Origin of the sequence: Cytobacillus sp. T106, from assembly GCF_040492155.1 — a bacterium.
GTDB lineage: Bacteria > Bacillota > Bacilli > Bacillales > Cytobacillaceae > Bacillus_AB > Bacillus_AB infantis.
This window is the reverse complement of the sequence record NZ_JBEUMK010000012.1, coordinates 115,343-169,755: the sequence shown is the minus strand read 5'-3', so window position 1 is coordinate 169,755 and position 54,413 is coordinate 115,343. Positions and strand designations below refer to the sequence as shown.

The 54,413-nt window shown below is 45.6% G+C and carries 52 protein-coding genes and 1 riboswitch (1 of these 53 cut by a window edge); of the genes, 44 read left to right on the top strand and 8 right to left on the bottom strand.

Annotated features, from left to right (window positions below; translation table 11 throughout):
- Positions 1-271: 271 nt before the first annotated feature.
- The 4 genes from ABU165_RS19635 (at position 272) to ABU165_RS19620 (ending at position 1,399) form a co-directional block, all read left to right on the top strand.
- The gene (locus tag ABU165_RS19635; protein ID WP_318060622.1) at positions 272-490 is read left to right on the top strand and encodes a DUF1659 domain-containing protein; all 219 of its coding nucleotides are present in this window, start codon (positions 272-274) and stop codon (positions 488-490) included.
- Between the two features lie 30 nt (positions 491-520).
- A complete protein-coding gene (locus ABU165_RS19630; protein WP_022543780.1) occupies positions 521-739 on the top strand; it encodes a DUF2922 domain-containing protein in 219 nt (72 codons plus the stop codon).
- Positions 740-830: 91 nt separating this feature from the next.
- Positions 831-998 (top strand): YvrJ family protein, encoded by a 168-nt coding sequence (locus ABU165_RS19625; protein WP_022543781.1) that lies wholly within the window; start codon positions 831-833, stop codon positions 996-998.
- Between the two features lie 200 nt (positions 999-1,198).
- Entirely contained in the window at positions 1,199-1,399 is a 201-nt protein-coding gene (locus ABU165_RS19620; protein WP_009791059.1) for a cold-shock protein, read from the top strand.
- Positions 1,400-1,468: 69 nt separating this feature from the next.
- Here ABU165_RS19620 and ABU165_RS19615 read toward each other — a convergent pair whose 3' ends face one another.
- Positions 1,469-1,621: a hypothetical protein gene (locus tag ABU165_RS19615; RefSeq protein WP_009791060.1), complete on the bottom strand. Its 153-nt coding sequence runs from the start codon at positions 1,619-1,621 to the stop codon at positions 1,469-1,471.
- Between the two features lie 255 nt (positions 1,622-1,876).
- Between ABU165_RS19615 and ABU165_RS19610 the strand changes: the two genes are divergently transcribed.
- Together ABU165_RS19610 and ABU165_RS19605 are read left to right on the top strand one after the other, a co-directional pair.
- Positions 1,877-3,022: an exonuclease SbcCD subunit D gene (locus ABU165_RS19610; protein WP_306009961.1), complete on the top strand. Its 1,146-nt coding sequence runs from the start codon at positions 1,877-1,879 to the stop codon at positions 3,020-3,022.
- Complete coding sequence (locus tag ABU165_RS19605) at positions 3,019-6,159, top strand: SMC family ATPase (RefSeq protein WP_318060621.1); 3,141 nt, start codon at positions 3,019-3,021, stop codon at positions 6,157-6,159. Before ABU165_RS19610 ends, ABU165_RS19605 begins: the two co-directional genes overlap by 4 nt.
- Before the next feature lie 500 nt (positions 6,160-6,659).
- Here the strand turns inward: ABU165_RS19605 and ABU165_RS19600 are convergent, their stop codons facing one another.
- Entirely contained in the window at positions 6,660-9,713 is a 3,054-nt protein-coding gene (locus ABU165_RS19600) for an efflux RND transporter permease subunit (protein WP_318060620.1), read from the bottom strand.
- Positions 9,714-9,890: 177 nt separating this feature from the next.
- On the opposite strand from ABU165_RS19600, the gene ABU165_RS19595 reads away from it, so the two are divergent.
- From ABU165_RS19595 to selB, 7 genes are all read left to right on the top strand, one after another.
- Positions 9,891-10,769, top strand: coding sequence for a TetR/AcrR family transcriptional regulator (locus ABU165_RS19595; RefSeq protein WP_353762683.1), 879 nt, complete (start codon positions 9,891-9,893; stop codon positions 10,767-10,769).
- A 99-nt stretch (positions 10,770-10,868) separates the two neighbouring features.
- Positions 10,869-11,546: a Dph6-related ATP pyrophosphatase gene (locus tag ABU165_RS19590; RefSeq protein WP_009791066.1), complete on the top strand. Its 678-nt coding sequence runs from the start codon at positions 10,869-10,871 to the stop codon at positions 11,544-11,546.
- A 24-nt stretch (positions 11,547-11,570) separates the two neighbouring features.
- Positions 11,571-12,278 (top strand): YwaF family protein, encoded by a 708-nt coding sequence (locus ABU165_RS19585; RefSeq protein ID WP_101547601.1) that lies wholly within the window; start codon positions 11,571-11,573, stop codon positions 12,276-12,278.
- A gap of 671 nt (positions 12,279-12,949) precedes the next feature.
- Positions 12,950-13,672, top strand: a complete 723-nt coding sequence (locus ABU165_RS19580) for a hypothetical protein (RefSeq protein WP_253616790.1) — start codon at positions 12,950-12,952, stop codon at positions 13,670-13,672.
- 91 nt (positions 13,673-13,763) lie between these two features.
- Positions 13,764-13,985, top strand: a complete 222-nt coding sequence (locus tag ABU165_RS19575) for a hypothetical protein (RefSeq protein ID WP_009791070.1) — start codon at positions 13,764-13,766, stop codon at positions 13,983-13,985.
- 130 nt (positions 13,986-14,115) lie between these two features.
- Positions 14,116-14,952, top strand: coding sequence for an acetate and sugar kinases/Hsc70/actin family protein (locus ABU165_RS19570; protein WP_009791071.1), 837 nt, complete (start codon positions 14,116-14,118; stop codon positions 14,950-14,952).
- Positions 14,953-14,988: 36 nt separating this feature from the next.
- A complete protein-coding gene (selB, locus tag ABU165_RS19565; RefSeq protein ID WP_101547604.1) occupies positions 14,989-16,872 on the top strand; it encodes a selenocysteine-specific translation elongation factor in 1,884 nt (627 codons plus the stop codon).
- Positions 16,873-16,902: 30 nt separating this feature from the next.
- Here the strand turns inward: selB and ABU165_RS19560 are convergent, their stop codons facing one another.
- On the bottom strand, positions 16,903-18,297 hold the full coding sequence (locus ABU165_RS19560; protein ID WP_318060618.1) for a M28 family peptidase: 1,395 nt from the start codon (positions 18,295-18,297) through the stop codon (positions 16,903-16,905).
- A gap of 417 nt (positions 18,298-18,714) precedes the next feature.
- Here ABU165_RS19560 and ABU165_RS19555 point away from each other — a divergent pair, with 417 nt between their 5' ends.
- Together ABU165_RS19555 and ABU165_RS19550 are read left to right on the top strand one after the other, a co-directional pair.
- Positions 18,715-19,704 (top strand): C40 family peptidase, encoded by a 990-nt coding sequence (locus ABU165_RS19555; protein WP_101547606.1) that lies wholly within the window; start codon positions 18,715-18,717, stop codon positions 19,702-19,704.
- Between the two features lie 471 nt (positions 19,705-20,175).
- Positions 20,176-20,685, top strand: coding sequence for a M15 family metallopeptidase (locus tag ABU165_RS19550; protein WP_232217729.1), 510 nt, complete (start codon positions 20,176-20,178; stop codon positions 20,683-20,685).
- Positions 20,686-20,720: 35 nt separating this feature from the next.
- Here ABU165_RS19550 and ABU165_RS19545 read toward each other — a convergent pair whose 3' ends face one another.
- A complete protein-coding gene (locus ABU165_RS19545) occupies positions 20,721-21,770 on the bottom strand; it encodes a M42 family metallopeptidase (protein ID WP_101547609.1) in 1,050 nt (349 codons plus the stop codon).
- 156 nt (positions 21,771-21,926) lie between these two features.
- Between ABU165_RS19545 and ABU165_RS19540 the strand changes: the two genes are divergently transcribed.
- Positions 21,927-23,351, top strand: a complete 1,425-nt coding sequence (locus ABU165_RS19540) for a PAS domain-containing sensor histidine kinase (protein WP_306009955.1) — start codon at positions 21,927-21,929, stop codon at positions 23,349-23,351.
- A gap of 63 nt (positions 23,352-23,414) precedes the next feature.
- Here ABU165_RS19540 and ABU165_RS19535 read toward each other — a convergent pair whose 3' ends face one another.
- A complete protein-coding gene (locus ABU165_RS19535) occupies positions 23,415-24,500 on the bottom strand; it encodes an AI-2E family transporter (protein ID WP_101547611.1) in 1,086 nt (361 codons plus the stop codon).
- 165 nt (positions 24,501-24,665) lie between these two features.
- Here ABU165_RS19535 and ABU165_RS19530 point away from each other — a divergent pair, with 165 nt between their 5' ends.
- Complete coding sequence (locus ABU165_RS19530) at positions 24,666-25,700, top strand: mechanosensitive ion channel family protein (RefSeq protein ID WP_094767308.1); 1,035 nt, start codon at positions 24,666-24,668, stop codon at positions 25,698-25,700.
- Positions 25,701-25,747: 47 nt separating this feature from the next.
- Here ABU165_RS19530 and ABU165_RS19525 read toward each other — a convergent pair whose 3' ends face one another.
- Entirely contained in the window at positions 25,748-25,939 is a 192-nt protein-coding gene (locus tag ABU165_RS19525) for a hypothetical protein (protein ID WP_009791081.1), read from the bottom strand.
- A 215-nt stretch (positions 25,940-26,154) separates the two neighbouring features.
- Here ABU165_RS19525 and ABU165_RS19520 point away from each other — a divergent pair, with 215 nt between their 5' ends.
- The 4 genes from ABU165_RS19520 to ABU165_RS19505 all read left to right on the top strand — a co-directional run bounded on the left by ABU165_RS19520 (position 26,155) and on the right by ABU165_RS19505 (position 31,312).
- Entirely contained in the window at positions 26,155-26,601 is a 447-nt protein-coding gene (locus ABU165_RS19520; protein ID WP_009791082.1) for a C40 family peptidase, read from the top strand.
- Positions 26,602-26,704: 103 nt separating this feature from the next.
- Positions 26,705-28,996 (top strand): helicase C-terminal domain-containing protein, encoded by a 2,292-nt coding sequence (locus ABU165_RS19515; protein ID WP_101547612.1) that lies wholly within the window; start codon positions 26,705-26,707, stop codon positions 28,994-28,996.
- A gap of 102 nt (positions 28,997-29,098) precedes the next feature.
- A riboswitch (SAM riboswitch) is annotated at positions 29,099-29,205 on the top strand.
- Between the two features lie 80 nt (positions 29,206-29,285).
- A complete protein-coding gene (locus ABU165_RS19510) occupies positions 29,286-30,332 on the top strand; it encodes an LLM class flavin-dependent oxidoreductase (protein WP_009791620.1) in 1,047 nt (348 codons plus the stop codon).
- Between the two features lie 14 nt (positions 30,333-30,346).
- Entirely contained in the window at positions 30,347-31,312 is a 966-nt protein-coding gene (locus ABU165_RS19505; protein WP_101547613.1) for an ATP-grasp domain-containing protein, read from the top strand.
- A 575-nt stretch (positions 31,313-31,887) separates the two neighbouring features.
- Here ABU165_RS19505 and ABU165_RS19500 read toward each other — a convergent pair.
- Entirely contained in the window at positions 31,888-32,502 is a 615-nt protein-coding gene (locus ABU165_RS19500; protein WP_094767304.1) for a YczE/YyaS/YitT family protein, read from the bottom strand.
- 369 nt (positions 32,503-32,871) lie between these two features.
- Here ABU165_RS19500 and ltaS point away from each other — a divergent pair, with 369 nt between their 5' ends.
- The 9 genes from ltaS to ABU165_RS19455 all read left to right on the top strand — a co-directional run bounded on the left by ltaS (position 32,872) and on the right by ABU165_RS19455 (position 40,692).
- A complete protein-coding gene (ltaS, locus tag ABU165_RS19495) occupies positions 32,872-34,842 on the top strand; it encodes a lipoteichoic acid synthase (protein ID WP_094767303.1) in 1,971 nt (656 codons plus the stop codon).
- Positions 34,843-34,975: 133 nt separating this feature from the next.
- Positions 34,976-35,209: a hypothetical protein gene (locus tag ABU165_RS19490; protein ID WP_009791624.1), complete on the top strand. Its 234-nt coding sequence runs from the start codon at positions 34,976-34,978 to the stop codon at positions 35,207-35,209.
- Positions 35,210-35,653: 444 nt separating this feature from the next.
- Positions 35,654-36,616: an RNA polymerase sigma factor gene (locus ABU165_RS19485; RefSeq protein WP_101547614.1), complete on the top strand. Its 963-nt coding sequence runs from the start codon at positions 35,654-35,656 to the stop codon at positions 36,614-36,616.
- 91 nt (positions 36,617-36,707) lie between these two features.
- The gene (locus ABU165_RS19480; protein WP_101547615.1) at positions 36,708-37,079 is read left to right on the top strand and encodes a VOC family protein; all 372 of its coding nucleotides are present in this window, start codon (positions 36,708-36,710) and stop codon (positions 37,077-37,079) included.
- 22 nt (positions 37,080-37,101) lie between these two features.
- Positions 37,102-37,824: a nucleotidyltransferase domain-containing protein gene (locus ABU165_RS19475; RefSeq protein ID WP_101547616.1), complete on the top strand. Its 723-nt coding sequence runs from the start codon at positions 37,102-37,104 to the stop codon at positions 37,822-37,824.
- Between the two features lie 34 nt (positions 37,825-37,858).
- Entirely contained in the window at positions 37,859-39,043 is a 1,185-nt protein-coding gene (locus ABU165_RS19470; RefSeq protein WP_101547617.1) for an alanyl-tRNA editing protein, read from the top strand.
- A gap of 332 nt (positions 39,044-39,375) precedes the next feature.
- A complete protein-coding gene (locus ABU165_RS19465; RefSeq protein ID WP_101547618.1) occupies positions 39,376-39,591 on the top strand; it encodes a helix-turn-helix transcriptional regulator in 216 nt (71 codons plus the stop codon).
- Between the two features lie 4 nt (positions 39,592-39,595).
- The gene (locus tag ABU165_RS19460; RefSeq protein ID WP_148949588.1) at positions 39,596-39,970 is read left to right on the top strand and encodes a permease; all 375 of its coding nucleotides are present in this window, start codon (positions 39,596-39,598) and stop codon (positions 39,968-39,970) included.
- 86 nt (positions 39,971-40,056) lie between these two features.
- Positions 40,057-40,692, top strand: coding sequence for an FMN-dependent NADH-azoreductase (locus ABU165_RS19455; RefSeq protein ID WP_009791632.1), 636 nt, complete (start codon positions 40,057-40,059; stop codon positions 40,690-40,692).
- Positions 40,693-40,738: 46 nt separating this feature from the next.
- Here ABU165_RS19455 and ABU165_RS19450 read toward each other — a convergent pair whose 3' ends face one another.
- Positions 40,739-41,365: an FMN-dependent NADH-azoreductase gene (locus tag ABU165_RS19450; RefSeq protein ID WP_101547620.1), complete on the bottom strand. Its 627-nt coding sequence runs from the start codon at positions 41,363-41,365 to the stop codon at positions 40,739-40,741.
- 703 nt (positions 41,366-42,068) lie between these two features.
- On the opposite strand from ABU165_RS19450, the gene ABU165_RS19440 reads away from it, so the two are divergent.
- The 14 genes from ABU165_RS19440 to ABU165_RS19375 all read left to right on the top strand — a co-directional run.
- Positions 42,069-43,004: a methyl-accepting chemotaxis protein gene (locus tag ABU165_RS19440; protein ID WP_318060617.1), complete on the top strand. Its 936-nt coding sequence runs from the start codon at positions 42,069-42,071 to the stop codon at positions 43,002-43,004.
- Positions 43,005-43,227: 223 nt separating this feature from the next.
- Complete coding sequence (locus tag ABU165_RS19435; RefSeq protein ID WP_318060616.1) at positions 43,228-43,884, top strand: helix-turn-helix transcriptional regulator; 657 nt, start codon at positions 43,228-43,230, stop codon at positions 43,882-43,884.
- Positions 43,885-43,923: 39 nt separating this feature from the next.
- Positions 43,924-44,967 (top strand): PTS sugar transporter subunit IIC, encoded by a 1,044-nt coding sequence (locus tag ABU165_RS19430; RefSeq protein WP_101547621.1) that lies wholly within the window; start codon positions 43,924-43,926, stop codon positions 44,965-44,967.
- A 29-nt stretch (positions 44,968-44,996) separates the two neighbouring features.
- Positions 44,997-45,656: an L-serine ammonia-lyase, iron-sulfur-dependent subunit beta gene (sdaAB, locus tag ABU165_RS19425; RefSeq protein ID WP_318060615.1), complete on the top strand. Its 660-nt coding sequence runs from the start codon at positions 44,997-44,999 to the stop codon at positions 45,654-45,656.
- Positions 45,657-45,682: 26 nt separating this feature from the next.
- On the top strand, positions 45,683-46,555 hold the full coding sequence (gene sdaAA, locus ABU165_RS19420) for an L-serine ammonia-lyase, iron-sulfur-dependent, subunit alpha (protein WP_318060614.1): 873 nt from the start codon (positions 45,683-45,685) through the stop codon (positions 46,553-46,555).
- A gap of 221 nt (positions 46,556-46,776) precedes the next feature.
- On the top strand, positions 46,777-47,829 hold the full coding sequence (locus tag ABU165_RS19415; protein WP_318060613.1) for an ArsR family transcriptional regulator: 1,053 nt from the start codon (positions 46,777-46,779) through the stop codon (positions 47,827-47,829).
- A gap of 13 nt (positions 47,830-47,842) precedes the next feature.
- A complete protein-coding gene (locus ABU165_RS19410) occupies positions 47,843-48,559 on the top strand; it encodes a class I SAM-dependent methyltransferase (RefSeq protein ID WP_318060612.1) in 717 nt (238 codons plus the stop codon).
- Between the two features lie 10 nt (positions 48,560-48,569).
- A complete protein-coding gene (locus ABU165_RS19405) occupies positions 48,570-49,460 on the top strand; it encodes a phosphotransferase family protein (RefSeq protein WP_318060611.1) in 891 nt (296 codons plus the stop codon).
- A gap of 109 nt (positions 49,461-49,569) precedes the next feature.
- Entirely contained in the window at positions 49,570-50,517 is a 948-nt protein-coding gene (locus tag ABU165_RS19400) for a Gfo/Idh/MocA family protein (protein WP_101547625.1), read from the top strand.
- A 23-nt stretch (positions 50,518-50,540) separates the two neighbouring features.
- Positions 50,541-51,389: a GNAT family N-acetyltransferase gene (locus tag ABU165_RS19395; RefSeq protein WP_101547626.1), complete on the top strand. Its 849-nt coding sequence runs from the start codon at positions 50,541-50,543 to the stop codon at positions 51,387-51,389.
- A gap of 59 nt (positions 51,390-51,448) precedes the next feature.
- On the top strand, positions 51,449-52,378 hold the full coding sequence (locus ABU165_RS19390) for an aminoglycoside phosphotransferase family protein (RefSeq protein ID WP_101547627.1): 930 nt from the start codon (positions 51,449-51,451) through the stop codon (positions 52,376-52,378).
- Entirely contained in the window at positions 52,369-52,815 is a 447-nt protein-coding gene (locus ABU165_RS19385; protein ID WP_318060610.1) for a GNAT family N-acetyltransferase, read from the top strand. The genes ABU165_RS19390 and ABU165_RS19385 overlap by 10 nt, the downstream gene beginning before the upstream one ends.
- Before the next feature lie 146 nt (positions 52,816-52,961).
- Entirely contained in the window at positions 52,962-53,369 is a 408-nt protein-coding gene (locus tag ABU165_RS19380) for a GNAT family N-acetyltransferase (protein WP_101547628.1), read from the top strand.
- A 54-nt stretch (positions 53,370-53,423) separates the two neighbouring features.
- Positions 53,424-54,413 carry the 5' portion of an MFS transporter gene (locus tag ABU165_RS19375; RefSeq protein ID WP_198018088.1) on the top strand. The gene runs 252 nt beyond the window's last position, so 990 of the gene's 1,242 nt are visible here — the first part of the coding sequence; it begins with the start codon at positions 53,424-53,426; its stop codon lies beyond the right edge, outside the window.

Sequence of the window (54,413 nt, the reverse complement as noted above, 5' to 3'; positions counted from 1 at the left end):
GCGCCGCCCCGCGGAAAGCGAAGTGCCTGGAACGCAAATCAGCAGACCCCTTTAATAAATATAACCCATTGCTTAAATCCACCTATACCGGCTTCCCCGGCCATTACTCCTGCCTCTATCTTTATTTTGAATTTTGAGATTCCCTCTTCTTAAGCGTTTGAAACTCTCTTTCACACACATCACAGACGAACTTTTTCTGAAAAATTTATCATCACCCATGTCCTTTTCGCCGGCAAATCTATATATAGAAGGTGAAAGGAGGTGATGCACGATGGCACAAACAGTTGCAACAGCTACCAGCCTTCGAATCTACTTCGAAACAGGAATGAACGAAAAAGGCGATCCGATTTACAAGTCCAAGACATTGTCCAATGTAAAAAATTCAGCTACCGCTGACCAGCTTCACCAGGCAGCCCGGGCGTTCGGATCTCTAAGCGAACATCCTGTCAACTCTGTTCAAAGAAACGACAGCTTTGATGTAATCGCCTAATAAAAATGAATCGGGAAAGGAGGTGAGATGATGGCTAAAACACTGGAAATCCAATTTCTCACTGAAAACGGCAAAACCGCATCCCTGACAGTAGATTCACCAAAAGAACCAATCGATACGGCCGCCGTGAAGCAGGCAATGGAAGAGCTGATCGCAGCTGACATTTTTGCAGGGCCTAGCGGAAAGCTGGTTTCTGTCAAAGGAGCCAGAGTAATTGACCGCAATGTAACTGACTATGAACTAGTGTAATAGAAGCAGGGCCGGTGCCGTCATGGGCCGGCCTCTTTCTTTATTAGAACTCTTTGAAGAAGAGACCAAAAGCCTTAGGAGGAGGAATAGTATGGACCAATTAATTCCATTAATCAGCGATGTAGGATTCCCGATTGTTGTCACTTTGTATCTGCTTCACCGGATTGAGGCGAAGCTGGATTCAGTGGTGCAATCCATACAGAATCTGCCCGGCAGTTTAAAGGAAAAAGCCAGGCATGACAGTGCTTCCGGCCTATAATGAAACAGGTGCCAATCCTTGACAGTAAATTGGAATAATGCTACATTTAAATCAGCCGTTCTGCACCGTGATAGATTTGCAAAGCTGCTTGTTCCAGAGGTTAATACTTGCTTGGAGAAGTGAAGATTCGTAAAAGCTATATGCGCTGTAAATGGTGAATTTACACATGGCTGAAGCTGGCCATTAGGAGGATTTTTCTTATGAAAAACGGTAAAGTAAAATGGTTTAATGCAGAAAAAGGTTTTGGTTTCATCGAAGCTGAAGACGGAAACGATGTATTCGTTCACTATTCTGCTATCCAATCAGAAGGTTTTAAATCCCTGGAAGAAGGCCAAGAAGTTTCTTTCGAAGTTGTTGAAGGAGCTCGCGGACCTCAAGCGGCTAACGTTACTAAACTATAATTAGAAATACCATATATCGCAGTTCAGCCTCCGCGGCTGGACTGTTTTTTTATTTAAAAAGCAGGGGCTTCAAGCGGCGCGGCCTTCATCCATATTGGCAAATGCCCTGCAGATCAGAAGGATATCTTTATAAATAGCCTTTTTGACCGGCTTTACATTGCAGCGGCAGTATTCATTCAATAACTCTTTCAATTCATTTAAAAAAATCATTTGTTCTGTCATTTTTTCTCTGCCCCTATTTTAGTCTTATATTACTACTACTATATACCCATCAGAGGTCATTTGAAACCTGCCTAAGTAAATTCAGTCTTTTCTGGAAAAATTTTCTCGGTGAGAAAGTGCGTTTTCTGTTAAAATAAGAGAACAAACATTCTGGATGAAAGCTTCCTATTTTTTCAGAAACCATCACTATCCTCTTTTTGATATAATGATAGGATTCTGAAATAGAAGCAATAAGGTTAAAAGAGGGGGAGAATCATGAAGTTTATCCATACGGCAGACTGGCATCTGGGCAAGCTTGTCCATGGTGTGTATATGACAGATGATCAGCGGGAGGTACTGCAGCAGTTTGTCAAACTGGTGGAGGAAGAAAAGCCGGACGCCATTGTTATAGCAGGTGACCTTTATGACCGTTCTGTCCCGCCGACAGATGCTGTACGCCTGCTGGACGAAACCCTGTTTAAGCTTAATATTGATCTTAAAACGCCGATCGTGGCGATTTCCGGGAACCATGACAGTGCTGAACGACTGTCTTTCGGCAGCTCGTGGTATCAGCACAGCCAGTTTTATCTGAACGGCAATATTGAAGCCTGCTTTCGTCCTGTACATATAAATGGCGTTAACTTCTACCTGGTGCCTTATGCAGAACCCGGTACTGTCAGGCAGCTATTGGGAGACGATTCCATCCACTCCCATCAGGATGCCATGAAGAGCCTTATCGGAAAAATGGAAGAAACAATCAATCCTAATGAACCGAATGTGCTTGTCGGCCATGCCTTCGTGCTGGGAGGACAGACCAGCGATTCTGAAAGGACTTTATCTGTCGGCGGTTCCGGCTGCGTCACTGCGGATCTTTTTGCGCCTTTCTCCTATACGGCGCTCGGCCATCTTCACAGCCCGGACGCCATCAAGCATGATACAGTCAGGTATGCCGGCTCACTGCTGAAGTACTCTTTTTCTGAAGCTAAGCAGAAAAAGTCAGTTTCCATCATTGAGATGAATGATAATGGCTCTTTTGACATCCGCGAACATTCTCTTGCTCCCAAGCAGGATATGCGCGAGGTGGAAGGCTATCTGGAGGAGCTTCTCGATCCATCGTTTGCGGAAGGGCAGAATCATTTGGATTATCTGAAAATCACCCTGCTGGATGACGGCAGCCTCATTGATCCGATGGGCAAACTGCGGCAGTTATATCCGAACGTCCTCCATCTGGACAGAAAAATCGAACAGACCGACCTGAAAAGGAAAATAGCCTTCCAGGCTGTGAAAGAAGAGAAAAAATCCGAACTGGATCTTTTTGAGCAATTTTATAAAGAAATGACAGAAGCTGAATTCACAGAGGATAAAAAGTCAGCGATGGCGGATATCATCCAGTCTGTGCTGAAGGAGGAGGGATTGAAATGAAGCCTTTGAAGCTGGCAATGCAGGCATTCGGGCCTTATGCAGGGACCGAAGAGATTGATTTTTCCTCGCTCGGCAGCAAAACCATGTTCGTGATCTCAGGCAAGACCGGAGCGGGCAAAACCACGATCTTTGACGGCATCAGCTATGCCATTTATGGAAAAGCAAGCGGGGAAGACAGAAATGGCCCCGAGCTTAGAAGCCAATTCGCTGAAAATAATCTGCTGACAGAGGTGTCGCTTCAATTCTCACTCCGAGACCGCACCTACTATATCACACGTTCTCCACAGCAGGAAAAAAAGAAGGAGCGGGGCGAAGGCTTTACAACTATTGGCGCCAGGGCCGAGCTTTATATGTATGATGAAAAAAATGAGAAAGTGCTGCTCGCTGCCAATGTCAGGGATGTGGATGAGAAGATAAAAGAGATCATGCTTATCGACAGCAGCCAATTCCGGCAGATTCTGATGATTCCACAGGGGGAATTCCGCAAGCTGCTCACATCAGACAGCAAAGAAAAAGAGGTTATCCTCCAAAGGCTGTTCCATACGGAGATCTATAAAAAAATCGAAGAAAAGCTCAGGACTGAAGCGACAGAGCTGAAGAAGAGTGTCGAAAAGCAGGCTGACAGGAGAAACCATCTTCTGCATGGAATCCATGCCTCCTATCAGGAAGACCTGATCGTAGCTCTGGAAGAAGATACGCTGAACGACAGCAGAATCCTCCGGCTGCTCGAAAAAGAGATCGAGCTTTTAAACGGGGAAATGGATAAGCTTGTCCATGAGGGCCGTAAGAAGCAGGAGGAAAGGGATTCTCTCCAGCAGAAAATCTATGAGGCAGAAGCAGTCCTGAAGCAGCTGGCTCAAAAAGAGGAGCTCAAGGCGAAAAAAGAAGAGCTGGAAAGCCGGAAGGAATGGTCAGAAGCAAAAGAGCAGGAAATCATCCTCGCTCAAAAGGCGGCAATACTTGAGCAGCAGGAAGAGCTGTGCCATAAGCTGAAAAGTGATTTGGACTCTTGCAAAGCTGAATTTGAACGGCTCGAGAAAAGTACGGAGGCATTATATCAGCTTCTCCAGCAAAAAGAAGCCGCATATCAGCATGAAAAGAACAGGGAAGCTGAAAGAAACGAGTCAGCGGAAGCAGTCTCAAGGCTGCAGGCGATGAAAGAAGATGTCCTCGCCCTGTCCAAAACTAAATCAGAGGCTGAAATACTGAAAAAGAGGCTCGATTCCACGAGACAAACAATAGAGAATCTTGAAGCAGGCCAGAAGCAGTGGGAGGAAACATTAAAAAGGCTCAATGCTGAGAAAAAAGAGGCCGATGGAAGCCTCCTGCAATCCGTGGAAATGGAGAGGAAGCTTGAAGGCTCCCAATCTCTTCTTGAAAATATCAATAAATATGAGAGTCAGGAACAGAAGCTGGCTGATTCTCTTGAAAAATTGGAACAGCAAAAACAGCTGCTGGAAAAGCAGCAGGCCCGCGCTGAAGATGCCAGGCAGCTCGTGGCAGAGCTTGAGCAGAAATGGCTGCATGGCCAGGCGGCCATACTTGCCGGCAAGCTTCAGGATGGAGAAGCATGCCCTGTATGCGGATCCATGGAGCATCCATTGCCTGCCGTATCCGGCGGCCCGGATTTTCCCGATGAAAAGGATATTGAGGCAGCAAAGAAGCAGCAGCTCTCTTGCGAGGAGGACCGCTCGAAGGCAGAGTCACGCTATTATGAAATCCAGTCGGCAGCCACCAGCCTGAAAGAGTCGATTGCTGAACTTGCTGCCAGAGTGGCAGAACAAAAACCGGGGCTTTTAGAGGATAGCATCACGTCCTATAAACAGGAGCTCCTCTCGGAAAGAAGCAGGATGGAAAGTGAGCTTGCAGGGTTCCGCAGGAAAGCGGCTCAGGCTGACAGGCTTGAGCAGGAAATCAAAAGAGCTGAAAGTGAGAAAAGCAGGCAAGCTGATGAGCTTCGCCAGGCCGCAGCGGACAATCAGGAAGCAGGCATTCTTTTTGCGGAGAAAAATACAGTGCTTTCCAGAATGATGGAAACTGTTCCTGAAAACCTCCGCTCCCGGCAGGCATATGAGGAAGAGCTGCAGGCGGCCCAACAGCATCAGCAAAAACTTACTCAGAGGCTGGAAGAGGCACAGGCTGCCTATACCGATACAAGGGAAAAGCATTCTAATGAGAAGACTCGCCTTGAGGTGGCGGAAAACCAGCTGAAGCAGACCGGCGATAAGCTTTCCGCCGAGCGGGAGCTGTTCCGGGACAGGATGGTCGGGCAGGGCTTTACTGTATACCAGGACTATCATCATGCCAAAAGGAATGAAAGGGAGCTTGAGGGCCTGCAGGCAGAGCTCAGAAGCTATCGGGAAGAACTCCGCTCCGCTGCCGACAGGTACCATGAGCTGACAGAATTGCTGAAGGATGTTAAGGAGCCTGATATCCAGGCCCTGAAGGAGCAATTCGGGGAAGTGGACAAGCTGCTGGCTGCACTGCAGGAGCAGTATACCGGCCTGCTCATGAAAAAGCGGGAAAACGGGGAAATCCACAAAAAGGTCACAGAAATCAACGAAGACATCAAACAGCTTGAGGAGCAGTATCATCTCCTTGGCCATCTGTTTGAGATTTCCAAGGGACAGAATACATTCAGGATTACATTTGAGCGCTATGTGCTTGCAGCTTTCCTTGATGATATCCTGCGGGAAGCAAATGGCAGGCTGGGCAAGATGACGAGCGGCAGATACCGGCTTCTAAGGAAGACGGACCGTTCCAAAGGAAATGTTCAAAGCGGGCTTGAGCTGCTCATTTTTGACCAGTACACAGGGCAGGAGCGCCATGTTAAGACATTGTCTGGCGGCGAGAGTTTTAAGGCGGCATTGTCGCTTGCGCTGGGTCTGGCAGAAGTTGTCCAGCAATATGCTGGCGGTGTCTCGCTTGAAACGATGTTCATCGACGAAGGGTTCGGTACTCTTGATCCTGAATCACTTGACCAGGCCATAGAAGCACTGATCGACATCCAGAGCACAGGAAGGCTTGTGGGCATCATCTCCCATGTGCCTGAACTGAAGGAGCGCATCGATGTCAGGCTTGAAGTCACCGCAACCCAGCAGGGAAGCAGGACTGAATTCCACTTTTTAAACGGATAAAATGAACGGGGCAGGAATTGGATTCCTGCCCTGTTTGGTTTGCGTTGGGATGTTTGATGATTGGAGCAGGAAGGGCAAGGGTGTTGTTTTATATAGAAAAGTGTAATTGATGAACGAGTGTAAGGGGAAAGAGCCGAGTCATGTATAGAATAGAGAGTAATCGATACATGAGTGCAATGGAGAGAGCCGACACATGCATAGAATAGAGGGTAATCGATGCATGATACCCGTGAGAAAAGCTGCGTCATGCATAGAATAGAGCACAATCAATGCATGAGTCCCCTGAAAAGAGCCAAGCCACGCATAGAATAAAACAAAATCAATGCACCAATACCGTAAGGAAATCCAATCATGCATAGAAAGAATCCAAATCAAAGCAAGATCCACGTACAAATCCCCAACTGTATTGAAAAAGCCAAATCCCATCAATTCCAACCACATAATCCTCTCCATATCAAAAAAACATCCTGCAGCACATGCCGCAGGATGTTTTTCCCATTCTACTTGCTCTCAGCCGGCACTTTCTTAAATCCAAGATAAAGCATCGGCACGATGATGACAGTAAGGATAACTGAGAACAGTATCCCTGAAATGATCGTTATGGCCAGCGGTGTAAAGAGGGCATCTCCGCTGACTGCGACTGGTATCAGCGCCACGATGGATGTTAAAGCAGTCAGAAGGATCGGCCTCAGTCTCACACGGCCGGCTTCCACTACAGCATCCTTAATGGCCATTCCTTCACGCAGGCCCTGTTCCATAAATTCGATCAGGACGACAGAGTTGCGGACAACGATTCCCGTCAGTGAAACCATTCCCATGACAGCGAGGAAAGAAATCGGCGTCTGTGTAACGAACAGGCCGAGGATGCTGCCGGCAATTGCCAGGTAAACGGCTGTCAGAACCAGGAACGGAAGGCCCAGTGAATTGAATTGGAAGGCGATCAGCAGATACACCAGGAAGATGACAATGATGAACAGAACGGTGATTTCGGCAAAGAAGTCATTTTGCGCCTGGTTCTCTCCGCCTAATTGGATGCTGTAATCATTGCTGTCCAATGCTTCCCGCTCTTCCTCTACGATTTTCTGGACATTCTCCTTGAAGCCTTCCTCCTCTTTAGGGAAGGCCCTTATGGTAATCGCCCGGTCTCCATCCTGGTGGGGGATGCGCTGAATTTCTTCAGTCCTTTCCTCAGCCACAAGCTCTGAGACAGGAACAAGTTCCGGCGGCCCGGCCTGTGTGCTGCCGGCAGCCGGAATCTCGAGTTCTTCAAGGTTCAGGGGTTCTTCAGGGTCCCCAAGAATGATATTCATATCGCGCTTAGATACACCATTATCAAATGCCTGCAGCGGAATGCCTTCAGTTGCAAGGCTGATCTGTTCGCTGATCTGGTTGATGGTAATGCCGTATTCTTCTAATTTGGCACGGTCAGGGACATATTTTACAGCCGGCTCTGGAGTTCCGATATTGTCGACTACAAAGTCTGCCCCAGCGTCTTCTATTTTCCCGGACAGTGTATCCCTGAGCTCAAGGAGCCTTTCTATTTCAGGCCCCTTTACCGTGACTGTGACAGGGGCGCCTGCAGGAGGGCCCTGCTGGATGGTTTCCATGAATATTTCAGCATCTGGATATTTTTCCCTCAGAACAGATGACCAGTCGTCAATAAGCCCCTGGGCAGTCTGGTTCTTGCGGTCAACCCTTGCGACGATCTGCCCCGTATTCTCTCCGGTTGCCTGCAGGGAGCTGTTGAAAAGGTTAGGCAGGCCGGTTCCGGCAAATACGCTTGTTTCCTTGACGCCAGGGTCAGTCAGCAGCATTTCTTCAATGTCCCTAAGCTGCCCGGCTGTGTCCTCGAGGGTCACACCGATTGGGAGTGTAACGTCAATGGTCACCTCTTCACGGTCGGCGGCTGGGAAGAACTCAAAGGGAGTCAGTACAGCGAGCCCAAAGATCGCCGTTGTAAAAATTAAGCCAAGAAAACCGACAAGCTTCGGCCTTTTGGAAAATGGCTTAAGGATTTTGTCTGCATAAATATCTGCCATTAGATTGAGCGGCCTCCCGAGCAGCCCGGGAGCGTCAGAAACTTTTTTGCTCGTTTTCCGGTAAAGCATAAAGCGCATCATTGGCACGAATATCAATGCGACGAGTGTTGATGCCAAAATGGTCGTTATTAAAACGGTCGGCAAAGCTCGTATGAAAGCCCCGTTCCCCCCGGAAAGAAAGACGAGTGGAAGGAAGGTGAAAACAATCGCCAGCGATGATGTGACGATGGAAACCCAAATCTCCTTTGTGCCATTGATTGCGCCAAGCATCGCCCCTTCACCCATTTTATAGCGCCTTTGGATATTATCATTGACGACGATACTGTCATCAACAAGGATACCTAGCGCGATGATCGCCCCGATGACGGAAATCTGGTTCAAGTCGACATCGGCGAACGGAAGGGGGATCAGCCCCATCAATACGGAAATCGGGACAGCGAGTGCAACGACGAATGCCCCTGAGGCGGTCAGTCCAAGAGCCGTAGTCAGGATGACTGCCGCAACTGATATGGCAAGAGACAAATAGAGGCCGTCAAAAATATCGGATACCTGATCTGCCTGTGAATAATATGGCTGAAGTTCAATATCGTCAGGCAGTCCTTTTCCCAAATCTTCGACCAGGCTGCTGACTGATTCGTCAACGGAGGGGATATCCTGTCCTGCTTCGACAAAGGCAGTAAAAGATATAGAAGGCTTTCCATCAATAGTGACAATATCCTCCGTTTCCTGCTGCACGACTTCAGCTTTTCCGATGTCGCCAAGCAAAACGGATTCACCCTGCGGCGATTTGCCGACAAATAATTTTTCCATATCCTCAACAGAGCTGTAATGCTCTAATGTAAGCTGCACGATTTCCTGATCCATTTCCTGCTTTCCTAATGGTGCAGGATAGAATTCATCATTGATGCTGCTGATTACATCCGGCAGAATAATGCCTTTCTCCTTCAGCAGCTCGGGATCCAGCTCAATAGAAATTTTCTCGTCAGGCAGGCCTTTGATTACAGCGCCCGAAATCCCAGGTACAGATTCAACCTCTTCTTTCCAGCGTGAAAGTTCGTCCTGAAGAGCAAAAAGGCTTTCACTGTCGCTGCCCGTCAAATGGTAAGATACAATTGGCATCTTGACATTTGCTTCACTGACTTCCGGTTCAAAGGCTTCTTCCGGGAAAGAAGCTGTAAGGTCAGAGATAGCCTGGCGCACATTGCCGAACACTTCTTTTTTGTCTTCTCCGTCGGCAACCGTTACGATAATAGAAGAAAAGCCTGCGCTTGAGGATGAGCTTAGTTCCTCGATTCCCTCAATGGACTGCAGCTTTGTTTCTATCGGGTTGGTAATATTTCTTTCCACACTATCGACCGTTGCTCCAGGATAGACGGTGCTGACCGTTCCGATATTGATGGAAGTCTCGGGAATTTCCCTTTGCGGAAGCTGAAGAAAAGTGAAGACGCCAACGATAATAAATAATAAGAACAAAATGATAAAGATTTTGGATCTCTTTAGTATCCATTCAAGCATAATGCATTCCTCCTGAGGTTTGACTGGTCGGTCAAATTTTGTTTAATGTAAAATGAAATCTAATATTATCAAGGGGAAAACTCTTGACTACATGGTCATTTTTGCATGACTCCATTTAAATAGTCAAGAATGAATGTGTTTATAGAATGTGCTGGCATAAAGATATGAGGTGTGATGATGAACAAACGCGAAGCGATTTTAGAAACAGCTGTTGAACTTTTTGCTGAAAAAGGGTACAGCCAGACATCCATGCAGGAAATTGCGGACGGTGTAGGGATTGCAAAAGGATCACTGTATTCTTTTTTTTCATCAAAGGAAGATCTGATTATTTCCATTTATGAGCATTACCAGCAGCTCGTCTTTGAAAGAGTCCTTGTCATCGGACTGGATGGGGACTTGGAGCCTAAGCATAAGCTGGAGAAGCAGTTCAGTGCCCAGTTTGAAGGGATTCTGGAATATAAGGCTTACATGAAGATGCAGATGAGGGGAGAGACGGCTGTTAACAGCGAAAAGATTGCAGGGATGGAGCACAGGATGAGGGGAAGATTGTTTTCCTGGCTTCAAAAAAGCCTGCTGGAGCTGTATGGGGAAAGAATCAGGACTTATCAATGGGATCTGCTGTTCATGATTCAATCGATCTATCGGACATATATGATGCTGATGGTGTCTGACCAGGCAAAGATCGAACCGGATGAGATAGGCGTCCATTTAGTCCGGCAGCTTGATGCGGTGGCGAATGATTTTCTTGAAAAGGGCGGAAACCCCATTCTTAATGACGAAATGATGCAGCATTTTGTCGTTCATATGGATAAGGAAGGCGCTTTTGTATCATTTGAAAAAAGGGAACAGGCATGGAAGGATCTTTATCAAAAGCTGAACAGTCTGGAACCGCAAAAATCTTCATGGTTAAAAGAGATTGCAAACCGGATTTCCGAAGAAACCAAAAAATCCAATCCTGAACAAATCATCCTGGAAGGGCTGTTTGCTTTACTGAAGGGTGAGGAAGATATCCGGAAGGAAGCCAAGGAACTGGAAAGGGAAATCCTGAATGACTGACTGTTGAAGTGAATACAGGCAGTCAACACTGTTCTGCCATACAGTACCTTTTCATGGTAAAATGGTGGCAGAAGATTTAAATAACAGGGAGTTGGAAAGATGAAGAAAGCAGCACTTTCGTGGAGCGGAGGCAAGGACGGCTGCATGGCTCTTGATCTAATGGTCAAGAAAGGGATAAAGGTTGAGTGCCTTCTGACAACAGTCCCTAAAGAGCTGGGAAGGACTTTTGGACATGGTGAGAAGCAGGAGCTTATATCCCTTCAGGGGGAAGCTCTCGGGATTCCGGTCCGCTTTATAGAATGCACGTTTGACGGATATACGGATTCCTTTGTCGCGGCTTTAAAAGAGGCAAAAAAGGAATACGGACTTGATGCGATTGCGTTTGGGGATCTTTATTTAGATGAGCACAGAGATTGGGGCGAAAAGGCGGCGGCAGCGGCAGGCCTGGAAGCATCCTATCCCTTATGGATGAAAAAAGAGGAAGCGCCATCAGCCCTGGAAGCATTCACGGATACTGGATACAAGGCTAAAGTGATCAGGGTAAGAGATGAGATTCTTGCTACTGAGTGGCTTGGCCGCGAAGTGGATGCATCCTTTGCCAGGGATATTAAAGATACAGCCAGCTGTCCGATGGGTGAAGCAGGGGAATATCATACTTTTGTCTATGACGGCCCTCTATTCCGTAAAAAAGTCAGCTTTGACACTGGAGAAATTATTCAGCTGGAGACAACGAAGCGGCTTGAGCTTGAAAACTTCGCTTTAAAAGAAAAAGCTTAATACATAAGTAAGGAGGATCCCCCTGTGGCAGAGCTATTCGGGCAAAATTCGGATCTCTATCCTTTTGCGGCTTTTTCGGCAGGCCATTGGACCATGCTGTTTGTGTTTGCGGCAGGCTCTTTTGCTTTATACTATTACCGGCAGTTTTTTGCAGCAAATGAATTAGCGGTCAGATGGACGTTCTTTTCAGGCTTATTCGTCCTGGAGTCGCTTTATCACTATTGGCTGTATCGTGCAGGAATATGGGATGTTTCATTCACACTGCCGCTTCAGCTGTGCTCCATCAGCCTGATTCTTTGCCTGATCCTTCTCGCATCAGGATCAAGACTCGTTTTTAACATTGTTTATTTTATCGGGATAGCAGGTGCCTTAATGGCGGTGCTGACGCCAGAATTATTTTTTGGCTATCCGCATTTTCGTTATTTCCAATTTTTCATCACTCATATACTGATCATATGGACCTGCCTTTTCTATGTATTTGCAAAGGGCTTTGCACCTGATCATAAAGGGATGTGGCTGAGTTTCCTGTTCCTAAATTTATCTGCAGGCATTGCATACCTGGCCAATAAATGGACCGGGGGAAATTATATGTTTCTTGCCTATAAGCCCTCCAATGGCTCGCTGATTGATTTTCTGGGGCCTTATCCATTTTATATCCTGTCCCTTGAAGGGATTGCACTTTTCTTATTTTATGTGCTGCTTGCTCCGTTTGGTTTTCGGAAGAGAAAGTAAAAGAAAAGCCCTGCCTCTGGCAGGGTTTTAATTTTGGCTCTTTTGGTAAGAGCGTTGTTAAGGAAGAGAGGAAGGAATGATTTTGCAAAAAGTCTTAACCTTATTTGAGTGAGTGACCAGCAGGCCATTAAATAAGCGGAGAATTTTCGGTTAAGCTGTTGAAAATGGCACTAGTGGGTGTAAATAAAGGGAGAATTTCCGCTTAAACGAAACGCAGTAGCCCATTTTCCAGTTTTTTAAGTTGATAGCCGGAATTTCTCCGTCTATTTGAGCTATTTTTAGATGTTTTTCGAAATTAGGGGGAATTTCTCCGCTTATTTTTACCCGTCCCGGACTTCCTCTTCTAGTCTGCTCTTTTATGTCAGTACGGGGGAATGACCCATCAACTAGCTTAATGAACAAACGGGAGTTATTTCGTAATAAGAAATACAGTCATTCCATCATAGCAGTGGCGGCTTTTTATACCTCATGCAGGAAGGGTATGGTAGTTGAATGTTAGCAAGCACGAGCAGCATCCGCCTCCTGGAAGAGTATTTTAGCACCTTTTTTAAGGGTGGCAAAATATGCTATTTACGGCAGGCTGACTGCACATGCCGGGATTAGAAGGCATCTTGCTGGGGTAGAGCAGGAGAAACAGCCAAGATGAAATCATTTTAGAAAGAAGGGTGCATATGAAGAAATTTTACATCCTGCACAGCATCAGCTGCCTGGCATTCCTTTTCGTTTTATGGGCTTCTTTTTTGTCTCCAGTATCAGAGAGCGGGGATAACAGGCAGATGAATGAAACGCTATTCCAGCCGGCGCCCTATGCTTTTTCCATCTGGGGGCTGATATATGTGCTGATCGCCATCTGGCTGGTCAGGGGATTTCTCTCATCAGGAGATGAAAGGGAGCTTTATAGGGGCACAGCACCTTGGTTTTCAATCAGCGCCGTCTTGAGCGGGCTGTCGATTACAGCTGGATTGGCTGTAAAAGGTCTAGATGCCATTCTGCTCATTGCTTCACTGGCAGCACTTTGTATGGTTTATGTAAAAATCAAGAAAAGCCAATACCATCGGACTTTTTTCAGAGTTCCGTTCTCATTCTATCTTGGATGGACCTCCATTGCTGTTATTGTGATTATCTTTCAGCAGTTTACAGACTTTGGCATCGGGGAGTTCCTTGCTATAGGAGAGCTGGGGTGGACAAACATCATGCTTATTGCGGGAGCTTTGCTTGCTATTGGCTTTATGCTGCTGCAAAAAGATATCATCTACCCGCTCGTATTCATATGGGGATATATTGGGATTGCGGTTGAGCAGCGCGGGCAGGCTTCAGTGGTCTGGACTGCTGCAGCAGCCTGCATTTTGATTGCTGCTGCTGGGTTGATTTACATTTTTAGAAAGAAACAATAAAGCGGGAAATCAGGCCAAGCAGAAAGTATAGTTTGTCTCTTCCGGCCCAATAATAAGCGTTAGAAACTGAGTTGGAAGGAGCTTTGCCTACATGAAAAACCTTCGTTTTTTATTGAAAGATGGAGCGGAAAGTGCGCAGATTGCAAAAGACCTCCGCGTCCAGCTGGATGTCAACCGCTATCAGAATGTGAGTGTAACACCGGTTACGGGCAGAAATGAAGTGATTGTCCAGGTTCCTGATGAAAGCGGCATGATCGAAGAAACAATTGAGAGCTTCATGAAGGATTATCAGACCGGCGAGATGCTGGAGTAGTAATTGGCCCCCTTTCTGCAAGGGGGTTTTATTTTTAGCGAGAACTATCACTGGATAAAGGCCTTAATGCTGGCAGGCCCCTCCTAAGATTGCTTATAATGAGGTTAATATATTCAGGGGAGGCATTCGTGTGAGAATAGGGATTGATGCTGGCGGGACTCTGATTAAGATCGTTTACGAAGAAAATGGCCTTCATTTTAAAAGAATTGAATATAATGAGGCTGAGCAGGCGATGAACTGGCTTAAGACGTTGGCTCCTTCTGCGGATTATGTCCTTACTGGCGGTAAAGCCGCCATCCTTAAGGAGGCCTTTTTTCCCGAAGCCGCTATCATCCCTGAATTTACGGCCACTTGTGAAGGGGCTCTCCATCTGATCAAGGAAGCGGGCCACCCGCATAAAAGATTGCTGCTCGTTAACATCGGCACAGGGACTTCCTGGTATAAAATAGAGGATGGAAAGCATGAAAGAATCCTGGGCAGCGGTGTGGGCGGAGGTACTTTTATGGGGCTTGGCAGGATTTTCACTGGAAAAGCGGACCATCAGAGGCTGGCCGGGCTGGCAGCTGAAGGTAACAGGGAAAAGGCCGACCTGCTGGTGAGCGATATTTATGGAGACAGAAGCTGGCTTCCTTCGACAGCAGGCCAGAATAAAAGGGTAAAGGATGTTGAAGCTCCTATTGACGGCAAGCTGACGGCAGGCAATTTTGCCAATATCACGGGTGAGCCTTCCGAAGAGGATCTTATGGCAGCGGCTGCTAACATGATTGCCGAAACAACGGTTCTTTTGACCAAAGGGGCTGCTGATATCCATCATTCTGAAAAGATTTATTATATCGGAAGTTCCCTGCAGGGTAATGAAATACTGAAAAAGGGACTTCTTACATACAGCAGGATGACAGGCCTGGATGCCGCCTTTCTGCCTAATGGGGAATACAGCGGTGCACTTGGTGCGTACTTATCCAGTTGAAATGATAAATTAATGAATTAAAGTAGGTGCACATTTGTGGGAAAGAAATACTTTACGATTGGTATGGCCGGCCATATTGACCATGGCAAAACATCGCTGACCAAAGCGTTGACCAATATAGATACAGACAGGCTGAAGGAAGAAAAAGAAAGGCAGATATCCATTGAGCCGGGATTTGCTCCCTTGTATGAAGATGAGGATTTGGAAGTATCTGTTATTGATGTCCCAGGGCATGAGCGGTTCATCAGGCAGATGATTGCCGGAGTTGCGGGCATTGATCTTGTGATCCTCGTCGTTGCAGCCGACGAGGGTGTGATGCCGCAGACAAAAGAGCATCTCCAGATTCTTGGGTTCCTTGGCATTGAGAAAGGAATCGTCGTTATCTCTAAAGCTGATCGGGTGGATGAAGAATTCATCGGCCTTGTTGAGGAGGAGATTCTGCTGGAGCTTGAAGGAACGGTCTTTGAAGGCTCGCCTTCGGTTCTCGTGGACAGCCTTTCTCTAAGAGGGATAGAAGAACTGAAAGTGCTGATTGAGGATGAACTCAAAGAAATCACCCCCCGCGGCACAACAGGCGCCTTCAGGCTGCCGATCGATCAGGCCTTTTCGGTAAAGGGGCAGGGGACTGTGGTCCGCGGAACCGTCTATGAAGGATCTGTTGAAGAAGGCCAGCAGCTGAAGATCCTGCCCTCAGGCATTGAAACGAGGGCAAGGCAGATCCAGGTGCACCGGAAGCAGGCAGAAAAGGCATTTGCAGGGCAGCGGACAGCCATCAACTTATCCGGGGTCGCAAAAGAAGATGCCGCCAGGGGGCAGGTCCTTGTCTCCGCTGACAGTTTTACAGTGACAAATGTGTTTGATGCAAGCATCAGGACAGCAGAGGGGCTGGAGTCTGCCATCAAGCAGCGGATGCCTGTCAAATGCCATATCGGAACTGCAGAAGTGATGGGCCGGATTGTATTTTTTGACCGCAACGAGCTCAAGGAAGATAAAGAAGAAATCTTGTGCCAGATCAGGCTGGACGAAGAGGTGGTTACAAAGCGGGGAGACCGGTTCATCCTCAGGAGGCCCAGCCCGGCTGAAACCATCGGCGGAGGATGGGTCATTGATCCTCATGGCCGGAAATATAAGTTTGGCAAGCATACCGTTGAGCTTCTCGATAAGAAAAAACAAGGTTCTCCCCACGAAAGGATCAGCGATGCCCTTAGAATAAACAGCAGCATGAAGCCTTCAGAGCTTGCCCATTTAACCGGTGTGGACGAAGAAACTGTCCTGCAGGTGCTTCAGGAAGACGGCTTTGTAAAAATCGGGCCCAATGACTTTGCTCACAGCGAAACGGTGCAGAACGCCTTCATGGAAGCAGCAGGGAAGCTTGGCGAATTCCACTCTGCTTTTCCGATGAGGAAAGGGATCCTTAAAGCAGAGCTGGTCCAGTCGCTGGCTGGCACCTACGGCAAAAGCCTGGTGGGTTTTACGGTTGAAAAAGGGATCCTGGATGGAAAATGGATAAAAGAAGAGCAGTGGCTGTTTTCTTCAACCTTTGAAAGGAATATTCCGAAAAGCTGGCAAAAACGGGCTGGCAATATGCTGGACCAGTTAAGGGAAGATGGACTGCAGGTTCAATACCTAGACGACTACTTCGCCAAATCGGGTATTCCGGGAGATTTAAAGCCAGATATGATCCGCTTTCTGACAGATACTGATAAAATCGTGCCGATTGATGGCCAGTATTACTATCATGCAGACATTTTCAATGAAGCGGTTGAAAAGCTGAAGGCTGGAACCGGAGGCAGCTTTGATGTAGGTGTGGCTAAAGATCTTTTGGGCTTATCGAGGAAATATATCATCCCTCTCCTTGAGCGGCTTGATGAGCTGAAGCTGACCGTGCGGGAAGATAATAAAAGGATCTGGAAAAAATAGAGAAAAGCACCCAGTGAGGGTGCTTTTCTATTATTTTACTTCCTGTTCTTGATATAAATGAGGCGTTTTATGCTTTTTCCCTTTTTTCGGCTTAGGCAGCTTCCGGTCGAATTTTGCCTGATCATAAATTGCTGATCCCACAATTTCAGCTACATCCTGAAGCTTGTCCTTGCTGATTTTATCAATGGTGTCTTCCGGTGTGTGGTACCATGGCTCACTCGGGCTGTGGATGAAAAGTGCTGCCGGAATCCCTGCTTCTGCAAAAGGCACATGGTCGCTCCGTCCTCCCTGTCCATACGGTGTTGCTGTGCCATTCAGCTTTAAGCTGGATTTCTGGGCAAGTTCTGTCACCAGATTCGGTTCGCCATCAGCCGTCAGCATCACCAGGTCGCCTGCATCCCTGCTTCCGACCATATCAAGGTTGAAATTGGCAATGATGCTATCCTGCTCCTTGTCTGACAGATTCTCTACATAATGACGTGATCCAAGCAAGCCGAGCTCTTCAGCACCAAATGTGACAAAGCGGATTTCTGTATCAGTGGGAATATTTTTGAACACTCTTGCCAATTCCAGTGTCATCGCTGTGCCTGATGCATCATCATTCGCTCCCGGTGCACCTGCGACAGAGTCATGGTGTGCGCCAAGCACAATGACTTCTCCTGTATCTTTCTTCTTATTAGTTGGTTTTTTAACGGCAATTACATTATGAGATGTTTTTTCACCGGCGTCAGCTCCCTCAATGACAAGGTTTGCTGTGAAGGTTTCTCCCTCTGCAAGTCTTGCTGACAGGCTTTCACCTTCAGCTTTTGATAAAGCTGCAGCAGGTATGTACTCCTCATTGGCTTCTCCAAGTGTCCCGCTGAGAGGGCCATCAGCATTATTATAGATCAGAACGCCTGCAGCACCTTGTTCAGCTGCATTCAATACCTTTTCGGCAAAGCTGATTTCCCCTCTTTGGATCAGTGCAATCTTACCCTCCAGATCAGCAGCTGCAGCGTCCTCCTTTGTTCCCAGGCCTGCTTCTGCCAATTCAGCAGTGACATTCCCGTTGACTGTATAAGTGAAAGGGGCAGGGGATAATGGCTCTTCCGCTCCCTGGACGGTTAATTCAATCTTCTCAGGCGGCGTATAGCCATAGAAGGTGAAAGGCTGGATTTCTGTTTTATAGCCATAACTTTCGAATTTTTGCTTTATATACTGTACTGCCTGATCTTCTGACGCAGTTCCTGCCACGCGCGGAGACTGCGAGAGATCTGTGATGGATTGATAGATTTTTTCCGCTGATATCCTTTTGATAAGACTATTCTCAAGGCCATGAATAGCTTCCAGCTTCGGAGCTTCCTTTGGCTGGGCCAGCGCAGGAACATGTACTGCCCCAAAGGCCAAAACGCCTGCTAATGACATAGAAACAAAAGTTTTTTTCATAGTATTCCTCCCTGGATAAAATTAATAGGCAACTAATAGTCTAGAATATTCTCAATTTTTCTATAAGGTAAAAAACTCCTGCATTTTTTAGTCCTTTGCATTCATTTTTCGGCCGGCATCCTGCTGGAGCGACTATTTAATCAGGAGGTGCTGACTAGAAAATTCATTAAGGAATAAATTTCCTTCCGGATATTGTCGTAAAATTTGAGTCTTAAGAAGGTAGAAATTATTTTTGTATAAGTTTAGAAGATGAAAGCATGGGGTATATAACCTATTTGTTTGTGGGAAATAGAAGATGATATTCCTTAATTAACCTATAAAAATAGTTAATTCCAAGCACTCCATTTTTTACACATACTATTCTAGTGTAATGATTACTAAAATTAGGATGTGAAAGAAATTAAAGGAGTGTACACCATGAAAAAACAACTTATAACAATGGCAGCCGCAGCAGGCTTGATGCTGACTCCTTTTCAAGGTTCAGCAAGCGCACATGAAAAGACACATAAAGTAGCCTCCGGAGATACGCTTTGGAAGATCTCGAGGCAATACAATATAAATGTAGGCGAGCTTCAAAGCTGGAATAAGCTTAGCGGTGCTGTCATCTATCCGGGGCAGGAGCTTTCCGTCATTGCTCCGCACAGCCACACATCTCAGCCTGCAGCATCAGGCACCACAGTACATACTGTGCAGGCAGGGGACACGCTATGGGGAATCAGCCTGAAATACGATGTCAGTGTCGCATCCCTAAAGCAATGGAATCGTCTGTCAACTGATACGATTTATAAAGGCCAGAAGCTCTCAATCAGCGCTTCTGCAAGCAGCTCTGCCAATGCTCCAGTGCTGAATCCGGCACCAGCCCAAACAGGGTCAAGTTATACTGTGCAAAAAGGAGATTCGCTTTGGAGCATTAGCAGCAGGAACAATACCTCTGTACTTCAATTAAAAGCATTGAATAATCTATCCAGCGATACAATCTATGCAGGGCAGAAGCTTCAATTGAATGGCACAGCAGCAGCTGCAAAGCCTCCAGCACCAGTATCTGTTTCCTCCAAAGCCGATGCGATTATCAGCGAAGCGAAAAAGTATATCGGCGTCCCGTACAAATGGGCAGGAAGCACACCGGCAGGTTTTGACTGCAGCGGCTATATCAACTATGTCTTCAAGCAGTCGGGAGTATCAATCCCAAGAACTGTTGCAACGATCTGGGGCGCCGGAAAAGCGGTATCTTCACCGTCACCGGGAGATATCGTCTTCTTTGAGACCGGGACAGGCCCTTCACATGCAGGCATCTATCTTGGCGGAAACAAATTCATCCATTCTGGCTCTTCCACGGGTGTAACAATCAGCGATATGAATTTATCTTATTGGAAGACTAGGTATCTTGGGGCAAAGTCTTTGCTGTAATGGGCTGCAAGTATTCTAGTGTTGAAGCTTTGCAGTGTTAAGCTACGGGCAAAAAGAAAAAAATCGGAGAAAGATACAATTAGCTGCAATAAAATTTATGGGAATTACATTAGACAGGCTCTTTTCGAAAGAGCTGTCTTTTTTTATAATAATTCAGCTGCAAAAGATTCCTTCATATATCCCTTTTAATCAGAAACGCCATTTTATTTACCTGAAATTTTACAGCCAGCACGCTAAGCAGCTTCATTCTAGACTGAATAAACAATTTCCTAGTATAATAAGAAACAAGATGTAAGGCATATTTCCAGATGATGCCCCGCATCTTTTTTTATATTTATTTGTATACGGCTTTATTCAACAGCATTGTTTAACACAGCCTTATATATAGAAAGGACTGACAAAGTGCCGGTTAAAAGATCAGGCTTCTGGATTTTTATATTGATTGCCGGGATAATTTATCTGCTTTTTCTCATGAAGGCAGAGCAATTTCCGGAAATTGATTTTCATATTGATATGGATAATGGCTTTGATGAGGATGCGCCGCTGCCGGTCCAGCTTCATCCGGTGGTAAGTGCCAAAAAGGATGAACTGATCAGCCTGGCGGCGGATAAAGGGATCAATATTGTCATTACACAGGATTTCCGCAGCATTGAAGAGCAGAATGAATTATACGCAAAAGGCAGGACGGCAGAAGGAGAAATCGTGACAAATGCCAAAGGCGGGGAGTCATACCATAATTTCGGCCTCGCCATTGATTTTGCCCTTCTTTCCTTAAACGGAGCTGTCATATGGGATATGAATTATGACGGCAACGGCAATTCGCGTGCAGACTGGGACGAGGTCGTTGAGATTGCAAAAGGGCTTGGGTTTGAATGGGGCGGCGACTGGCGCAGCTTCAAAGATTACCCTCATCTGCAATATGATTTCGGGCTGAGCATATGGGAGCTTCAGAGAGGGAAGAGGCCTCCTGAAGAGGAATAAAAAGGAGGATGCGCCGAAACGCATCCTCTTTTGCATTAGTTGACAAGCTCAGATTGTACATAATGGAACAGCAGTCTTGCTGTGTTGTCCAGGGATTCCATGTGGGTCCTCTCATAGGCATGCGAGGAGTCGATCCCCGGCCCGATCAGTCCGTGAATAATATCATGACCGGAACGGATGGCAGCAGAAGCATCAGACCCATAATAAGGGTAGATGTCAAGCTTGTAATCGATATGATTGTCCTTTGCAATCTTAATAAGATTCTTCCTCAATCCATAATGATACGGACCGCTTGCATCTTTCACACAGATGGACACCGTATATTCATCTGTTGACTGGCCTTCACCCATCGCGCCCATATCGACAGCCAGGTATTCAACAGTCTCCGGTGTAATATTGGAGTTTCCGCCATAGCCGATTTCCTCGTTGTTCGAAATCAGGAAGTGGGTCGTGTAAGGCAGCTCGATATTCTTTTCTTTTAAAGTCCTGATCAGCTGAAGCAGGATCGCGACGCTGGCTTTATCATCCAGGTGGCGCGATTTGATATATCCGGATTCTGTTTCCTGGACACGCGGATCAAAAGATACAAAATCTCCCACTTCAATGCCAAGAGCAAGTACATCCTCTTTGCTGTGAACCTTTTCGTCTATGCGCACTTCCATGTTCTGCTGATTTCTTTCAGCTTTCGCAGCATCCTTATACACATGTACAGAGGTTTGCTTCATGAGGATGGTGCCGGTATATTTATTTCCTTCTGCCGTTTCAATCTCGCAGTATTCGCCTTCAATCGAGTTGTATGTAAATCCGCCGATCAAATCGATTTTAAGCCTGCCATTTGGTTTGATTTCCTTTACAATCGCCCCTAATGTGTCAACATGAGCCGTAAGCATCCGGTGCTGCTTTTCATTTTTTCCTGGAAGTGTGGCGATCAGGCCGCCTTTCCTGTTCTGGTATGTATGTACGCCAAGCTGTTCAAGATAGTTCTGGACAAAGGAAATTACTTCGCTGGTATTCCCGGATGGACTGGGTATGGAAACGAGTTCCCTGATCAGGTCTGCCGTTTGCTTTACATTGCTGTTAGTCAAAAGATCACTCCTAATATGATTGGATTCCTTTCCATTATACTAGGAAAAAAACTTTTGTTAAATCTGATGATATTCAGGTTTTCCAGATTATGATTGAGTGAAAAGGTTAATATTTAGTAAGATGAGAGTAACGCTTAGAGGTTTATCGGAGGCAATATGAAGAATTCTAACATGTTTATGCAGCTGTTTTATCAATCCAGGATCCCGCAGACTGTAGTGATCGGCCATATAGACCAAGTGATTGTAAATGAGGCATTCTGCAAATTTCTCGGCTATTCAATGGAAGAGTGGGCAGGCCTTACAATTGAGGACATAAGCCACCCGGATGATTATAAAAAAGATTTGGAGCTGCTCAATGAAATCCTGGACGGAAAACGGACAGAATATGAGCTGGAAAAGCGTTACATTTGCAAGGATGGCTCACATAAGACAGGGCAGCTCAATCTATCCCTTGTTAAGGGAGAAAGTGCCGATGATCAATATATGTTCGGCCAGATCGTGGATATTACCGAACAAAAGCGATTGGAAAGTAAAAGAGAAGAAAGCGAGCAGAATTACCGGCTTCTGGCAGACAATATCTCTGATTTGATTATCCTGCACAAATATGACGCTACGTATTTATATGCTTCACCATCAGTGAACCGGATCTTGGGGTATGAGCCTGACGAGATGCTGGAGCTGAATGCCTTTAAGCTCATTCATCCTGATGATATCGAAGAAGTCCGCAGAAGATATCAGCTTATGCTGAGAATCGGAGAGCCGTTATTGATCACTCATCGTGTAAAAAAGAAGGATGGGAGCTACATCTGGATGGAATCCCATGTTAAAGGAATAGATGAATATACATTTGAAAGCGGCGCTCAGATTTTATCCGTTTCCCGGGACATTCAGCAAAGGATTGAGACCAATGAACTGCTGAGAAGGTCAGAAAAGCTGGCTGTTGTAGGCCAGATGGCTGCTGCAGTTGCACATGAAATCAGGAATCCGCTGACGCCTATCAAGGGATTCATGCAGCTGTTTTCAGATGGCCGGAGCTTCAATCCTGCTTTTTCTTCCATCATCATCAATGAAATCAACAGAATAGACAATATCATCACTGAATTTCTGGCTCTTGCAAAGCCCCACAGCACAAAGGTCGAAGTTCTTGATTTAAATGATGTCATCAGGCATGTTGTTGACCTGATGATGCCGCAGGCGCTCATGAACAATAAAGAACTCACATTCGAGCCAGGAAATGGACCGTATCCACTGCTTGGAGATCCTAATTCATTAAAGCAGCTTTTTATCAATATCATTCAAAATGCGCTTGATGCCATCGAAGAAAAAGGGAGCAGCATCATTAGCACGGTAAAGGCGGATGGGGAGTTATGCGCCATCATCAAGGACAGCGGATGCGGCATCCCGGCAGAAAGGCTTGCAAACCTGGGAGAGCCTTTTTATTCAACAAAGGAGAAAGGAACCGGCCTTGGCCTGATGACAAGCTACAAAATCGCTGACGATCATCATGGGAGGGTGAAAGTCGAAAGCGATGAGGGCAAAGGGACTACGGTAAGAGTATATTTTCCGGTCCACGGTATGTGAAAAAACCTCGAAAAAGAACAAGAACCGCCTGGCTGCGTCTCCAGGCGGTTCTTGTTCTATCTATCATTCTTTGTTTCCAATTGAGCCTGCCAGGTGGCGGAGCCTGTAGAACTTCCAGAAATCCCTCACAATCACCTTAACAACAGAATAAAATGGAATGGCCACCAGAATGCCGATGAAGCCATAAAGGGAACCTGCCACCAGCAGGACAAGGATGACTGTCAGCGGATGGATGTTCAGTCTTTTTCCCATTACCTGCGGTGTTATGAGATTCCCCTCCAGCTGCTGGACCGCAACAAGGACAATCAGGATTTTAATCACCATGAAAGGTTCCTGCATCAAACCGACAAAAATGGCAGGAATGATGCCTAGAAGCGGTCCGAGAAAAGGGACGACTGTCAGGAACGTGGCGAACAATGCCAGCACTAAAGCATAATCCAGGCCGATGATCAGATAACCGATATACATCAGGACACCATCGGCAAAAGCTATGATAAACTGGCCGATAATATAAGTTGATAAGGTTTTGTCGATGTCCAGCAAAATCCGGTTGCCTTCTATTTTATGCTCATCCGGTATCCATTTCAGCAGTTTCGGCCGGAGTTTTTCGTCATCTTTTGAAAAATAGAAAAGAATGAAGGGAACAACTACCAGGACGGTTGCGATGCTGGTTATGGCTGAAATGATCCCGGTAAGGTTGCTGCCGACTGTATTAATGAATGATTGCGAATAGGAAAGGACCTTCTGCTCGATCTCCTCATAGGAAAGGAAGCCAAAGTCATTCTCATCCACCATTTCCTTTGTCTCTGATGTAAGATCCTCCATTTTGTCAGGGAAAGAGTCTGATATTTGGGTGATCTGTTCTGCTATCAGGCTTCCGCCGAAATAAAAAATTCCGGTTCCAATGCCAATCAGCGTACCGAATACAATAAGGATGGAAGCGGTCTTCGGCATATAGCCGCTCAGCCAGCGGATGACTGGCCTGAGGATATAATAAAGAAGACCCGATATCAGGATGGGGAAGAAAATGGTCGCCACAAGCTTCCGGAATGGCCAGATGAACCAATCGATCTTACCCAATAGAAAAATAACAACCAGCACGAGTATGGCTCCTGTTATATACATAAAAAACGGCTTTTTAATCCACATATTATCCCCCTGGAATCCCTGAATTCAATTGATAGTATCCTTCCTTTTTTCCCTTGCCGCCGGGACCGAAACCCCTTCTTTTATCGGCTTTTAAAATTATCCCTGTTTAGAAAGCGGCCCTATAAGGAATACAAAGAGAAATAAAAGAAGTAAAGGTGAACGGCAATGGACTTTTTTAAAGAATTAACAAGAGAAGAATATATTCAGTTTTTCTCCTGGTTTGCGGCTATTTGGCTTCTAAAGTTCATCCTGCAATTTTTTGCTGCAAGAAGGCGATGGGCCCAGCCGGAAGCAAAAGAAGGCATGCTCTCGGTCCTCAATTGGGCGGCCTTTTACGCTTCCCTGATACTGTTCCTGAACTTTTTTTCAACGCAGGACTGGCTGAATTATACGCTCTATCAGGCAGGGGACGTTAAAGTCTCACTGCGGCTGATATTTACGGCCTTCCTTATTGTTTCTCTGGCGAATAAGTTTGTCAGGGTTCTTACGCTGCAGATTCTGTCTTCTGTCTATGAACATTATCATGTCGACAGGGGGCTGAGATATACATTCAACCGCTTCATCTATTATGCGATCATGATAGCGGCGGTTGCCGTCAGCCTGACAACGGTCGGTCTTGACCTTACTGCGGCAGGAGCGGCTCTCGGGGTGCTGGGGATCGGAATCGGCTTTGGGATGAGGAATATTGCCGGCAACTTCATTTCAGGCATCATCATCCTGTTTGAACGGCCTGTGGAAGTAGGGGAACTGATTGAGATCAATAATAAAATCGGAACCATTGAAAGCATACGGCTTCGTTCCACGATAGTAAGAACTGCGAAAGAGGGAACGCTGATCGTTCCAAACCAGCATTTTATTGAACAGATCATCAAAAACCGGACTGGATCGGAAATGCTTGCTTCTGTGGAGGTCAATATAAAATTCGGAGAAGATACAGGCAGAATTGAAAACTTGCTGAAAGAGGCGGTCCTTCAGGAAGCTGATCATTTTTCAGCGTATTTAAAAGTAAACCTTGCTGAAATCAGGCTGGTTGACTTTAAGTATGATACGATGCTGTTTTTAATCGAGGTCCCGGTCAAAAATTTCGATACTAAGCAAAAATATGAAAGCCGCCTGCGCCATGCTATAGCCGGCATCTTTTATGAACATGATATCAGCCTTGCCTCCTTTCCTGCTGCAGAGAAAGAGGCAGGTATGTAAAACAGAGGCCAGGGCACCTGGCCTCTGTTTTTTGCAAGTAATCAAAACTAAAGCTTGCGGCCCAATAAAGCCTTCAAGCCGAGGAAAAGCAGGGCAGCTGCAAATATTATCATGGCTGTTACACCAACAGCGGTAATAAATGCGGCAAAGCCCCCTGTCACAAAAGCCAGTCCGGCTGTTTGAATCAGTGCATACCCTGCAAGGATGCAGGCAAGATATAGAAGGGGAAGCTGCTGCACTAAGAACACCTCCTTTATTTACAGTATATGTATCTAATAAATTGGAGGATTGGGTACTTTGTAATCGCTTACTATAATTTTATTGGTCGAAAAACGTCAATATTTGTAATCCTTTTGTTACATAACAAACATGTTTTTGTAAATTATTTTTCAGGAAGCATGTGAGAAACTAAGTTCATCACAAAACAGAGAGAGAAAATTACTTGGGGGACAACATGAAGAAGCTGATCACAAGCGTTTTTCTTTGCACTAGCCTGCTTTTTGCCGGATTGTTTGGGGGAGAAAATACAGAAGCGGCTTCCTATGGTTCTTCTGCGGCTGCAGTGGCCCAAAAATACATAGGAGTTCCTTATAAATGGGGCGGCACTTCGCCTAAGGGCTTCGACTGTTCCGGCCTTGTCGGATTCACCTACAGCAAAGCCGGAAAAAAGATTCCCAGAACTACCGGGCAGCTTTATAAAACGGGACAAGCCGTACAAAAGAAAAGCCTGAAAAAAGGGGACGTCGTTTTTTTCAGCACCTATAAAAAAGGTCCATCACATGTCGGCCTTTACCTTGGAGGCAACAAATTCATCCATGCGTCAAGCTCTAAGGGCGTTAAGATTGATTCTATGTCCAATCCTTATTGGAGCAAAGCCTATTATGGAGCTAAACGAATTTAATTATGATAACCAAGGGCGGGACAATCCCGCCCTTTTTGTTTGCCTGAATCCGGGAACATATGTGCTATAATGGTACTATCATAGATGGCAAGGAGACCTTGTGATGACTAAAAGCTGGAGAATTTCTGCCAGAAGCCTGGCGGAATATGTCTATCGTTCCGGAAGCATTGAGTCCGGGTTTGCAGCAGCTTCCTCGATGGCTGAAGGAACGAAAGCGCACAAGAAAATTCAGAGTACTTATAAGGAAGAAGATGAATATGAGGTTTTCTTGAAGGAAGCACTTCAGCATGAGGAGATTGAGTTCCTTCTTGAGGGGCGATGTGACGGGATTATTCAGGAGGATGGGGAACTGGTTGTAGATGAAATCAAGTCGACGGCAAAGGATTTGTCAGCTTTCGATGAAGATACCCATCCTGTGCATTGGGCTCAGGCAAGATGCTATGCTTTTATGCTTGCAAAAGAGCGCGGGCTTGAGAGAATCACCGTTCAGCTTACCTACTTGCAGATCCACACTGAAGAAGAAAAGCGCTTCAGGAAGGTGGAGACTTTATCCTTCCTCGAAGGTTATGTGAAGGGGCTGATTGCTGACTTTTATCCTTACGCACGGCTCATGCTCCATCATAGGGAAAAAAGGGATACCAGCATTAAAGCCCTGCCTTTTCCCTTTCCGGAATACAGGAAGGGACAGCGAAGGCTTGCAAAAGCTGTGTACAAATCAATTCTGGATGAAAAGGACTTGTTTGCCCAGGCGCCGACCGGGACAGGAAAGACCATTTCAACTGCTTTTCCCGCCATCAAGGCGATGGGAGAGGGGCTGCTGTCAAGGATGGTCTATCTTACAGCCAAAACTATCACAAGGCAGGCAGCCGAAGAAGCTTTTTCATTGATGCAGCAAAAAGGCCTCCATATGCACACGGTAACAATAACGGCCAAGGACAAAATATGCTTTCAGGAGCAGACGGTCTGCCAGAAAGAGCATTGTCCGTTCGCTGACGGGTTTTATGACCGCCTCAATGAAGCAGTCCTTGATATCCTCTCTCATGAATCCATCATTGACCGGAGTGTTATTGAAAAATATGCCATGAAGCACACAGTCTGCCCGTTTGAATTTTCCCTGGAACTTGCATATGCCGCAGACGCAGTCATATGCGATTACAATTATATCTTTGATCCCCGGGTGTCCCTGAAAAGGCTTCATACAGAAGGCAAGAAAAAGACAGCTCTTCTGATCGATGAGGCGCATAATCTGGTGGACCGGGCGAGGGATATGTTTTCGGCGGATCTGGGGAAGCAGAATTTCCTTCAGCTGAAAAGGGCTTATAAAAACACGGCCCCGCAGCTTTCTGCAGCAGCTAAAAAGATGAATGATGTTTTTATCTCTTTCAATAGAGAATTAAAGGAGGAAAGCTATCGCATTCACGAAGAGCTGCCGGAAAATCTGCTGGAGCATCTTGAGGACTTTGCTCATTGCTCAGAAAAGGAGCTGATCAGCGGCAGGGGAGATGAGGGCCAGGAACTGCTGCTTGATACTTATTTTTCTGTACAGGCTTTCCTGAGGATATCAAGGCTGGCAGATGAGCGATTTGTCATTTATACAGAAAAGTCCGGAAAGGATGTAGTACTCAAGCTGTTTTGTTTAGATCCATCCTATCTTGTCCAGAAAATGGGCAAGGGCTTCCGCAGCAAACTCTTTTTTTCGGCTACCTTCCAGCCATTCGATTATTTCAAGAACATGCTGGGCTGGAATGAGGATCATTATTCCCTGTCATTGCCTTCCCCGTTCCCGAAAGAAAATGCAGAAGTTCTTGCTTTGCCGCTTTCAACTAGATATAAGGACAGAAGCGCGACAGGTGAAGCTTTGATCCGATCGGTAGAAAAGCTGGCAGCTGAACGGCCCGGGAATTACTTAATCTTTTTTCCGTCTTACCAATATATGAGGGAAATCCATGAACAAATGAAAGAATCCAGCACTATCAGGATGATGGTACAGGAACAGGGGATGGCAGAGGGAGAAAAAGAAGAATTTTTGTCTTCCTTTAAGGAGGAACCTGAAGAAAGCCTTCTTGGGTTCGCTGTGCTGGGCGGAATTTTCTCAGAAGGGATCAACTTGAAGGGAACCCGGCTCGGCGGTGTCATTATTGTTGGTGTGGGGCTTCCACAGCTGAGTCTTGAGCGTAATCTGATTAAAGATTATTTTCAGGCTGAAGGAAAAAACGGCTATGATTATGCGTATACTTTTCCGGGAGCCAATAAAGCAGCCCAGGCTGGCGGGCGCCTCATCCGTTCAGAGGAAGACACAGGAACCATCCTGCTGATTGATGACCGCTTCCTTCAAAAAAGATATGAACAACTGCTCCCTGCAGAATGGTTTCCGCTAAAAAGGCTCACACGATAAAAAAGGCTTGCAGGAAAAAAAACATTTTTAAAAATAGTTAGACTAGTCAGTTGACAGAAAGCCGACCTTTGTTGTAGGATTACTATGAAATCAATTGAATATTTCTTATCGAGAGTGGTGGAGGGACTGGCCCTGTGATACCCGGCAGCCGCTGACTTAGTCAGAATGGTGCTAAATCCAGCAAAGCGCAATGCTTTGGCAGATAAGATAGAGGCATACAAACTTCTTCTTATCGGAGAAGTTTTTTTTATTGCTGACAACAAGGTGCAAGTGAGAGGAGAAGAGACAGATGAAATACGGATTTTGGCTGCCGATCTTTGGCGGCTGGCTGCGCAATGTAGAAGACGAGAAGATGCCCCCGACCTTCAGCTATGCGAAAGAAGTCATCCAGGCAGCAGAGAAGTGGGGATATGATACCACATTAATAGCAGAACTTTACTTGAATGATATAAAAGGCCCGGAGCAGGATTCACTTGAAGCATGGTCAACTGCGGCCGCTCTTGCTGCGGTGACTGAGAAAATAGAAATTATGACGGCTGTCCGCCCAGGCTTCCATAATCCTGCGGTGACGGCAAAAATGGCAAGCAATATCGACCATATCAGCAATGGCCGTTTTACCCTGAATGTTGTATCCGCATGGTGGGAGGAAGAGGCGCGCCAGTATGCCGGCATCTTTACTGAACATGATGAGCGCTATGACCGGACAGAAGAATTCGTCAAGGTCATGAAGGGTTTATGGGAAGAAGAAACCTTTAATTTTGACGGCAGCTATTATTCTATTAAAAACGCCCATTTGTCCCCTAAGCCGGTGCAAAGGCCGAATCCGATCCTTTATGCAGGCGGAGAAAGCCCCCGCGGCAAGGAAGCAATTGTTAATCACTGCGATGCCTATGTGATGCACGGCGGGACAGTTGAAGAAGTAAAAACTAAAATTGATGACATGAGAGCACGCAGGCAGGAAAGCGGGAATGAGCCATTTAAGTCTTTTGGCATGGCAGCCTACATTGTCTGCCGCGACACAGAAGAAGAGGCGCAGGAAGAGCTTGCCCGCATCACCAATGTAAAAGAATCAAGCGGCTATGCAGGCTACAAAGATTTTGTAGGCAAATCGCAGCTTGAGCAGCAGGTAAAGCTGTACGATTATTCCGTTTCCAACCGGGGCCTCAGGCCAAATCTGATCGGAACCCCTGAACAGATTGCTGAACAGATTATTGCTTATGAAGAAGCCGGCGTCGATCTGCTTCTGCTTCAGTTCTCTCCACAGCTGGAGGAAATGCAGAGATTTTCGGAAAAAGTCATGCCGCTGGTTGAAGCCAAAAGGAAAATCTTAAAGTAAAAGAGGGAGAACATATGAGCAAAATACACATCATACACGAAAACAGCGAATGGACTGCCCATTTGACAAAAAGGCTGGAAGAGCTGGGTCTTCCTTATGAGGAATGGTTTTTGAATGAAGGGATTGTTGACCTGACCAGTGCACCTCCGGAGGGGATTTTCTACAGCAGGATGAGCGCATCTTCCCACACAAGGGGGAACCGCTTTGCACCGGAGCTGACGGAATCTGTCCTGTCATGGCTTGAGCAGCATGGCCGCACCGTTTTCAACGGAAGCCGCGCTTTAAGGCTGGAGGTCAGCAAAGTCAATCAATATACAGCGCTGAATGCTGCAGGAATCGCCACTCCGAAAACAATAGCAGCTGTCGGAAAAAATCAAATTCTTGAAGCAGCTGTAAAGCTCGACAGCGCTCCGTTCATCACGAAGCATAACCGCGCAGGCAAAGGGCTCGGCGTCCAGCTGTTCCATTCTCTGGACGCATTGAGGGAATATGTCGAAGGGCCGAATTTTGAAGAGCCTGTCGATGGCATCACTCTGATCCAGGAATATATTGAGTCGCCAGAATCATATATTACCAGATGCGAATTCGTGGGCGGAAAATTCGTCTATGCCGTCCAGGTGGATACATCAGAAGGCTTTGAGCTTTGCCCGGCCGATGCCTGCCAAATCGGGGATCTGTTCTGTCCTGTTGGCGAAGAGGTGGAAGAAAAGCCAAAGTTTAAGATCATTGAAGGCTTCAACGACCCGATCATTGAAAAATACGAAACCTTCCTCAGGAATAACGGCATTCAAATCGCCGGCATTGAATTTATTAAAAATGCCAATGGGGATATTTATACGTATGATGTCAACACAAACACAAATTATAATTCTGACGCAGAGGCAAAAGCAGGCAAATACGGCATGCTTGAAGCCGCCAAATTCCTCGGTGCCGAGCTTGAAAAAGAACAGGCTAAGGTTAGGGAATACAGCAGAGTGTGATAATAATAGAAGAAGGCCGCTCATTTGGGAGCGGCCTTTTTTGATAGTGTGACTTCAATTCCGGATGGAAGGAGCAGGATAGTGAAGGAATGGAGTGGGTTGCCAACAAAAAATTAATAAGCGGAGATTTTCCGGTTAAATTGATAATAGGGCTCGAAAGGGTATAAATAAGCGGAGATTTTCCGGTTAAGCGAAGCAAAATGGTGAATTTTCCTTTTTTTCGGGTCGATAGCCGGAATTTCTCCCTCTATTTAAGCTGTTTTTAGAGCTCTTTTGAAATTAACGGGAATTTCTCCGCTAATTTGTCAAACCGCGCTGAACCTCATCCTGTCCCTGGAAGGCCAGCTCTTTTAGTAGGGTGGGGTGGGGAAAAATTGCTCTTTTAGCTGGTATTCCTGCCTCACAACAAAATCGTTAATTGAACATACGGTTGCTTATCTTCAACAAAGTGCAATCTCTATAAAAAAAGCTCAGAGCATTATAGCTCCGAGCTTTTTGTGTGCTAATTTCACTGCTAAAGAGTCTGCTGCAAGTACTGCCAATTCGGACTTTATACTGACAGAACCCGAAATATTTTATACAACAGCTTTCTTCAACCCATTTGCCATTATAATTTCCAGCTTAGGATGGAAATACTGCACCACTAGGCCGAGTGTCAGTGTGACCAGGATGGTTCCAGGGCCGATCGCTCCCTGGAAAAGAAACGCCAGAATAAGGGCAAATCCTTCACTGGCTATACGGGAAGTCCTTAAAGAAAGGCCAAACCTGGTGTGAACGGCGACCATCAAGGTATCCATCGGGCTTGGAGGGAATTTTGCCTGAAGGTAGACGGCGATCCCCAGACCCATTGTCAATATGCCTGAGAGCAAAGTACAGGACTGGGTGAGCAGCATGCTTGGAGAAAAGTCCTTGAATACTGCCAGCAGCCAGAAATCAATCAAAGCACCAATGACCAGAATGGTTCCTGCCGCCAGGATTTCCGGCTTTTTCTTCAATAATATAGAGTTGATGATGATCAGAGCAATTCCATTTATGAATACACAAGTCCCTACGGTCAGCCCGAAAAGATGGGACTCGCCAACTGCCAGTGCATCCCAAGCAGAGGCGCCGAGGGCAGATTTGATAATAAGCGCCACACCTAACGTGAGGACAAGCAGCCCTGCTGCAAAAAATAAAATTCTTTCCTTCATGTTGTTCTCCTTTATCAGGCTGTTACACCTTATTTTCCTGTTTTAGCCGCATGAGAGAAAGCGGATTCATGCGGAAGATACATTGTATCATCACCATTTGCCTTATGAAAAGATTAATTTTTTCCCAACATAAACTTTGCTTCAAATTTGATGAATGTTTTCAAGTGGGTTAAAATATGGTATAGTATTTAACATTCGTTCACTATTAATTAACGAATCTTTTACAAAAACTAGGTTCTGAGCCCGTGGGTTTGGAGTATAACGTTTTTCCGAACTTAGCGGCTGCTAAGTTTTTCTAGTTTTGGCAGGAAGTATGAAATAGGAATTTGTGCTCTTGCAATAACTTTACAAATTAAGAGGTGTAAAAGGATGAAATCGATCTTAAAATCGCCTAAGGAGCTATTTAAAAACAGCATGAGCGTTTTTTTCCTGGCAGTTGTTTTGCTGTGGCTGAAAACATATGCTGCATACCAGATTGAATTCAATTTAGGAATCGACAACAGCATGCAGGAATTTTTGCTTTTCCTGAACCCGCTGAGCTCATCCCTTCTATTCTTGGGGATCGCACTATTTTTTAAAGGAAAGATACAGTCAGGCGTACTGATTGCTGTTCAGTTTCTGCTGTCTTTCCTGCTGTACGCCAATGTGGTGTACTACCGTTTCTTCAATGACTTTATTACAGTACCTGTCCTTATGCAGACAAAAACAAATGCCGGACAGCTTGGAGACAGTGCACTTTCGCTGATGTCACCGTTTGATATCCTGTACTTTGCCGACACGATCCTTTTGGTTGTGCTGGCAGCAGTCAAATGGTACAGACCGGCGAAGCATACACGGAAGAGAATGACGGCAAGCCTGGTGATTGCTGCTGCTGTCATCACATTCTTCATTAATCTTGGGCTTGCTGAAAAAGACCGTCCTGAACTCCTGACACGCTCATTTGACCGCAATTATCTGGTCAAGTATCTGGGCGCCTATAATTTCACGGTTTATGACATTATTCAAAATGCCAGATCTGCCAGTCAGCGCGCCATGGCAGACAGCAGTGATATCACAGAGGTTGAAAACTATGTGAAAGCCAATTATGCAGAACCGAATCCTGATTATTTCGGAAAAGCAAAAGGCATGAATGTGATCTATGTTTCACTGGAATCTTTCCAGACATTCCTGATCGACTATAAGCTGGACGGCCAGGAAGTAACACCGTTCCTGAATTCCCTGGCTCATAATGGACAGACTTTTTACTTTAAGAACTATTTCCACCAGACAGGGCAAGGTAAAACATCCGATGCCGAGTTCATGATGGAGAATTCACTGTATCCGATGTCCCAGGGGGCTGTTTTTGTCAACAAGGCCCAGAACACCTACCAGGCAGCACCTGCGATACTGAAGACGCGCGGCTATACGTCGGCCTCTTTTCACGGGAATTATAAAACGTTCTGGAACCGGAATGAAATTTACAAATCCTTCGGCTATGACCATTTCTTTGATGCCGAATATTACAACATGACAGATGAGAACACCAAGAACTATGGCCTGAAGGATAAGCCTTTCTTTAAAGAATCCATGCCGATGCTGGAAAGCCTGAAGCAGCCGTTCTATACAAAGTTCATCACTCTGTCCAACCACTTCCCATTCAAAATGGATGAAGGGGACACAGAATTCCAGCCGGCAGAAACAGAAGACAGTGTTGTTAACCATTACTTTACTTCTGCCAATTATATGGACCAGGCGCTTGAGCAGTTCTTTAACGACCTTAAAGCATCCGGCCTGTATGATAATACAGTGATCGTCATGTATGGTGACCATTATGGCATTTCTGAAAATCACAACCCTGCAATGGAGCAGGTTCTAGGCAAGGAAATCGATTCCTTTGAATATGCCCAGCTGCAGAGAGTCCCTCTTTTCATCCACGTACCTGGGGTAAAAGGCGGCGCGATGGACACATACGGTGGCGCGGTGGATGTAATGCCGACCCTGATGCATCTTCTTGGCGTCAGCACAAAAGACTATATGCAGATCGGTTCAGATTTATTGTCTGAAACCCACCGGGAAGTTATTCCTTTCCGCAACGGCGACTTCATCAGCCCGGAATACACTTCTGTTGATGAAAAATGTTACTCCACGGAAACCGGTGAAGAGCTTGAGGAAGGCAGTGCTTGTGTAAGGCTGTCAGAACAGGCGAAAAAAGAACTGCTGATGTCTGACAATATCGTGTACAAAGATCTGCTGAGATTCCACAATCCAGAAGGCTTTGAACCAATCAACCGCAAGGATTACAAATATATCAAAGAAGAGCCTGCCGAGGAAGCGAACCCAATGACAGGGCTTCAAAAATAAAACACCAAAAAGCAGAAGCCCCGGCTTCTGCTTTTTCCATGTTAGGATACTCCAAGGCAGGTGTAAATCCCCTTAAAATAGGGAAGCTATCTAAATAGCCACAGACTTTATATAACAGGAAGGAGAGGTAAACATGAGTGAATGCCAACTGAACCATTCAGCAGAAGATGTTAAAAATAAATATGAACAGCAAAAGGAACATCTCCCCAGCCAGCTCCAGCCGCTGATGGAAGAATTCCTGCAAAAAGAACACACACAGGAAATCCTGAATGACGTATTTCATCTATTGAAGAAATATGACCTGGCTTCTGAAGACGAGAAGGAAGAACGGGAGAGAAGGCTGTATTTGGTTGTTAATAATGTCTAACAGCAGATTAGAGAGCTGCTGTAATCGGGTTAAGAATGCATCATGTATTTTTAAATAGCCACAGTGATATGAGCAGCTATCTATGTTTGAAGAAGTGAGCTTCATACAGCTGCAAAATCGCCATATAATTAAAAAAGCCCTGGTGTTTGCAGTGGAAGGCACACAGACTCCTGCGGGAAATAGCGGAAGAGTTGAGACCCCGCAGCGCGCGGCGCGAGGAGGCTTAGGCTTCGCCCCGCGGAAAGCGAAGTGCCTGGAACGGAAAACACCAGCCCCATTTAAAAGTAAAACAAATTTTAAAACCATACTTATAATTTTCTGAGTATCAAAAAGAGCCACAATGGCTCTTTTTTGCTGTCTGTTAAAGGAAATTGCCGAAAATCGTCGAAGTTGTTAGGTGAGAAGCAAAAAAACGAATTTTTTCATTTTAACAAAGGAGTCTCCATGGAAGGTAATCAAGGTTTACACACAATAAGCACGGAAATCAAAGACCTGGAAAAAAGATTCAAGCAGGAGATAGAACCTTATCGCTCTTTACTGTGGAGATATTGCTACAGACTGACGGGCTCTCCATGGGATGCAGAAGACCTCGTCCAGGATACATTGCTGAAATCCCTGGCTATGCTCTCAAAGGTCTTTCAAGAGCTGAATGTAAAATCCTACTTATTCAAAATCGCCACTAATACATGGATCGATCAGCAAAGAAGAAATCGGATTGCCTATACAGATTCATACCCTGTAGAAATTCTGGAAAGCGGCAGCGAGAAGGAGCTTGAGATTCTCCCAGCCCTCGATTATCTGGCCCGCCAGCTGAGTCTGAAGCAATTTGTCTGCCTTCTGCTTACAGACGTTTTTCTTTTTACAGCAAAAGAGGCTGCAGATATCGTCAGTCTTTCGCCTGGTGCTGTCTATGCAAATGTACAGAGAGCAAGAGATGTGTTGAAGAATATCCCTGAAAGAGAGCAGAATCATAGACTGCAGGAAGGGATAGCTATATCTGCCTCACTTGACAAAACAATCAGCACCCTGCTCGAAGGCTTCCGAAGAAAAGACATGGCCATGATTGCTTCTCTTCTTGACGAGAATCTTCTCACAGATATTACCCATGCTGGAGTGGAATTTGGAAAAAGAGAAACAGAACGAAATTCGCTCAAAGACTGGGCAGAGGTGGTATCCAGGCAGGAAGGGGCCGAAGCCGCCATCACGACGCTATGGGGCAGGCAGGTCATTTTGGAGTTTGCTCTTAAATCCGGAGAGAAGCTGCTGCAGAACATTCACTTTATGGAACTGGAAAATGATAAAATAGTGTATTGGAAATTTTATTGCTTTTCCTGGGATTTAATGAATGCAGCTGCAAAAGAGCTGGATGTGAAACTGGGAGCTGAATATTTTTATCATATTTTTTAAATCCCGCGTATAATTTGGCATCTTTTTCCCGTTATAGATCTTGAAGAGCTGTTGTTCAGGTTCTATTTAAAAGACAGGGAGAGATGGGAAGATGAAAACACCTATAGTCAATAGGATGAATACCGTTTTTGTACATGTGGCAGATCTGGAAAAGTCAGCAGGATGGTACTGTAAGCTTCTTGGCCAGAAAGTCACAGAGCCGGTTGAGAACCCGGTATATAATGTAAAAATGAATGGGGCAACCGGTCTTACCCTGGATGCAGGACCTTACGGTGAAAGGGAAAGACCGCAGGCAGGGCTTTATCCATTGTTCAACCTGCATACTGAGGACATTCAAGAGGCATACAGCTGGATGGAAAGCGAGGGTTTTGCCGTTGACCCAGAGATAACCCGCTTTGACGATTTCAGCTTTTTCAACGTAAAAGATCCTGACGGCCATATCATTATGATTTGTACAGGATAAAAAGCATGGGGAGACAGAAAAAATGACAGAGATAATAGTAAGGCTGCCTGCGGTCGAAACTGCACAAATGCTCATCAATGAAAGATTCCCGGACTGCAGTGGGGCCATCCTTGGAGGAAGTGTCGTAAGGGGAGAAGCAACCTCCACTTCAGATCTGGATATCATTGTAATCTATGATAAAACTGGTTCTGTCAGAAGAGAATCCTTCTATTATAAAGGATGGCCGGTTGAGCTTTTTGTACACACCAAAGATTCGTGCAGGGGATATTTCCAGAAGGATGCAGAAAGGGCCAGGCCGACGCTTCCACGGATGGTGGCGGAAGGGTTGGTGCTTAGAGGTAAGGACTTTCTTGGCGGGGTTAGGAAGGAAGCTGCCGCCTTGATGGCTGCGGGCCCTGCTCTGTGGACAGATGCTGAGCTGACATTTAAGCGCTATTTCCTGACTGATGCACTGGAGGATTTCATCGGCAGCGCCAAAAGGCATGAATCTCTTTTTATTGCTGGAAAGCTGGCTGAGCTGGCGCATGAATTTCTTCTTAGAACCAATAAACAATGGATTGGCCAGTCTAAATGGATTTACAGGGAATTATCCTATTATGATCAAGCTCTGGCATACAGGTTTGCGGAATGCTTCGACGGCTTTTATCAATTCGGGGAAAAACAGCCCGTCATTGAGCTTGTGGATGACATCATGAAGCCATTTGGCGGCAGATGCTTTGACGGTTTTTCGCTAAGTGGGAAATAATCATAAGAAATAATAAAAAGGAATGAAAACCCAGATGGAAAAGTTATATTATCAAGATCCTTACATAAAAGAATTTACAGCTTCGGTCATCTGCCAGGATCAGAACTCTGACGGTAAGTGGTATGCAGTTCTTGACCGGACTGCTTTTTATCCGACCGGAGGAGGCCAGCCCTTTGATACAGGGACGATTCACGGTATCTCTGTAACTGATGTTGAAGAAGAAGAAGGCGAAATCAGGCATTATCTTGAAGAGAGGCTTCCGGAATCAGGAGAAGTCGATGGAAGGGTTAACTGGCAGAGAAGATTCGATCATATGCAGCAGCATTCAGGCCAGCATATTCTATCTGCTGCCTTTGATGAGCTGTTTGGGTACAGGACTGTCAGCTTTCATCTTGGAAAAGAGACTTTGACTATCGATATTGAAACAGAGAACCTGAGTGAGGAAGAAGCAGCAAGGGCAGAAAGAAAAGCGAATGAAATTATTACCGATAATCTTCCGATCGAAACCAAATGGGTCAGTGAGAGTGAGCTTGCGGCCTACACATTAAGAAAAGAAACTAAGGTAAAAGAGAATATCCGCCTTGTTATCATTCCTGAATTTGACTATAACGGCTGCGGCGGAACCCACCCAAGAGCTACCGGGGAAGTCCAGGCGATAAAAATTCTCGGCTGGAGCCGGCAGAAGAAGCAGACCAGGGTAGAATTTGTCTGCGGCGGCAGGGTGCTGAAGCAGCTGCACACTAAGAATGTAATTGTGAATCGGACAAGCCAGCTGGTCAGTTCGCCTGAGGGTGAAATACCCGATGCCATCATCAAGCTGCTCGATACGCAGAAACAGATGGAAAAAGAACTGGAGGAACTAAAGAACCAGCTGCTTGAGCAGGAAGGAAAGGAATATGCCAGAAGCATCCTTGATGGATCACCCATCATCCGGAAGGTTTTTCGCGATAGAAATGTTAAGGAGCTTCAGAAACTGGCCAAGTCTATTGCCATTCAAAATGACCAGGCGATTGTCTTGTTTGCAGCGGAAAACGGCCGGCAGCTGCAGGCCGTATGTGCGAGCGGAACAAAAACGGAGGCAGATATGAAAAAGATCATCCAGTCCATTCTTCCTGCCATTCAGGGCAGAGGCGGGGGAAACAAGCATTTTGCCCAGGGAGGCGGAGAAACTGAAATGAGCGGAGAAAGGCTTCTTGAGCTGATGGGGGATAGTCTTTGATTGATTTTTTGTGGAAGGTCCTGGGAAATATGGGATCTTCCTTTTTTTTGATGTGGTGTTTTCAGCTTTTCTTTTGTCAGAAAAGTGATTTTTGGTAGTATGGCTGGCTATTTTAGTGGTCTTTCAGCGAAGTAGTGGTCCCAGCGAGCATGGCTAGGCTAGAACCGCTATTTTAGCTTTACACAGAAATAGTGGTCCCAGCGAGCATGCCTAGAACCACAATTATGGCTATTCGCAGAAATAGTGATTACTGTCCACCCCTCAGTATCATATGTAAAGCACGCTTGACGTAAAGTTCCCTTTACAATATAGTAAAACCAAGGAGGGCGTTTATGAAAAATAATTTGGCAGAGCTGAGAAAGAAGCATGGTTTTTCGCAGGACCGGCTTGCGGCCAGGCTGGGTGTCTCAAGGCAGACGATCATTAGCATTGAAAAAGGAAAATATTCACCTTCTCTTCCGCTTGCATTTCAAATTGCGAAGACCTTTGATACAACGATTGAACATATTTTTATCTATGAAGAAGAAACAAACAAGAAAGGAGAATGAACGGATGGAATCAAGACTGACTTTCTATATATGCGGGGGCTTATTTTTAATCATGACCCTCTTTATGGCCGTCATTGCTATATCGGCAGGGGAAAGCATCCTGCCGCAGACATGGACACTTCTTTCGATGACAGTTATGAGCTTTTCAATGGGATACCTTTATCCTCAATTCAAGCAAAAGGACGAAAGAATGAAGATGATCCGCCAGAAAGGCCTTTTTTACGCTTATTTTGCCCTCATTGTCTATTTCTTCATCTTTTTTCTGCTGCTTGGTCTTGGGATTATTGATATTTCTGCGCTTGAGCTGATGGAAATTTTATCCAGCCTGACAATCAGCACGGTCTTTTTGTCCATGGTATACGTTTCTAAAAGGATTTGACAGGGACGGCGGAATTTAACAGAACTGAAATCCTGCCATTTTGAGAAAGCTAAAAAGGTAAATCTCAATAAAAAGGCGGGTATTCTATGGCAACTTTATTATATATCACTGCACATCCCCATGATGAAACACAATCATTCAGCATGGCTGCCGGAACGGCATTTATTGAATCTTACCGTGAATCCAATCCAGGGGATGAAGTCATAAGGCTTGATCTGTATAAAGAGCATATTCCCCAGATTGATGCAGATGTATTCAGCGGATGGGGCAAGCTTCGCACAGGCAGCTCTTTTGATGACTTGTCTCAGGAAGAAAAAGAAAAAGTGAACAGGCTTTCTGAACTGACTGAGCAATTTGTTTCTGCGGATAAATATGTTTTTGTTACTCCTTTGTGGAACTTCTCATTTCCTCCAGTGATGAAGGCATATCTTGATTCTGTTTGTACAGCAGGGAAGACATTCAAATATACAGAACAAGGGCCGGTAGGTCTTCTTCCTGATAAGAAGGCCCTTCATATCCAGGCGCGCGGCGGGATCTATTCCGAGGGTCCGGCTGCAGAGATGGAAATGGGCCACCGCTATATAGGAATCATTATGCAGTTCTTTGGGATTCCTTCTTTTGAAGGCATTTTTATCGAAGGCCACAATCAATTCCCGGACCGCGCCCAGCAAATTAAAGAAGAAGGCGTGGCAAAGGCGAAAGAGAAAGCCAAAACCTTTTAAGCATGAAAAAAAGAGATTTCTGCCAGGCAGAAATCTCTTCTTGTATTTAGAATTTTGCAGCTGTATCAGCAGCCTGCTTGATGCCTTCAGAAATGATTTCTTCCGCTTTATCAGGGAACTGGTTGTGCCCCTCGGTCACGATGGAAGTGACGTCCTGTACTCCGAAGAAAGCCAGAAGTGTACTTACATACTTCTCAGACATTTCGACCTCTGCAGCAGGGCCTTCTGAATAAACTCCGCCCCTTGCATTCAAGAGAGCGACTTTTTTATCAGTAAGAAGTCCTACAGCACCGTTTTCAGTGTATTTGAATGTTTTGCCGGCTTGTGCCAGATAGTCAAAGTATGTGTGAAGGACAGCTGGGACCGTAAAGTTCCAGAGCGGGAATGCGAACACAGCTTTATCCGCCTCAAGGAATTGGTTCAAATACTTTGTGACGCGGGCTGCAGCAGCTTCTTCTTCTGCAGTCAGCTCCATGCCCTGGCCTAGCTTGTACATTGCTGTAATATGAAGATTATCATAATAAGGAAGATTTTCTTCAAACAAATCCAGTTCAGTGACGGTATCTTCCGGGTGGTTCTCCTTATAGCTGCTTAGGAATGCATCGTACATTTGCACGCTGACTGCCTGATCAGCTGGGCGTGAGTTTGCTTTGATGAATAATACGTTTGACATAAGAATAATTCCTCCGTTAGTTACTAAGAAGTTTTCCGCAGATTAAATACTTTTAATTCAAGATAATAAGCGGATATTGGCTATTATAGCTAGTCAGGCTGAATGGGTCAAAGCATCTGCTTATACAAAAAACATTTAAGTCTACTCCAGTCCTGAAGCTGTCAATAAAAAAAGAAGGCGCCGGTCTCCCGGCCCGACTTCCTTCGATTACTCACAACTATGACGATGCTTTTAACTGGCGCGCTTTCCTTTTTCCCCACATTTTTTTCACGATCGGATAGGCTATAGGAGCCCATTTAATGATATTTTTCACCAATTTCTTCATAGCGGGATACCTCCTCGGTTTATTTCCATTTCTATTCCCTTTCAGTGCCGGGGACAAACCTGCAGAGGGTAAGAGACAGTCCTGCTTTGAAAGGCGAAAATCTATTTTGAGATGTGAGAGAATAGTTTTAAAAATGGCATGTCAAATCTAGCTGTGTAGCTGTTTTGTTACATTTAGCGGAACACTCCTGGTTGTTTACTGCTTACACTGGCTAGTACAATAGTCTTATATAGGTGGAGGCGTGGAGTTTACGTATGTTTCGGCGCTTTCATGAGCAGGAGCCGGCAGTGCAGCCGGCCTGCAGGATCAGGCTGACATGCTTCCTCGGAGACTCTGCCGCAGAAGCATCGGCCTAAATATAAGGAGAAGAGGAAAAGCATGACATTGACTGTCCCAGCTAACAATATTCCAAGCACATCACAGGTTCTGGACGAGGGAGCCGTATTGGCTGCCATTGAAAGGTCACATGCGATGATTGAGTTCAGCCCGCAAGGCACTGTGCTATGGGCAAATCATCATTTTGCAAGTACCATGGAATATGATGTGAACGAAATGAAGGGCATGCATCACCGGAAATTTTGTACAGATGAATTTGCCAGCAGTCCCGCTTATTCTGTACTATGGAAAAACTTACGGAGCGGCAAAAGCTTTCAGGAAAAAATCCAGCGTGTGACGAAGAGAGGAAACCTGATTTGGCTTGAAGCTACATATACCCCAGTGAGAGATGAAGAAGGAAATGTCATCGCCGTGGTAAAACTGGCTACAAATATAAATGAAAGAGAAAGCAATACGATTGCAGTTGCAAACGAACTCCAAAACATGGCGGGAGAGCTGCTAAATCGGGCCGAGCTCGGGATTACCAGGAGCGAAGAAGCTGCGGAAGCATCCGAGAAGCTTGCTGGAGATTCAAGAGAGAATCTGAAAATGCTGGATACTCTTAAAACGCAGGCACTGTCCATTGGCGATATTGTCAAAACAATCCGCGAAATAGCTGCCCAGACAAATCTTCTTGCACTCAATGCAGCCATCGAGGCAGCCCGTGCAGGCGAGCATGGGAGAGGGTTCAATGTTGTTGCCGGCGAGGTCAGAAAGCTTGCCACCAGGGTCCAGGAATCCATCGGTGAAGTGAACGCCCATATCGAAGGCATTTCAGGCGAGGTAAAAAATATCAGTGAAGCAACCAGGCAGTCAAGGGACGGAATTGAAAAAAACAGGCTGCTGAACGAACAGGCAATGGCGGAATTCAAGGGCATAGAGAGTGCAGCCCGATCGCTTGATAGCAGGGCAAAGGCGTTCAAGGACATTTTGAAGTAAGTAATTTAAGGGAAAGAAGACCGGCTGCCTGCTGACAGGCAGCCGGTTTTAGCTGCCGAGAGTTTCTCGACAGTCTGAGAATTTCCATTGATGGAGATTCTTTTTCTTTTGAATGTTACAATTTTTTTGTAACGGTTAAAAAATTATTTTAACATTATAGAATCTATGATATTATAAACCTGCGATAATTTGAAAGCGATTACAGGAATTGAGGTGCAATGCTGTGAAGGAGTCTGCTAAGCCTGTATTTGATTTAGCCTCGAGAACAGCAGACATGCTGGTTGCCATGTTCGGGAAGCGCTGTGAAGTAGCCGTCCATGATTTTTCGAGCCTGAAGAACTCGCTTGTGTATATAGCAGGCGACCTGACAGGCCGTCAGATCGGATCGCCTATTACAGATCTGGTGCTGAATGAATTGGCAAAGAAAAAAGATAAAGTTGATGACATCCCAAACTACCGCACACAGACAAAAAAAGGGGCGATTTTAAAATCCTCTACCATTTTTCTGAGAGATGGGGAGAATCATGTGGTCGGCGCCCTTTGCATCAATTACGACATTAGTCTATTCATGCAATTCGGAGGGGAAATAGAAGATTTTATTTCTATCCATTCGGGCGAAACAAAAGAAGAGAATTTTTATTCGTCTGTGCAGGATGTAATCCACGGGATGGTAGAACAGGTGCTTAACGGGTTTAAGAAATCTCCCTCTATCATGCAGCTGGAAGAAAAAGTAGAATGCGTCCGGCAGCTTGAGGAAAAAGGCGCCTTTTTAATAAAAGGAGCAGCAGATTATGTAGCGAATGTACTGGGAGTTTCCAAGTTCACGGTCTACAACTATCTGCAGAAAATCCGCACCGAAAGTGAATTTCAAAAGCAGTGAACAGCAGCAGGACTATGACAGCTTAGAGGAGTGTTTGCAATGGAAATCTTAAAAGGAACAGTCTTATTATTAATTGTACTAGCCTTCTTTTCACTATTCAGCTTTAAAGCACCTAAAGGGATGAAAGCGATGGGGGCTCTTGCCAGTGCTGCAGTAGCTGCCTTTTTGGTAGAAGCTTTTCAGCGATATGTTGGGGGCGATCTCCTCGGGATTGCTTTCCTGGGGGAAGTAGGGGATGCAGCCGGGAGCATGGGCGGAGTTGCAGCTGCAGCACTCGTGGCGCTTGCAATCGGCGTCTCTCCGGTGTATGCTTTAATGCTTGGGGTATCTTGTGCCGGGCTCGGACTATTGCCTGGATTTATTGCAGGATATCTGGTAGCTTTTATTGTGAAAAAGATAGAAGAAAAAGTGCCTGCGGGCTTTGACTTAATTGTGACCATCATTGTGGCGGCGCCTTTAGTCAGGCTGATTGCCGTATATCTAAAGCCTGTTGTAGATGCTACACTATTGAATATCGGCGGTATCATTACAGAAACAGCCAGCAGCAGCCCGATTCTTATGGGCATCATACTCGGAGGAGTCATTACTGTCGTGGCAACAGCCCCATTAAGCTCCATGGCGCTTACAGCCATGCTGGGGCTGACCGGGGTTCCCATGGCCATCGGGGCACTCGCAGTGTTCGGCTCATCTTTCATGAACTATGTGCTGTTCAGCCGCTTAAAATTCGGTGACCGCAAGACAACGATTTCCGTAGCCATCGAGCCACTGACACAGGCACATATCATTTCAGCCAATCCAATTCCGGTGTATGTGACAAATTTCATTGGAGGCGCTGCTGCCGGCGTTATTGTTGCCTTGTCAGGCTTGATCAATAATGCGACAGGAACAGCGACTCCAATTGCCGGCCTGGCTGTTATGTATGGTTTTAATGACCCTGTAAAAGTGACAATCATTGCCCTATCATGTGCAGCTGCCGGAGCAGTCAGCGGCCTTGTTGGGTCAATCTTGTTTAAAAATTATAAAATAAGAACCGTAGCTGAACTAAAAGAAGGAAAAAACCAAAGTGTTCAGGAAGTTGCCTGAAAATCATCTGATATTGCGAGGGTTGCAAAATGAAATATAGATCTGCGTTTGATATTATTGGTCCGGTCATGATTGGTCCATCGAGCTCACATACTGCTGGTGCTGCACGCATCGGCAGGGTGGCAAGGACCCTTTTTGGAAACATGCCAAACAAAGCGGTCATTTCCCTGTACGGTTCATTCGCCAAAACATATAAAGGGCATGGAACAGATGTGGCCATTGTAGGCGGGCTTCTCGACTTCGACACATTCGATGAAAGGATTCCACAGTCATTGGGCCTGGCAAAGGAAGCCGGCCTTGACATCGAATTCAGAATAGAAGACACTGTCATGGACCATCCGAATACTGTATCCATTCACTTGACTGATGGTAAGCATGAGCTTGACCTGACAGGCATCTCCATCGGCGGGGGCACGATAGAAATTACAGAGCTGAACACTTTTAAGCTCAAGCTGTCCGGCAATCCTGCGATACTTGTTCTCCATAATGACCAGTTCGGAGCGATATCTGCCGTTACCCATGTACTGGCCATGCACCGGATTAATATCGGGCATATGGAAGTGTCAAGGAAAGAAAAGGGCCAGATGGCAATGATGGTCATTGAAGTGGACCAGCGCATCGATCTGGACGTGATCAGAGAATTGGAACAGCTTCCTAATATCACACAAATCATCAGAATGGCAGAATAGAAGATTAGGAGCCGGGAGGGAATACCATGTTATTTCGCAATGTAGCAGAAGTAGTCGAACTTGCAGAAAGCAAGGGCGTTAAAATAGCTGAAATCATGATTCAGCAGGAAATAGAAGTATCAGGGCGGACACGCGAGGAGATCATTGCCCAGATGGACCGCAACCTGACCGTAATGGAAGAAGCGGTCGAACGCGGCCTGAAAGGCGTCAAGTCGGTTTCCGGCCTTACAGGCGGAGACGCGGTCCTCTTGCAGAATTATATCAAAAGCGGAAAAGCTTTATCCGGAAACCTGCTGCTTGATGCTGTCAGCAAAGCGGTTGCCACCAACGAAGTCAATGCCGCAATGGGCGTCATCTGTGCCACACCGACAGCCGGATCAGCGGGTGTCGTGCCTGGCACCCTGTTCGCAGTAAAAGAAAAGCTGAACCCATCAAGGCAGGAAATGATTGAATTCCTGTTCACATCAGCAGCCTTTGGATTTGTTGTTGCCAACAACGCCTCTATCTCTGGAGCTGCCGGCGGGTGCCAGGCTGAAGTGGGCTCAGCGAGCGGAATGGCTGCGGCTGCCATTGTCGAGCTGGCAGGGGGAACTCCTTCCCAGGCAGCAGAGGCTATGGCCATCACCTTGAAGAATATGCTCGGCCTTGTCTGCGACCCGGTTGCAGGTCTGGTTGAAGTCCCATGTGTAAAAAGAAACGCTATGGGAGCATCGAATGCCATGACGGCTGCAGACATGGCTCTTGCCGGCATCACCAGCCGGATTCCATGCGATGAAGTCATCATTGCTATGTATAAAATTGGACTGACAATGCCATCTTCACTGCGTGAAACAGCAGAGGGCGGGCTTGCTGCCACTCCGACAGGAAAAAGGCTGCAGGCTGAAATATTTGGAAAATAATATGCTGGAGAAATCCTCTGCTTTAATAAGCGGGGGATTTTTTTGTTTTATAACGTTATTAATGGTGGTAAGCAAGCGGAATGGTCAACAAAAAATAAAAAAATACATTCCTTGCTGAAAACAAATAAATTTTTTTGAAAATCAAGATAATTTGTAGATATTATGCTATTATGTAATTACGTAATAACATAATAAGGTGATGCGGAACTAAGGAGGTCATTATGCCATTCAAAGAAGAACTTAACCATATCAAGCAGCAGCTGGAGATTCTTATAAAGAAAGCAGACAGCATAGATGCAGTCTCTTTGGTCCAAGAAAGTGAAGAAGAGAGCCTGTCTAGCAGTATCTCCTATAGCGGGACAATAACAACCGATGAAGGAAGGAGAAAATGGAAGCCGGCGTCCAAAACTCTTGGGGAGGTGCTGGCGCCAGACAGCGGAGGACTTGCAAATATTCTTTCTTCCCTTGGCCACAAACAAAGAATAGAAATAATCAAGTCTCTCCTGCAGGAGCCGAAGAATGCAGCGGAATTAGTAAAAGAACTCGGAATGGGGACGACCGGACAGCTTTACCACCATATGAAGCCGCTGCTGCATGCCGGCATCATTGAACAGAAGGAAAGGGGAGGCAGCTATTCAATCGCAGCAGATAAAGTTCTTCCCATAATTCTTCAACTGGCTGCTGCAGCAGAAATGTTTGAGAGCAGCCGCTATTTGGCACTGGAAGCGCTCAGGGAAGATCCTGAAAAAATGAACATGAAAATGGAAGGGAATTTTGATGCAAACATCTTGCTGTTTTCACTTATCAATCACGCAGTCCAAGAGCATGAAGCCGGCCATGCTTCCAGAATAAATATATACCTGCATAGTGATGGAAGTGCGACTGTTTCCGATGATGGCCGCGGCATCCCGGTTTCCCTGCTGGAGGGAACCAGTATGAGCAGGCTCCAGGATGTGCTGACAGATGTTGAGAAAAACTATCTGGAAGATTCATCGAATGAAAAATCCGGTATCCCTGTTGCGGCAATCAACGCTTTTTCAGAAAAGCTGACAGTCCTGATTAAAAAGGATCATCAGATTTACAGGCAGGAATATCAGTATGGAAAAGCTCTTGCCCAGGTTGTTCCCATAGGGGAAACGAATGAAACGGGAACGAGCATCACCTTTCTGCCGGATAAGAAAGTGTTTAAGACCGGATTTCATTCTGCAAATCTGCAGGAAAAAATAAACGAGCTGCAGGGACTTTACCCGGATTTATCACTGTCTCTGCAATAAAGGGGGAAGAAAGATGTCTGTCTTAGAAACGATTAGAACCGCAGAAGATGTCATGAACATGCTGGATTTCCTGCTGAAAGAAGAATCTTCATTTCAGTGGGACCAGTTTTATGAAAGAAGGGGCAATCAAGTCCCATTTTTCAGGAATGTTCCTGATGAGAATCTGGCTGTTTATTTCAATACGGGGCAGGTGAGAGCCGGCAGGGTGCTGGAACTCGGCTGCGGGCCAGGCAGGAATGCCATTTACATGGCTGGAAAAGGGTGCACGGTGGATGCTGTAGATTCTTCTAAAGAAGCACTGAGTTGGGCAAGGGAGAGAGTGCGGCGAAATGATGTAGATATCACTTTCGTTGAAGCGGATATCTTCCAGCTGGACCAGAGCTTTGCCGGATACGATTTTATTTACGATTCAGGCTGCTTTCACCATATCCCGCCGCACCGGAGAGCCGATTACTTTGCCATCTTGCGTGAGAGGCTGAAGCCAAATGGCTTTTTTGCGCTAACATGCTTTGAAGAAAACGGTGAGCTGGGCGGCTCGGCTCAATCAGACTGGGATGTCTATAGAGAACGCAGCATGAAGGGCGGACTCGGCTTCACAGAGGAAAAGCTTCTGCATTTATTCAGCGATTACAGAGCAGTTGAAATCAGACCGATGAAAAAGAAGAACGGGGATGATGCAGAGTTCGGTGTCTCCGGCCTGCTAACTGCGCTTTTTCAAAAGAAAGAATAGGAGACCTGTAATGGATGAGAGAATAAAAGGATTATTAAAGAACGTAAAAGAAGAATGCCAAGGAACAATCCACATTTCAGATATTGAGCCATTTGCGTTTGGTGTTGAAAATTGCGTGTTCAAGGGCTATTCACCTGAGTGGGGCAAGGTAGCCATCCGGACTCCCTGGTCCCGGCAGATTGACAGGGAAACAGATACCATCAGCGATTCAAGGGTGGGATTGCTGAAAGAATATGCATTGACAGGCCACGGCAGAAGGTATGGCCTCCCGGTGCCGGCCATCTGCCATCTTCACCTTGGAGAAACAGCCGATTTTCTGGTTCAGGAATTTGTGGAGGGAGATCAGAGTGTCTCCATTGATGAAATAGGAAGAATTGCAATGGAGCTGCACAGCATTGAAATCTTGCCTGAGACTGGCATCTCTGAGCAGGATGTACACCAGTCATTGGCTGAGAGGATTGCTCTTAGGGCAAAAGCAGCTGAAAGGGTTCTGAATTGCAGCCTGCCGCTGCCTGACCCGGAAGATATTTTCGGGATTCTTTCTTCATTCAAGCAGAAAAAGCGTTTGCTGCATATGGATCTGCGGCCGGAAAACCTTATTTTCCAAAAAGGAAAGGCGGCTGCTGTCATCGACTGGACAAATGCGCTGATTGGAGATCCTGTCCTGGAGCTTATGAGAATAAAAGATTATGGGCTTCTGACAGATGAATTTATCCTGGGATATGCAGGGGCGGAGTTGGAAATAGCAAGGGTGCCAGAGGCTGTTCAGTATCTTTATCAGTTTGATACAGCCGCAATGCTTGCCGTGTTATTTCATACTGAAAGCATTGATCCAAAACAGGGGGAAGCAGCGGGGCTTAGAGTTAAGGAGCTTCATAGAAGAATAGCCTATCTATTGTAGTTTATAATATTATTATGTAAACTACAAAGGCTCAAACATTCCAATCCCCATTTCAGCCGCAATAAGCTATAATAGAAATTGTCAAAAGATTAGAAATAGGAGTGTTAGCATGTCTAAAAATGTGGGGATTATCGGACTCGGTGCCATCGGAGAGAGAGTGCTGAGAAATTTTCAGTATAATGAAGGAACAAGAGTCGCAGCACTTTGCGATACGAACGAAACCCGGCTCGAAGCTCTTAAAAGCGAACTAGGGGAAGTTGCTTTGTACAGCAACTATGAGGAACTATTAAATAATGAAGAAATCGAACTAGTATACATAGCCGTGCCTCCAAAATTCCACCATCAGATCGCTTTGGATGCAATTAAAAAAGGAAAACATATTCTTTGTGAAAAGCCGCTTGCCAATTCAATTGAGGAAGCAAAGGAAATGGCAGAGGCTGCAGAGGCGGCCGGCATCGTCAATGCAATCAATTTTCCAATGATGTACAGCAATGTGTTCCGCCTTTTCAAGGAAAAAGCAGCAGATGGGTCGCTCGGTGAAATTAAGCGTGTGGAAGTAAATCTTCATTTCACTGAATGGCCAAGGAAATGGCAGAAGAATAATTGGATCGCCGGCAGGGAGCAGGGCGGATTCATCCGCGAAGTCGGGCCGCACTATATCCAAATGATCATGGACGTTTTCGGCGATATTAAGGATGTCCGTTCCTTTGTTGACTATCCTGAAGATACGGATTTATGCGAGACAGGTTTTGTGGCAGTAATGACGGCTGGCGAGAATATTCCTGTCGTCTTCAACGGTGCGAGCGGGATCGGCCAGCAGGAAAAGATTTCTTTCAAGATTTTTGGAGAAAAAGGGACCATTGATCTGCAAAACTGGAGCCAGCTTGCTGAAAGCACGATTGATGCTGAAGCAGAAATGCTGCCTGTCGAGCGTGAAAATGATATGGATCTTGTCAGCGAAATCTGCCATAGCATTGATGGGGGAAAAGCAAGGATAGTCAGCTTTAATCAAGGATACAAAGTGCAGGAAGTCCTTGAGCAGCTGCTGAATACATAATTAAAGGACTTGGGGGAAGCAGAATGGGTCTGCGTTTTACTATATATGAAAACCCGCAGGAATTTCTGCAGAGAACAGAAAGGTTCCTGCTTAAACGTGAAGCTGAAAACAATCTTCCGCTTGGGCTGCTGTACCAGGCTGCAGAACCTGACAGCCCTTATAAAAATCCCTTCCTAGCATTGGCAGAAAGGGAGGCAGAAATCATAGCAGCACTGATCATGACACCGCCGCACTATCTGATATGGTCTGCAGGAGACATTCCTGATGAAGCGGCTGCTTTGGTCCTGCGCGAGTTTTTTGAAAGAAACATATCTTTTCCCGGAATCGTGGCACCAAAGGAAACAGCGCGGAAGGCTGAAGCGGAATGGAAGAAATTGACCGGTGCAGGCAGCGAAACTGTGATGGATCAGAGGATTTATATCCTGGAGAAAGTGAACGATCTTCCATATGCAGGCGGAACATTGGCACTGGCTTCTGAAAAGGATGAGGAGCTCGCTGCAGGCTGGATATCCGATTTCAGCAGAGCCACTCCTGAAAATACCCTGAGCATAGAAGAGGGAAGGAAAAAGGCGCGGCAGTTTATCTCGGAAAGATCCCTTTATTTATGGCTAAAGGATGGCAGGCCGGTTTCCATGGCGAAAAAAGCAAGGCCAACCAAACATGGTGTTGTTGTCAATCTCGTCTATACGCCTGATGAGGAGCGGAAGAAAGGCTATGCTTCGGCCTGTGTGGCGGCATTGAGCAGGGAATTGCTGAAATCCTATAAGTTTTGCTCACTCTACACAGATTTAGCCAATCCAACCTCCAATCATATCTACCAGGAAATCGGCTATAAGCCGGCAGCTGATTCTGTGATGCTGAAGTGGGTTTAAATTGAAAACGGAAGGCCAAATCACGGAGATTTGGCCTTTTTATCATCGGAGGTGACAGGATGCTGGAAAGGCTGGCAGAGGAAATACCGCTGCTCAAGAAGAGCATCGGAATTGTCCGTTTACAGAAAGGATTTTCACAAGATGAGAAGTATATGGTTTCTTTGGATAAAAGCAAATTACTTCTGAGGCTCTTTGATTTGTCAGGACTTCCATCAAAAAGACAAGAGTTCACGATTTTAGAAAAAATGCATGGTTATGCTATCCCCTGCTCCCAGCCAGTAGAGATTGGCGAAGCAGGAGGGAGAGGATATATGATCACCACCTTTATCGAGGGGAAGGATGCGGAGGAAGAAATAAAGCTCCTTTCTGATCAGGATCAGTATGCAATAGGGTTAGAGGCCGGAAGTCAATTGAGGAAAATGCATCAGCTTCATGCTCCTGAAGGAATGCCTTCCTGGTATAAAAGGAAAGCAGAAAAGCATAAGAAGTATATGGAAGCATATTCTTCATGCGGTGTAAAAATCAAACATGATGATAAAATCATCCAGTTTATTGAAAAAAACCTTCACAGGATGAAAAAACGTCCCAGCCTTTTTCAGCATGATGACTACCATCCTGGTAACCTGATTATTCAAAATAAAAGGCTGGCCGGCATTATTGACTTTAACCGGTTTGACTGGGGAGATCCGATACATGAATTTCTAAAAATCGGCATCTTCAGCCGTAATATAAGCATTCCTTTTTCAATTGGCCAAATAAAAGGCTACCATGATCAGGAAGAACCGGGAGAGGCGTTTTGGACCTTATATTCCGTTTATCTGGGAATGTGTGCTTTTTCCACGGTTATCTGGACATTAAAACATACCCCTGAAAACCTTGAGGGGATGATGGAAAAAGTGTATCTGTTTTTGGAAGACCATGATTATTTTTCTAAAATGAGGCCTAAGTGGTACGATTTGCATCAGGGGGGACAGCGCCAGTGGAAGTAAACTATCAAATTTATGCCGGAATGCCAAAACAGGAAATGCTGGACAAAATCCTTCCATTGCATGCTTCCATTTTCGGGGAATCGGGCCAGCTGGAAAGTAAGATGGCTGATAAGCCTAAGCAGCTTGTTGCAGTTGCTGCCTGTCAAGAACGGGTAATTGGCTACAAGATGGGCTATGAATTAGAGGAGAGCAAGTTTTACAGCTGGCTCGGCGGTGTTGATGAGGAGTTCAGAGGAAGTGGAATTGCTTCCAGGCTGATGGAGATGCAGCATGAATATATCAAGCGGCGGGGGTACAGGCTGGTCCGGACAAAAACGATGAACAAGTGGCGGGACATGCTGATCCTGAACATAAAGCACGGATTTGATGTAATGGAAACATACATAGATGAAAAAGGGATGCATAAAATCATCCTTGAGAAAAAGCTGCGGGACTAGCAAAATTATTTATGGAAGAAAAAGGTTTTGGCTGTTTTTTGTCGAAATATTCCTTATTACACATTTCGGAGGTAGACAGTGTTCTTATTATTTTATTGAGATCCGGGAAATCAACATACCTAATAAATGACAGGAGTTGAATTCTTATGATCTATACATCTTCCTTAAAGGGCATTTCATCTGACATGCTGAATGGTTTTTTTGCAGATTGGCCGAATCCTCCCTCCCCGGACACGCATCTGAAATTGCTGGAAAACAGCTTTAAAGTGATCCTTGCCATTGATGAAAAAGCGGAGCAGGCAGCCGGCTTCATCACTGCCATCAGTGACAATGTTCTATCTGCGTATATCCCATTGCTCGAAGTCCTCCCGGAATATCAGCACCAAGGGATAGGAAAAGAGCTGTTAAACAGGATGCTTAAAGAACTTGATGGCCTTTATATGATTGATCTGCTTTGTGATGATTCCCATGCTCCGTTCTATGAGAAGGCGGGAATGACTAGGGCCGGCGGAATGGTATTCAGAAATTATGAGAGGCAATCAGGTGTAGAATAGGGGGAGCACAGGGGTATACTCTGTGCTTTTTTCTAAATGAGCGAGGAGAAATATATGAAACAATTTTTATCTTTTGATGTAACCATCCGGGTAAGAATGCTATTGAAATTTTTCACCGTGCTTGCTCATACGATGGTCATGCCTTACACGGTTGTCTATTTTGCAGCGAAAATTGGCCCTTCTTTAACAACTATGATGATTATCATCATTGGAATCATTAGTATCATAGGATATCTTTTAGGCGGACAAGCAGCTGACCGGATCGGACGGAAAAGAGTCATCATCACCAGTGAAATGATGACTGGAATCGGCTTTTTAATTGTGTACTGTTTTGATTCACTCCACCATTTTTACGCCATTCCCATTGTAGTTGCATTCAGCTTTATTTATTTCTTTGAAAGTGCCTCAAATCCCGCCTATTCTGCTTTGATCATTGATGCGAGCAATGAGAAGGACAGAAAAATCATCTATACCTACTTTATGTGGATTACAAGTACTGCATTTGCCGGCGGAAGCTTATTGGGCGGATTCTTTTTTGAAAATCATTCTTCCATGCTGTTCTTTATAGTTGGCCTGACTTCCATATTATCCGCTGTATTGACCTCCCTGCTGATAAAAGACATTCCTCTTAAAGCTGCTGATGCAATCACTGAGCTGCCAGCCGCACCGGCAAAGAAACTAAGTATTTTTGCCTCACAATTATTTCTTTTCTTATGCATAGGACAGCTGCTTATCAATATATTGAAAGAACAATTCCCCAATTATTTAAGCATCAGGATCGTGTCAAAATATCCTGTTGGGGATATTGATATTTCAGGATACAAGATGATCGGCTATTTAAATCTGGAAGAAACGATCATCATCACCATAGCAGCAGGCTTCATATTCAAACTGACCAAAAGGCTTTCGGAAAAAATGTCCCTCATGCTGGGCTTGCTGCTTTTTGTACTGGGCTATATCTGCCTAAGCTATTTCATTCATCCAGCCCTCTTAATGCTGGGTATGCTTTTCATTTCTGCCGGCGGGCTCATCTATCTGCCAACC

Bases quoted from the DNA above. Each gene is read 5' to 3' on its own strand.
- ABU165_RS19540 (WP_306009955.1), top strand. From the start codon at position 21,927: ATGAAGAATTCTAACATGTTTATGCAGCTGTTTTATCAATCCAGGATC.
- ABU165_RS19535 (WP_101547611.1), bottom strand. From the start codon at position 24,500: ATGTGGATTAAAAAGCCGTTTTTTATGTATATAACAGGAGCCATACTC.
- ABU165_RS19390 (WP_101547627.1), top strand. From the start codon at position 51,449: ATGCTGGAAAGGCTGGCAGAGGAAATACCGCTGCTCAAGAAGAGCATC.
- ABU165_RS19465 (WP_101547618.1), top strand. From the start codon at position 39,376: ATGAAAAATAATTTGGCAGAGCTGAGAAAGAAGCATGGTTTTTCGCAG.
- ABU165_RS19490 (WP_009791624.1), top strand. From the start codon at position 34,976: ATGAGTGAATGCCAACTGAACCATTCAGCAGAAGATGTTAAAAATAAA.
- ABU165_RS19615 (WP_009791060.1), bottom strand. From the start codon at position 1,621: ATGACAGAACAAATGATTTTTTTAAATGAATTGAAAGAGTTATTGAAT.
- ABU165_RS19395 (WP_101547626.1), top strand. From the start codon at position 50,541: ATGGGTCTGCGTTTTACTATATATGAAAACCCGCAGGAATTTCTGCAG.
- ABU165_RS19560 (WP_318060618.1), bottom strand. From the start codon at position 18,297: ATGAAAAAAACTTTTGTTTCTATGTCATTAGCAGGCGTTTTGGCCTTT.
- ABU165_RS19515 (WP_101547612.1), top strand. From the start codon at position 26,705: ATGACTAAAAGCTGGAGAATTTCTGCCAGAAGCCTGGCGGAATATGTC.
- ABU165_RS19550 (WP_232217729.1), top strand. From the start codon at position 20,176: ATGAAGGCAGAGCAATTTCCGGAAATTGATTTTCATATTGATATGGAT.
- ABU165_RS19605 (WP_318060621.1), top strand. From the start codon at position 3,019: ATGAAGCCTTTGAAGCTGGCAATGCAGGCATTCGGGCCTTATGCAGGG.
- ABU165_RS19500 (WP_094767304.1), bottom strand. From the start codon at position 32,502: ATGAAGGAAAGAATTTTATTTTTTGCAGCAGGGCTGCTTGTCCTCACG.
- sdaAA (WP_318060614.1), top strand. From the start codon at position 45,683: ATGTTATTTCGCAATGTAGCAGAAGTAGTCGAACTTGCAGAAAGCAAG.
- sdaAB (WP_318060615.1), top strand. From the start codon at position 44,997: ATGAAATATAGATCTGCGTTTGATATTATTGGTCCGGTCATGATTGGT.
- ABU165_RS19410 (WP_318060612.1), top strand. From the start codon at position 47,843: ATGTCTGTCTTAGAAACGATTAGAACCGCAGAAGATGTCATGAACATG.
- ABU165_RS19405 (WP_318060611.1), top strand. From the start codon at position 48,570: ATGGATGAGAGAATAAAAGGATTATTAAAGAACGTAAAAGAAGAATGC.
- ABU165_RS19485 (WP_101547614.1), top strand. From the start codon at position 35,654: ATGGAAGGTAATCAAGGTTTACACACAATAAGCACGGAAATCAAAGAC.
- ABU165_RS19510 (WP_009791620.1), top strand. From the start codon at position 29,286: ATGAAATACGGATTTTGGCTGCCGATCTTTGGCGGCTGGCTGCGCAAT.
- ABU165_RS19555 (WP_101547606.1), top strand. From the start codon at position 18,715: ATGAAAAAACAACTTATAACAATGGCAGCCGCAGCAGGCTTGATGCTG.
- ABU165_RS19580 (WP_253616790.1), top strand. From the start codon at position 12,950: ATGAAGAAATTTTACATCCTGCACAGCATCAGCTGCCTGGCATTCCTT.
- ABU165_RS19455 (WP_009791632.1), top strand. From the start codon at position 40,057: ATGGCAACTTTATTATATATCACTGCACATCCCCATGATGAAACACAA.
- ABU165_RS19470 (WP_101547617.1), top strand. From the start codon at position 37,859: ATGGAAAAGTTATATTATCAAGATCCTTACATAAAAGAATTTACAGCT.
- ABU165_RS19430 (WP_101547621.1), top strand. From the start codon at position 43,924: ATGGAAATCTTAAAAGGAACAGTCTTATTATTAATTGTACTAGCCTTC.
- ABU165_RS19575 (WP_009791070.1), top strand. From the start codon at position 13,764: ATGAAAAACCTTCGTTTTTTATTGAAAGATGGAGCGGAAAGTGCGCAG.
- ABU165_RS19595 (WP_353762683.1), top strand. From the start codon at position 9,891: ATGAACAAACGCGAAGCGATTTTAGAAACAGCTGTTGAACTTTTTGCT.
- ABU165_RS19630 (WP_022543780.1), top strand. From the start codon at position 521: ATGGCTAAAACACTGGAAATCCAATTTCTCACTGAAAACGGCAAAACC.
- ABU165_RS19400 (WP_101547625.1), top strand. From the start codon at position 49,570: ATGTCTAAAAATGTGGGGATTATCGGACTCGGTGCCATCGGAGAGAGA.
- ABU165_RS19415 (WP_318060613.1), top strand. From the start codon at position 46,777: ATGCCATTCAAAGAAGAACTTAACCATATCAAGCAGCAGCTGGAGATT.
- ABU165_RS19380 (WP_101547628.1), top strand. From the start codon at position 52,962: ATGATCTATACATCTTCCTTAAAGGGCATTTCATCTGACATGCTGAAT.
- ABU165_RS19440 (WP_318060617.1), top strand. From the start codon at position 42,069: ATGACATTGACTGTCCCAGCTAACAATATTCCAAGCACATCACAGGTT.
- ABU165_RS19625 (WP_022543781.1), top strand. From the start codon at position 831: ATGGACCAATTAATTCCATTAATCAGCGATGTAGGATTCCCGATTGTT.
- ABU165_RS19590 (WP_009791066.1), top strand. From the start codon at position 10,869: ATGAAGAAAGCAGCACTTTCGTGGAGCGGAGGCAAGGACGGCTGCATG.
- ABU165_RS19620 (WP_009791059.1), top strand. From the start codon at position 1,199: ATGAAAAACGGTAAAGTAAAATGGTTTAATGCAGAAAAAGGTTTTGGT.
- ABU165_RS19635 (WP_318060622.1), top strand. From the start codon at position 272: ATGGCACAAACAGTTGCAACAGCTACCAGCCTTCGAATCTACTTCGAA.
- ABU165_RS19475 (WP_101547616.1), top strand. From the start codon at position 37,102: ATGACAGAGATAATAGTAAGGCTGCCTGCGGTCGAAACTGCACAAATG.
- ABU165_RS19505 (WP_101547613.1), top strand. From the start codon at position 30,347: ATGAGCAAAATACACATCATACACGAAAACAGCGAATGGACTGCCCAT.
- ABU165_RS19530 (WP_094767308.1), top strand. From the start codon at position 24,666: ATGGACTTTTTTAAAGAATTAACAAGAGAAGAATATATTCAGTTTTTC.
- ABU165_RS19520 (WP_009791082.1), top strand. From the start codon at position 26,155: ATGAAGAAGCTGATCACAAGCGTTTTTCTTTGCACTAGCCTGCTTTTT.
- ABU165_RS19600 (WP_318060620.1), bottom strand. From the start codon at position 9,713: ATGCTTGAATGGATACTAAAGAGATCCAAAATCTTTATCATTTTGTTC.
- ltaS (WP_094767303.1), top strand. From the start codon at position 32,872: ATGAAATCGATCTTAAAATCGCCTAAGGAGCTATTTAAAAACAGCATG.
- ABU165_RS19610 (WP_306009961.1), top strand. From the start codon at position 1,877: ATGAAGTTTATCCATACGGCAGACTGGCATCTGGGCAAGCTTGTCCAT.
- ABU165_RS19480 (WP_101547615.1), top strand. From the start codon at position 36,708: ATGAAAACACCTATAGTCAATAGGATGAATACCGTTTTTGTACATGTG.
- ABU165_RS19450 (WP_101547620.1), bottom strand. From the start codon at position 41,365: ATGTCAAACGTATTATTCATCAAAGCAAACTCACGCCCAGCTGATCAG.
- ABU165_RS19460 (WP_148949588.1), top strand. From the start codon at position 39,596: ATGGAATCAAGACTGACTTTCTATATATGCGGGGGCTTATTTTTAATC.